Here is a 54,943-nt window from a genome sequence, read left to right as displayed (position 1 = left end):
TCCGGACGACCCTTGACCAGGCATACCAGCGACAGTGCGAAGCCGGGGGCGGCGACGGAGAGATTGGAGTATCCATGAACGGGTTCGATGCGCCACAGCACATCGCGGCCTTCGCCCTCGCCTTCGCGATGCGGCGTATAGCGGCCAACGACACCATGTTGCGGATAGCCGCGCGACAACTGACGCAGGATCAGTGTTTCGGCATTGCGGGCAGTATCCTCGAGCAACTTGTCGAGATTGTGTTCTTCATGAGCATTTTCGATGCGCTCGCGAATGCGCAGAAATTGCTCGCCGGCACTGCGCGAGGCACGCAGTGCGAATTGGACCATCGGATGCATGATCGGGCCTTGGGGAGTCTCGGTGATGTTAAAGAACGGGTCGGCGCGCATCCTAGCAGAAGCACGGGTCCTGCGCCATGCACTCGAAACCCAAAGCATACGAGAGGCGAGAGGCGAGATACGAACCCCGAAAACCGCCTCCAGAGCGGCAACTCCCTGCTCGTGGCTCGTGGCTCGTGGCTCGTGACTCGAAGCTCGAAGCTCGAAGCTCGAAGCCAGCATGCTAGACTGCGCCTTCCCCGACCTTCAACAGCCTTCAACCGGAAGTTCCCCATGCTCGAGCGCATACGCATCGTCTTGATCGGCACCAGCCACCCCGGCAACATCGGCGGCACCGCCCGTGCCATGCACAACATGGGACTCGAGGACCTGGCCCTGGTCGCGCCACGCTGCGAACCGCTCACCGCGGATACCGTCTCCAGAGCCTCCGGCGCCGACACCCTGGTCCATGGCGCTCGCACGGTCGATAACCTGGAAGACGCGGTCGGCGACTGCACTCTGGTGGTAGGCGCCAGTGCTCGCTCGCGCACCCTCCCCTGGCCGATGGTCACCCCGCGCGAACTGGGCGAGCGCCTGCCGACCGAGCTGGCAACGCCCCAAGGCCGGGTCGCCCTGGTCTTCGGGCGCGAGGACAGCGGCCTGACCAATACCGAGATGCAGCGTTGCCATGCCCATGTGCACATCCCTACCAACCCGGACTTCAGCTCTCTGAACCTGGCCGCCGCTGTCCAGGTGCTGGCCTACGAGTGCCGACTGGCCTGCCAGGCCGAGGCACCTGACACCACCGAGACCGACCCGGCACCGCTGGCGACACACGAAGAGCTCGAGCATTATTTCGCGCACCTGGAACGCACACTGGTCACCATCGGTTTTCACGATCCGGCCATGCCCCGCCAATTGATGGCACGGCTGCGCCGCTTCACCCTGCGAGCCCGCCCGGAGCGCATGGAGCTCAACATCCTGCGTGGCATCCTCTCCGCCACGGAGCGCCAGGCCGAACATCATAAAGACGAGTGAAGCTTCGCTTGAACCCCGCTCGAGCGACCCCCACTATGAAAGACAACGACTCGCCCTCACCCAAGGATCGCCGCATGTTTCAACGTCTGCGCGAGGACATCAACAGCGTTTTCGACCGTGACCCGGCGGCACGCAACTTCCTGGAAGTCCTGACCAACTACCCGGGCCTGCACGCGCTGTTGCTCCACCGCCTGAGTCACTGGCTCTGGCACCGCAATCTCAAATGGCTGGCCCGGACCCTCTCGACCCTGGGACGCTGGCTGACCGGCATCGAAATCCACCCCGGCGCGAGCATTGGCCGACGCTTCTTCATCGATCACGGCATGGGGGTGGTGATCGGTGAAACCGCCCAGGTCGGCGACGATGTCACGCTCTATCAAGGCGTGACGCTCGGCGGCACCAGCTGGAATCATGGCAAGCGCCACCCGACCCTGGGTGACGGCGTGATCGTGGGCGCCGGCGCCAAGATCCTCGGCCCCTTCACCGTAGGTGCCGGCGCCAAGGTCGGCTCCAACGCCGTGATCACCAAGGAGGTGCCGGCCGGCGCCACCGTGGTGGGCATTCCCGGCAAGGTGGTGCAACGCAGCGACCCCGACAAGGAAGAAGCGCTTCAGGTCGACCCCGAGCGCCGTGAGGCCATGTGCCGCAAGTTCGGCTTCGATGCCTACGGTGTCAGCCAGGACATGCCCGACCCGGTGGCACGTTCCATGCAGGCGATGCTCGACCACATGCATGTCGTGGACGAGCGCATCGAGCGAATGTGCTCCACTCTGCGGCAGATCGATGCCAGCTTCCGCGACGGCCAGCTGCCGGAACTGCGCGACGAGGATTTTGCCGACATCCTCGATGACGTCGACAGCTGCTGCCCTCCGCCCGAGGAAAAGCGCACGCCCGCCGAAGGCGAGACATCCGACAAGCCACGCCACAAGCGCGCAGAGGACACGGTGAGCGACCGCCACGGTAATGGTTGACCGCTGCACTGGGTCTTTATCATAATGCCCCATCAATACGGCGCCGCCATCGGCGCCGTGACGCTCAACGACCACCGACGACCGCACCGGTGCCGAGGTGAATGCCCCATGCGCCTGACCACCAAGGGACGCTACGCCGTCACCGCCATGCTCGATCTGGCGATGCATGCCGACAATGGGCCGATCTGCCTCGCCGATATTGCCAAGCGCCAGGAAATATCGCTTTCCTATCTTGAGCAGTTGTTTGCCCGACTGCGGCGTAACGGCCTGGTGGACAGCGTGCGAGGCCCCGGTGGCGGGTACCTGCTGACCCTTTCACCGGAAGCCATCTCGGTAGCGCAGGTGATCGACGCCGTGGACGAGTCGGTGGATGCCACCCGCTGCGGTGGCCTGTCGGATTGCCAGCAGGGCGAGACCTGTCTCACCCACCACTTGTGGAACGAGTTGTCCGAACAGATCCACGGCTTTCTCGACGGCGTTACCCTGGGCCAGCTGGCCCGTCGCGACGAATTCCGGACCATCGCCACGCGGCAGCGCCGTGTGGCCGACAATCAGATCCCGGCCTCATCGCCCTGAGCCGACGGCACGACCGTCTCCGATTCGCTTTCACCGACCCGAGCCCATGAGCGCACCCATTTATCTCGATTACGCCGCCACCACTCCGGTCGACCCCAGGGTCGCCGAGGTCATGAGCCGCCACCTGACGCTCGATGGCGTCTTCGCCAATCCGGCCTCGCGCAGCCACATGCCCGGCTGGCAGGCCGAGCAGGCCGTGGAAAGCGCACGCCGGCAGGTCGCCGACCTGATCGGTGCCGATCCTCGCGAGATCGTGTGGACCAGCGGCGCCACCGAGGCCGACAATCTGGCACTGACCGGCATCATGCGCGCCAACCGGGAAAAGGGACGCCACCTGGTGACCTCGACCATCGAGCACAAGGCGGTCATCGACACGGCCCGGGCCCTGGAAACGGAAGGCATCGAGGTCACCTGGCTGACGCCCGGAGAGGACGGCTGCATCGCCCCCTCTGCGCTGCGGGACGCCCTGCGCGACGATACCGTCCTGGTCTCGTTGATGGCGGTGAACAACGAACTGGGGTCGGTCAACGATCTGGCAGCACTGGCCCAGGTAGCGCATGCCGGCGGCGCCCTCTTCCACACCGACGCCGCCCAGGCGGTGGGGCGCCTGCCGCTGGATGTGGCACAGAGCGACATCGACCTGATGTCGCTCTCCGGCCACAAGGCCTATGGCCCCAAGGGCATCGGGGCGCTCTACGTGAAGCGCGCCCCGGATATCCGCGTGGAGGCACTGATTCACGGTGGCGGACATGAACGTGGCATGCGTTCGGGCACGCTGCCGACCCACCAGATCGCCGGCATGGGGGAAGCCTTCGCCATTGCCGGACGCGAAGGCGAGACCGACCAGGCCCGCATCCAGGCCCTGCGCTATCGCCTTCTCGCCGGAATCGACGACCTCGACGGCATCCGGCTCAACGGCGCCGGCGAGGCTGTCGTGCCCAACATTCTCAATCTGGCCTTCACCGGGGTCGATGGTGAGTCGCTGCTGATGGCACTGCGTGACATCGCCGTGTCCACCGGTTCGGCCTGCAACTCCGCCAGCGTCGAGCCGTCCTATGTATTGAAGGAAATCGGCGTTCCCCGGCAGTTGGCGCTGGCCTCGTTGCGTTTCAGCCTCGGCCGCTTCACCACCGAAGACGATATCGACCGTACCATCGCCACTCTGCGGCATGCCCTGACCGGGCTGCGCCGCTAATCTCATCGAGCAGGAGGCCACCATGGCGAACCTTTCCATCACTACCGCCGCCGCCGAACAGATCCACCGGGTGCTCGACGAGCGTGGACACGGCCTGGGCCTGCGGGTCACCGTCAAGCCCAGTGGCTGCTCGGGCTACAGCTATGTACTCGACTTCGCCGACGAGGCATCGAATGATGACGTGGCCTTCGAGGAACACGGCGTCAAGGTCTTCGTCGCCCCGGACGCCCTGGAAATGCTCGATGGCAGCGAAGTCGACTATGTCTCGGAAGGGCTCAATCGCTTCTTCCGATTCAACAACCCCAACGTCAAGGATGAGTGCGGCTGCGGCGAAAGCTTCAGCGTCTGAGCGCACCATGTGAGGCGAATTGTCCATCACCACCTCGGGGCGGTATACTCTGCGCCCATTCGGCTTCGGCGCGTGGCGCCGAAGCGCACGAATCTCAAGCCCAGCGCCGCCCTGGACCCCCGGGGCGGCGCTGGGCTGTCACTGCCTGATACCCAGACTGGAGAACACGCCACATGGCCACTGAACGCACCCTGTCCATCATCAAGCCCGACGCCGTCGCCAAGAATGTCATCGGCGAGATCGAAAGCCGCTTCGAGAAGGCCGGCCTGCAGATCGTCGCCGCCAAGATGCTGCAGCTCTCCCAGGCGCAGGCCGAGGGTTTCTATGCCGAGCACAAGGAGCGTCCCTTCTTCGGTGACCTGGTCGGCTTCATGACATCCGGTCCGGTCGTGGTTCAGGTGCTCGAAGGCGAGAACGCCATCGCCGCCAATCGCGACCTGATGGGGGCCACCAACCCCAAGGAAGCCGAGGCCGGCACCATTCGCGCCGACTATGCTCAGTCCATCGACGCCAACGCCGTCCATGGCTCCGACTCGCCGGAGTCCGCGGCACGCGAAATCGCCTACTTCTTTGAAGACGGCGAGATCTGCGCCCGCTGAGGGATGGTTGATTTATTGTTGCGCCCCGGCGGTGCCCCACCCGGCACCGCCTGCGACATGAATCAGCAGTTCCCTTGTGGAATGGCAGGTATTCTGCCGAGCGGGGGCGAAACGCCCCCGCACCTTGCCCCAACGACCCGCTGACTGCCCATGACCGCTGATACCGTCCCACAACGCCTCAACCTGCTCGGCATGACGCGCGAGGAAATGGAAGCCTTCTTCCTTTCCATCGGCGAGAAGAAGTTTCGCGCCGCCCAGGTGATGAAATGGATTCACCAGGAGGGCTGCAGCGACTTCGCGTCCATGACCAACCTGTCCAAGGCCCTGCGTACGCACCTTGCCGAGGTCGCCGAAATACGCGGACCGGGCGTGGTCTACGAGGGCACCTCCAACGATGGAACCCGCAAGTGGGTCCTGGAAGTGGAAGACGGCAGCTACGTCGAAACGGTACTGATTCCGGCCGACAATGGTAAGCGCCGCACACTCTGCGTCTCGTCCCAGGTCGGCTGTTCGCTGGATTGCAGTTTCTGCTCCACGGGCAAGCAGGGCTTCCAGCGCAACCTCACCGCCGCCGAGATCATCGGTCAGGTGTGGGTTGCCAGCAACAGCTTCGGGCCGCGCCACGATACGGCCAACCGACCTGTCACCAATGTGGTGATGATGGGTATGGGCGAGCCGCTGCTGAATTATGACAACGTCGTGCCGGCGATGAAGCTGATGCTCGACGACAACGGTTACAGCCTCTCCAAGCGCCGCGTCACCCTGTCCACCTCCGGGGTGGTCCCGATGCTCGACCGCCTGGGCGACGAGCTCGACGTGAGCCTGGCCATTTCGCTGCATGCCGCCAACGACGAGCTGCGCAGCGAACTGGTGCCGCTCAATCGCAAGTACAACATTCGTACCCTGCTCGACGCCTGCCAGCGTTACCTGGCCAAGTGCGATGACACCCGAATGGTCACCATCGAGTATACCCTGATCAAGGATGTCAACGATCAGCAGGAACATGCCCGCCAGCTCGCCGAGCTGCTGCAGGAACTGCCCAGCAAGATCAACCTGATCCCCTTCAATCCTTTCCCGCACTCAGGGTACGAGACACCGTCACGCAACCAGGTGAAGCGTTTCCAGCAATGGCTCGCCGACCTCGGTTACACCGCCCCGATCCGCTCCACCCGTGGTGACGACATCGACGCGGCTTGCGGCCAACTGGTGGGGCGCGTCAAGGACCGTACGCGTCGTCACGAGCGCTACATCCAGTCGATCCAGCTCGACGCCGATTGAGCCGGGTCATGTCTTGACTTCATTCGGGCACGACGCTTTGATGGTCAAGCTTTTTTCACCATCGGTCAGGCGTCGTGCCGCCCGCCGCCACGACGCCCCAACGAGGATGCCATGACGGGTCGCCCGAGCCTCGACGGCTACCGACAGTACCGCATCGCGGTCCTTTTGATCGGTGCTCTCTGGCTAAGTGGTTGTGCCATGCGCGCCGACCAGCCCCCGCGAGATGCTGACCCTGCCGAGGCCTATACGCGTCTCGGCGAGGCCTATCTGGCCCGTGACGACCTGCCTCGCGCTTCCCAGGCACTAGGTCGTGCGCTGGAACTGGCACCCGATGATGCCGAAGCGCGACAGGCGATGGCCATCGTGCATCAGCGCCGGGGCGACGATGACCTGGCCGAAGAGAATTTTCGTGCGGCGCTGCGTGACGCCCCCGATCTTGCCCGGGCACGCAACAACTACGCCGCCTTCCTGTATGATCGGGGACGTATTCGAGAGGCGTGCCATCAGCTACAACGTGCGAGCGAGGACACTCATTACGCCAACCGGGCTCAGTTGCTCGTCAATCTGGGACGTTGCCAACGCGCAATCGGCGACGAAGCGGCAGCGCGAGCCAGCTTCGAGCACGCCTTGCGCCTTGATCCCGGGCGGCCCGACAGCCATCTGCGCCTCGCCGAGCTCGATGTCGCACAAGGACGGTTTGCAAGCGCCGAGCGGCACCTGGAACGCTACCGGCGTCAAGCGGGCCCCGATGCGGCATCGGCTCGTCTGGCCGACGCTATCGCTCGCGCCCATGGCGGTCATGATCGGCCGACAACCTCGCGAGGCACGCCCTGAGCCCTGTTTTCCAATGAAGGATGCCACGCCATGAGCGACACACCCCTCCAGGACCCCGACGCCGTCACGCCCCAGGCCTCGCCTGGCGAGCTGTTGCGTCGGGAGCGGGATGCCCTGGAACTATCGCGCGAGGAGGTCGCCGCGGCCCTCAACCTGCGCCCGGCCGTGATCGATGGCCTGGAGAGTGACAGTTACGAGGAGATCCCGATCGCCACCTACCGGCGCGGCTACCTGCGTAGCTACGCCAACCTGCTCGGCCTCGACGAGGATCGGGTCCTGTCGGCCTACAAGGCCCACTTCGGGAAGGACGACCTGGAGCAGAAAGTCACTCCCGTGCACATCGTCAACAAGCCCCCCTCGCGAATCGGGGCCTGGCTGTTTCGCCTCGCCACCCTGGTGGTCATCGCCGGCCTGATCGGCCTGACGCTGATGTGGTGGCAGAGTCGCGGCGGCAGCCAGCCGCCATCGCCCAGCGACAGCGCGCCAGTCGCCGTCGACGGCCTCGACGGCAGCACCGCTGTCGCCGAGAGCGGTACCGGTGATACGCCGTCTCCGGCCCCCGAGAACGGTGCCGAGGCGCCGGCCGAAACCGTGGGCGATGCTTCACAGGCGGCGGTACCGACGGACGACCAGCCAAACCTGCTGGGCGCCACCGACGAGTCGCCGGTCGCCGAAGCACCGACCGAAACGTCGACGCCCGAGGCATCAACGACAGAGGCAACAGATGCGTCGTCGGCAGACGACAGCAGCTCAACCGACGAGGCCGCCACCGACGACGATGCCGCCACCGACGCCGAAGGCACAGACGTTGCCGCGTCCGATCAGGCGACGCAGGCCGATCCTCGGGTGCTGAACCTGACCTTCAACGAACAGTCCTGGACCGAGATCTTCGACGCCAACAACCAGCGTGTCTTCGTCGGTCTGCAGGAGCCGGGCACCACGGCTCGTGTCGAGGGTGATCCACCCTTTCGGCTGACCGTGGGCAATGCGACCGGCGTCGAGCTCAGCTGGGGAGACGAGACCGTCGACCTGAGCGAACGCGCCGGCGCCAACAATGTCGCTCGATTCACCCTGGGAGAGTGAGTCTCATGCACGCACCATCGCCCATCCAACGACGCCAATCTCGCCGCATCCATGTCGGTGACGTACCGGTCGGAGGCGGCGCCCCCATCTCCGTGCAGAGCATGACCAATACCGACACGCTCGACGTCGACGCCACCGTGGCGCAGATCCAGCAGCTGGAGAACGCCGGCGCCGACATCGTGCGCGTCTCGGTACCGACCATGGACGCCGCCGAAGCCTTCGGGCGCATCAAGCGTGCCGTGAACGTCCCTCTGGTCGCCGACATCCACTTCGACTACCGCATCGCCCTGCGCGTCGCCGAACTCGGTGTCGACTGCCTGCGCATCAACCCGGGCAACATCGGTCGCGAAGACCGTGTCGCCGCGGTGGTCAGTGCCGCCCGCGACAACGGCATCCCGATTCGCATCGGGGTCAATGCCGGTTCCCTCGAGAAGGACCTGCAGAAGAAATACGGCGAGCCGACCCCGGCGGCACTGGTCGAATCCGCCATGCGCCACATTGATCACCTCGATCGCCTCGACTTTCCCGATTTCAAGGTCAGCGTCAAGGCGTCCGATGTGTTCATGGCAGTGGCCGCCTACCGGGAGCTTGCCTCGCGCATCGAGCAGCCCCTGCACCTCGGCATCACCGAAGCCGGCGGCCTGCGTTCAGGCACCGTCAAGTCCTCCATCGGGCTGGGCATGTTGCTGATGGACGGCATCGGCGACACCATACGTGTCTCGCTTGCTGCCGACCCGGTCGAGGAGGTCAAGGTCGGCTTCGACATGCTCAAGAGTCTGAGCCTGCGGGCCAAGGGCATCAACTTCGTCGCCTGCCCGAGCTGCTCGCGACAGAACTTCGATGTCATCGGCACCATGAACGCCCTCGAAGAGCGCCTGGAAGACGTGCTCACGCCGCTTGATGTCTCGGTCATCGGCTGCGTGGTCAACGGCCCGGGCGAGGCCAAGGAGAGCGACATCGGTCTGACCGGCGGCAGCCCCGCCAACCTCGTCTACATCGACGGAAAGCCGGCCAGCAAATTGCGCAACGACCACCTGGTCGACGATCTCGAACGCTTGATTCGTGACAAGGTCCGCGAGAAGCAGCAGGCGGAACAGGACGTGATCGCCCGGGACGCCTGATCCCGGCACGTGAAGGAGCCATCATTGAGCAAGAACATCCAGGCCATTCGAGGCATGAACGACCTGCTGCCGGCGCAAGCGCCCCTGTGGCAGTACTTCGAACAACAGGTCCGCGCGCTGATGGGACGTTACGGGTATGACGAGATCCGTACGCCCGTCCTCGAGCAGACCTCACTCTTCAAGCGCTCCATCGGCGAAGTCACCGACATCGTCGAAAAGGAGATGTATACCTTCGAGGATCGCAACGGCGACAGCCTGACCCTGCGCCCCGAGGGCACGGCAAGCTGCGTGCGTGCCGCCATGGAGAACGGTCTGCTGCACAACCAGACCCAGCGTCTCTGGTATCAGGGGCCGATGTTCCGTCATGAGCGTCCCCAGAAGGGCCGCTATCGCCAGTTTCATCAGATCGGCGTGGAGACCTTCGGCCTCGAGGGGCCGGACATCGATGCCGAGGTAATCCTGCTGTCGGCCCGCCTGTGGAAACAGCTCGGCCTGTTCGAGCACGTCACCCTGGAGCTCAACTCCCTGGGGTCGCCGGAGGCCCGCGCCGCTTACCGCGACAAGCTGGTGAGCTACTTCGAGGCGCATCTCGATGTGCTTGACGAGGACTCTCGCCGCCGCCTGTCCACCAACCCGCTGCGCATCCTCGATTCCAAGAATCCGGCCATGGCGGACATGCTGGCCGAGGCCCCGCGCCTGATGGATCACCTGGACGACGAATCCCGGGAGCACTTCGAGCGCCTCACCGCCATTCTCGACGCCGCCGGTATCGAGTACGTCATCAATCCGCGCCTGGTGCGCGGGCTGGACTACTACTCGCGGACCGTCTTCGAGTGGACCACCGACGCGCTGGGCAGCCAGGGCACGGTATGTGCCGGCGGTCGCTACGACGGTCTCGTCGAGCAACTCGGCGGCAAGCCGGTACCGGCGGTCGGCTTTGCCATGGGCATCGAGCGGCTGATCCTGCTGCTCGAGACCCTGGAGCTCGTCCCCGATGCTGTCTTCGACACTCTGGATGTCTACCTCTTGCCGATGGGCGAGGCCGCCGAAGCCGCGGCCCTGGAGCTGGCCGAGCAGTTGCGCGACGCGCTGCCGGCGCTTCGTCTGCAACTCCACTGCGGTGGTGGCGGCTTCAAGAGCCGCATCCGCAAGGCCGACAAGAGTGGCGCACGCCTGGCCCTGCTGCTCGGCGAAGAGGAGCTCGCCGAGAACGTCGTGACGCTCAAGTTCCTGCGCGAGCAGCGCGAGCAGCGCCGCCTCGACCGTGATGAGCTCGCCTCGGCCCTCGCCGACCTCTTGTCGGAAGCCTGACGGACCGCATATCGAATAAGGAGGCCGCCCGTGGCGGAACTGAGAACCGAAGAAGAACAGCTGGAAGCCATCAAACGCTGGTGGAAGGAAAACGGCATTTCCCTGCTGGCCGGCGCGGCAATCGCCGCCGCCGGTGTCTTCGGCTGGAAGGCCTGGCAGGATTATCAGGCCGGCCAGGCCGAGGCCGCCTCCCAACGTTACCAGCAACTGCTGACCCTTAGCAGTCAGGATCAACTGGATGACGCGGCCCGCGGCCGAGCGGAGGAACTGGTCGCCACCCTCACCGAAGAGCACGGCGACAGCCTCTACGCCGACATGGCGCTGCTACTGTCGGCGCGCCTGTCAGTGGAAGGTGGCGATCAGGCGGCGGCACGCGAAGCCTTGGAAGGCCTGGTCGCCGACAGTGAACACGCCTACCTCACCGGCCTGGCACGGCTCCGGCTGGCGCGTCTTCAGGTTGCTGCCGACGAGGCCGACGCGGCCCTGGAGACCCTCGACGGCGCGATCCCCGCCACCTTGTCCGCCCAGCAGGCGGACATCCGCGGTGATGCCCATTTCGCCCTGGGCAGGACCGACCAGGCCCGCGATGCCTGGCGCGAAGCCCTGCGGCTCGCCGAAGACGGCGAGCGTCCGCTCTACGGCGTACAACTCAAGCTCGACAACCTGGGCGTTCAGGAGACCACGTCATGAAACCGACTCTGGCGATCGCCGCAACCGCGGCTCTGGGGCTGCTGGCAGGCTGCGCCGGCCAGGTGGATTCACAGCATCCACCCCGCGAACTGCAGGACATCTCTCACAGCACGTCCGTGAACACCCTATGGGACGAGCAGATCGGCGACGGCCCGGGCATGGGCGGCTACTCCCTCTCACCCGCTCGGGACGGCGATACGCTGTTCGCTGCCGATCAGCACGGCCTGGTGATGGCACTGGACGCCAACACCGGCGAGGTTCGCTGGGAACAGACACTCGACGATGGGGCGTCCAGTGCCCTGACCGCCGACGCCGGCACTGTCTATCTCGGCACTCGCAATGGCGAGGTCGTGGCCCTGGATCAGTCCAGTGGCGAAGAAATCTGGCGGTCGCGTGTCAGCAGTGAAGTGCTCTCCGCCCCCCAGATCAACAATCAACTGGTCGTCGTGCAGACCATCGACGGGAATGTCACCGCCCTGGAACGCGACAGCGGCGCGGAACGCTGGGTCTATACGACCTCACGCCCCTCCTTGACCCTGCGCGCCACCGGTACGCCGCGGATCATCGACGCTGTCACCTTCGCCGGCCTGGCCAATGGCCAACTGGTCACCATCGAGAACGGCAGTGGCCGTGCCCTCTGGGAACGTCGCATCGCCACGCCCGAAGGGCGCAGCGACATCGAGCGCCTGGTCGACCTGGCCGGCCAACCGGTGCTGACCCCCGATGGCCGTCTCTATGTCACCAGCTACAATGGCCGCCTGGTCGCCCTGCAGGCCACCAGTGGTCAGGTGCTGTGGTCCCGGGATGTGTCCAGCTATCAGACACCGGTACTGGTCGGCGAGACCCTCTACGTCGTCGATGCCGACAGCCACCTGGTCGCCCTGTCGGCCCGCAACGGCGACGAACAGTGGCGCCTCGACGATCTCGAGAGCCGCCAACTGACCGCCCCCGCCTTCGCCGATGGCCGCCTGGTGGTAGGCGATTTCGAGGGCTACCTGCACTTCATCGATGCCGAAAACGGTACCCTGGTCGGTCGCACCGAGATCGATGACTCCGGTGTCAGCGTACGCCCGCTCACCGATGGCAAGCGCGTCTATGCAATGGCCGACGACGGTAGCCTGGAGGCTCTGGAACTCAACCCATGAATCCCGTGATCGCCCTGGTCGGGCGCCCCAATGTGGGCAAATCGACCCTGTTCAACCGCCTGACACGCTCGCGCGATGCATTGGTCGCCGACTTCCCCGGGCTGACCCGGGATCGCAAGTACGGCAATGGCCTGCTCGGCGGCAAGTCGTATACGGTCATCGACACCGGCGGTATCAGCGGTGACGAGGAAGGCATCGATGCGGCCATGGCCGAACAGTCCCTGCAGGCCATCGACGAGGCCGATATCGTGCTGTTCATGGTCGATGGCCGCAGCGGCCTCAACGTGGCCGACGAAGCCATCGCCAATCATCTGCGCGTCAACCAGAAGAAGACCTGGCTGGTCGTCAACAAGACCGATGGCCTCGAGGAACACTCGGCCATGGCCGACTTCTGGCAGCTCGGCATCGGCGAGCCACGCCCCATCGCCGCGTCCCATGGCCGCAATGTCACTGCCCTGATCGAGGAGGTCCTCTCGCCCTTCCCCGAACGAGATGCCGACCTCCCTGCCGATACCGGCACCGCCGGCATTCGCATCGGGGTGATCGGTCGCCCCAATGTCGGCAAGTCGACGCTGGTCAACCGGCTGCTCGGTGAAGAGCGCGTGGTGGTCTTCGACGAGGCCGGCACGACCCGCGATGCCATCGAAATTCCCTTCGAGCGTCGCGGCAGTCCCTATGTGCTGGTCGACACGGCCGGCGTGCGACGCCGCAAGAATGTCCGCGAGGTGTCCGAGAAGTTCTCGATCATCAAGACCCTGGAGGCCATCAAGGAGTGCCATGTCGCCATCATGGTACTGGATGCCCGCAGCGGCCTGGTCGAACAGGACCTGCACCTGCTCGACTACGTGCTGACCAGCGGGCGAGCCCTGGTGCTGGCGGTCAACAAGTGGGATGGCCTGGAGAGCGAGGCCAAGGAACGCATGCGCGCCGAGATCAAGCGCCGCCTGGGCTTTGCCGACTATGCCGAACTGCACTTCATCTCGGCGCTGCACGGCACCGCAGTGGGCGATCTCTATCCCTCGGTCGAGCGAGCCTTCGAGTCGGCCAACAGCCACTGGTCGACCAATCGCCTGACCAACATCCTTCAGGATGCGGTGGAGCAGCACCAGCCGCCAATGATTCATGGCCGACGCATCAAGCTGCGCATGGCCCACCAGGGCGGTACCAACCCGCCGATCATCGTGGTTCACGGCAACCAGACGTCCTCGCTGCCCGAAGCCTACAAGCGCTACCTGACCAACACCTTCCGCAAGGTGCTCAAGGTGCGCGGCACGCCGATGCGCTTCGAGTTCCGTTCCGGCAAGAACCCCTACGACAACATGGCCGGCGCCAACGATCGCGAGAAGGCCAAGAAGCGCGAGCTCGACCGCACCCGGTCGGCGCGGCGCGGTCGGCGCTGACCCCCTCCGCCTCACGCCCGATATCTTCTCTTTTTCCTTTCTCACGCAGAAAAAACCTTGCCCCGCACGCCGACCATTGCCCCTGGTGAAGGGTCGGCGTCGTCATTCGTTTTGCATGGGCCCGGCATGACTTGACGATTTTTCTGCTGTAGACGCCTTTCGAGGCCCACCCTCCGACGCGCCCCGATAATTCGCCCTGAAGCGTGATTTCACCGAGCATTTCCCCCTGATAGCGCCACCCCATCACCACTTGTAGACTGCTTTCGTCACCGGTCGGCCATGGTGGGCCAACCTCCTCCAGACACTGCTTTACCAACAAGAATGCGGAGGCATCTACATGGAAAAACTCGCGAAACAGCTGGGATTGCGCACCGATCCCACCATCTTCTTCGTCTCGGCGGGCCTGATGCTGCTGTTCCTGCTGGCCCTGGTCATCGCACCGGACATCATTGGCGATATCTTCGCCGACGGCCGTGAGTGGGTCGTCACCAACCTCGGCTGGTTCTTCATCTTCGGCGTGAGCATCTGGCTGTTGTTCCTGCTGTGGGTAGCGCTGAGCCGTTACGGCAACATCCGCCTCGGTGGCGATGATGATCGCCCCGCCTATGGCAATATTTCATGGTTCACCATGCTGTTTGCCGGCGGCATCGGCACCGTGCTGATGTTCTGGGGGGTGGCCGAACCCATCTTCCATTTCTCCACGCCGCCCCATGGCGATATCGAGCCCCATTCGGTGGAAGCCGCCCGGGAAGCCATGGGCTTCTCCCTCTACCATCTGGGCCTGCATACCTGGACGATCTTCACCCTGCCGGGCCTTGCCTTCGCCTACTTCGTCTATCGCTATGATCTGCCCGTCAGGGTCAGTTCGGTCTTCTACCCGTTGATCAAGCAGCGCATCTACGGCCCCATCGGCAAGACCATCGATATCTTCGCGGTACTCGGTACCCTGTTCGGTGTCGCGGTTTCCATCGGTCTCGGCACTTCGCAGATCAACGCGGGGCTGTCGGAGCTGTTCGGTGTCTCGGACGGCGTGACCACCAAGGTCATCATCATCGTCGTGCTCACGGCAGTGGCCGTGGGGTCCATCGTCGGCGGCCTCGACAAGGGGGTGAAGATGCTGTCGAACCTCAACATCGGCATGGCGACGGGCCTGATGGTCTTCGTGCTGCTGACCGGTTCGACGGTCTTCCTGCTGCGCGGCATCATCGAGACACTGGGCATTTATATCTCCAATATCGTGCCGCTGGCCTTCTGGAACGATACCCTGGCGCAATACACCAGCGAGGACGGCCGCTGGGGCTGGCAAGGCAGCTGGACGGTCTTCTACTGGGCCTGGACCGTCACCTGGTCCCCCTTCATCGGCCTGTTCGTGGCGCGCATTTCCAGGGGACGCACCATCCGCGAATTCGTGCTGGGCGTTCTGTTTGCTCCCTCGCTGTTCACCCTGGTGTGGTTCGCCATCTTCGGCTGGTCGGCCATGCAGATCGACGGCATCGGCGAGATCGCCCGGGCCGAGCTCGGTGAACAGGCCGGGGCCATGACCGCCGCCGTCATGGAAAGTGTCCCCCTGGCGATGTTCGCCTTCTTCGAGCACTTCCCCGCGGCGACCCTGATCCAAGGCCTGGCGGTGGTGATCGTGGCAATCTTCTTCGCTACCTCGTCGGATTCCGCCTCGCTGGTGATCGACCTGCTGTGCACCGGCGATACCGATCCGGGCCCGGTCCATCAGCGCGTATTCTGGGGGATATCCGAGGGCGCGGTGGCCGCCATGCTGATCGTGCTGGCGGGCGATGCCGGGCTGGAGGCACTGCAGCAGGTCATCACCGTCATCGGTCTGCCGATCTTCGTGATGACCTTCGCCATGGTCTTCGCCCTGCTCCGGGGCTTCTTCAACGAGGACATGGCGGTCGTCCGCCCCAAGCGGGCACCCTCGCTGGACAACTTCTGACCACCTTCAGACCGTGCCAGCGCAGCAAATCGGCGCCGCCCGCCCGGGCGGCGCCTTGCGTTCCGGTCGTGCGTCACGCGTCGAGGCGCAGGCGACCGACCCACTGACAGGCGAACTGCCAGGCCACGCGGCCACTTCGCCCCCCTCGCAAGGTGGCATAACGAATCGCCTCGGCACGGGCCTCGTCATTCCAGTCCCCCTCATCACCCAACCAGGCGACCCAGTGCACACAGGCATCCAGGTAGGTCGCCTGATCGAAGGGCCTGAACCCCAGCCAGAGCCCGAAACGGTCCGAGAGCGAGATCTTCTCCTCCACGGCGTCACCATGGTGCAGCTCCTCGCCTACCAGACGAGAGTCATCATTGTCGCTCATCGACTCCGGCAGCAGGTGGCGACGATTGGACGTGGCATAGAGCAGGACATTCTCCGGCGGGCCTGTCAGGGCACCGTCGAGCACGCTCTTCAGCGCCTTGTAGGCATCGTCATGCCCCTCGAAGGAAAGGTCGTCGCAATAGACCACGAAACGGTGGGGCTCACCACGCAATCGTTCGACCAGTACCGGCAGGGCCGCCAGGTCATGGCGATCCACCTGCACCAGCCGAAGCCCCTCCTCGGCCAGATCGTTGAGCAGTGCCCGTACCAGCGACGACTTGCCGCCGCCTCGGGCCCCCCACAGCAGGGCGTGGTTGGCGGGATAACCACGCAGGAAGGCTCTCGTATTGTCGACCAGCGCCCGCTTCTGCCGCTCGATCCCCAGTAGATCATCCAGGCGAAGGGCATCCCTGGGCGGCACTGGCGTCAGGTTGCCGCCCAGGGGATGTCGCTGCCAGAGAGCCGCCACATCACGGTGCCAGTCGACCGCTGCCGGCGTCGGCGGCAACCAGGGCTCCACCCGTTCCAGTACGCCGAGCAGACGCCTGGCCAGTTCATCATCCATCACACAATTCTCCCATCCTGCTGTCGTCCAGCTTGCCATCACATCTTCCCGAGCGGGGCCGTCATCGCGACAGGCACCAAGGGAGCATGATGACATATTCTGTATGCATCCCTGCCGCATGCGATACGCTCACGCTTGGTTGACCCACCTGGCAGGCACGGTATCTTGTCACCAAGCACCGCCCCGCCCGGGGCCAATCCACGGAGGAAGCTACCATGCGCTGGATGCACTGCCTCGCTGTGGGAGCGCTCGGCGTTTCCCTGGCAGCCTGCACGACCTCGCCGACCGGACGTTCGCAACTGATGTTGATGTCCGACCAGGAACTCGACCAAATGGGCGCCAAGGCGTTTGCCCAATATCAACAGGAACGAACAACTGTCGGCGGCGCACCGCTGCAACATGTGCAGTGCATCACCGGTGCCGTGGTGCAGGTGCTACCGGCCGAAGCCCGTCAGGAGCAGTGGCAGGTCCGCGTCTTCGAAGACGACGCGGCCAACGCTTTCGCCCTGCCCGGCGGCTACGTCGGCGTGAATACCGGCCTGCTCGACATCGCCACCAACCAGGATCAGGTCGCCTCGGTCATCGGCCACGAAATCGGACACGTGCTGGCCCACCATGCCAACGAACGCGCCTCGACCCAGAGCGCCACCCAGATCGGCATGACGGTTGCTTCGGTAGCCGCCGCCGCGGCCGGCATTCAGGGCCCGACGCATGACGCGGCCATGTCGGCATTGGGCATGGGGGCTCAGTACGGTGTCCAGCTGCCCTTCTCGCGCAGCCACGAGAGCGAGGCCGACGAGATAGGCCTGCAGCTGATGGCCCAGGCCGGCTTCGACCCCCGCGCCAGCATCGAACTGTGGCGCAACATGAGCAAGGCCGGCGGCGGGCAGCCACCGGAGTGGATGTCCACCCACCCGAGCCACGGCAGCCGCATTGCCGACCTGCAGGCCAACATGGACACGGCGTTGGCCAGTTATCAGCAGGCCCGGCAGTCGGGTCGTACACCCGACTGTCAGTAGCCTCCACGACCCAGAGGTGTCACAGCGAGCGACGCAGGCTGTCCAGCACCGGCGCCACATCGGGACGCATGCCACGCCACAGCAGGAAGGACTCGGCGGCCTGGCCGACCAGCATGCCCAGGCCGTCGACCCCCCTGGCACCGCGTTCGCCGGCCCAGCGCAGGAAGACGGTAGGCTCGCTGCCATACATCATGTCATAGGCGACCCCGCCCTCGGCGAAGAGGTCGTCGGGCAAGGGCGGCAGGTCGCCGGCGAGGCTGGCACTAGTGCCATTGATGACCAGGTCGAAGGGACCGCGCACGGTGTCGAAGCCGCCACCGGCCACTTCGCCGAGATCCGCGAAATCGGCGGCCAGGGCCTCGGCCTTGGCCGCCGTACGATTGGCGACCAGCAGGCTGGATGGCCCCGCCTCGAGCAGTGGCTCAAGCACGCCGCGCACCGCGCCTCCGGCGCCCAGCACCAGGATGCGGGCGCCGGCCAGGACGACCTCCTGCCGACGCAGGTCACCGACCAGCCCCAGACCGTCGGTGGTGTCGCCCCTGGTGTGTCCTTGCGCATCCACGACCAGGGTATTCACCGCCCCGGCCCGGCGCGCTCGTTGGCTGAGCGTGTCGCAGAGTCGATGCGCTTCCTCCTTGAACGGTACCGTGACATTGGCCCCCCGGCCGCCATCGGCGGTGAAGGTCTGCCAGGCACCGGCAAAGTCGTCCAGTGGCGCCTCGATGGCGACGTATTCGAGCGCCTCCCCGGTCTGCTCGGCGAAGGCGGCATGGATCGCCGGTGATTTCGAATGACCGACGGGATGGCCGAAGACACAGTACCGATCACTCATTGGCCTTGCTCCTCTCGGGCCGCCTCACCGAGCCAGTCCCGGGGGCGAAGATAATCACTCAACTCGGCTTCGGGGCTGCCCGCCTCGGGCTGCCAGCCATACTCCCAACGCGCCAATGGCGGCATCGACATCAGGATCGACTCGGTACGCCCTCCGCTCTGCAATCCGAACAGGGTGCCGCGATCCCAGACCAGATTGAACTCCACATAGCGCCCGCGACGGTACAACTGAAAATCGCGCTCGCGCTGGCTCCAGGACGTATCGCGCCGTCGTCGCACGATGGGCAGGTAAGCCTCGAGGAAGCTGTCGCCCACCGCACGCTGAAAGTCGAAGCAACGCTCGAAGCCGCCCTCGTTCAGATCGTCGAAGAAGAGACCACCGACGCCCCGCGTCTCGTCGCGATGCTTGAGCGTGAAGTAATCGTCGCACCACGCCTTGTAACGCGGATAGACGTCATCGCCGAAGGGCGCGCAGGCATCCCGTGCGACACGATGCCAGTGGCGCACATCGTCGAGCACGGGATAGAAGGGCGTCAGGTCATAGCCGCCTCCGAACCACCAGACCGGCGCCTCGCCCGCCTTCTCGGCGATCAGGAAGCGCACGTTGCCATGGCTGGCGGGCACATGAGGGTTCTCCGGATGCAGCACCCAGGAGACGCCCACCGCATGGAAGCCCCGCCCCGCCAGTTCAGGCCGAGCGGCCGAGGCGGCAGCCGGCAACGCCGCGCCATGTACATGGGAAAAGTTGACGCCGCCCTTTTCGAACACCGCGCCATTTTCGATGACCCGGGAACGGCCACCTCCGCCTTCTTCGCGATGCCAGCTATCCTCGCGAAAGACGGCTCGTCCGTCCTCGGCGGCCAGGGCATCGCACAGGCGGTCCTGCAGATCGAGCAGGTAAGTCTTGACGTCATCGAGATGCGCGTGGGCCACGAAGCCTCCTCGGATTGCGACAGGGGGAAAGCATGGAAATGAAACAAGAGATGACGAGCATCAGGCCCGCAAGACCCGGCCGGTCGCCAGGTCGCGGATGGTACTGGGACGCGCATGGCCGCCCAGGGGACCGTCGAGCAAGGCATCCAGCTCGTTGCCGAAGATGCGACGTACCGCCTCGGCGCTCATCGCCGAGGACTCTCCGGCGCGGTTGGCCGAGGTCGATACCAAAGGACCCCCGAAGGCGCGGCACAACTCGACGACCAGCGGGTGGTCGCTGACGCGCAAGGCCACCTGGTCGTGTTCTCCCCGGACCAGCTCCACGGCGCGCCCGTTATCGGGCACCAGCCAGGTCGTGGGTTGCGGTTGCGGCTCGGCAAGCACCGCACGGCGATCCTCCGATAGGCCCTCGAGCCAGGGCGCGAACTGGTCGAGGTCGGCGGCTACCAGGATCACACCCTTGGCGGGGTCCCGACGCTTGAGATGCAGCAGGCGAGCCAGGGCCGACGTATCGTCGGGGCTGCACCCCAGCCCCCAGACGGCTTCGGTGGGATAGGCGATCACGCCGCCCTCGCGCAAGGCGGCCACGGCGGTGTCAAGGGAACTGGCCTCAGGCATGGCGATACATCCGAACGAACTGACGACGTCGGCCGATTCTAGCATGGCCCCGGCGACGTCGGCAGGCGTACCCAGCCGCCCGCCGCCTGACTCGCCCGTCCTTCCAGCGCCAGCGACAACAGATGACGCTGGCAGTCAACGACCGATAATCCGGTCAGATCGACCAGGGCATCCACCGGAGTGGGCGTATCGCTGAGCCAGGCCAGCAGAGGGTCGGTGCCGGTTGCCTCCTCCGTGGTGCGACGATTCACCACGGGTGAGACACCCCATTGAGCGAGCTCGGCGAGGATGTCATCCAGGTTCCTCACCAGGGCAGCCCCTTCCCGGATCAAGTGCAGACAGCCACGTACCTGAGGGTTGTGGATCGAGCCGGGAAGCGCGAAGACATCACGCCCCTGCTCGACCGCCAGCCGGGCGCTGACCAACGAGCCACTGCGCTCGGCGGCCTCCACTACCAGCACCCCCTGCGATAGGCCGGTAATCAGACGGTTGCGACGAGGAAAGAACCCCGCCCTCGCCCGGGTGCCCGGCGCATGTTCGGAAAGCAGCAGACCACCTGGCTCGTGCAGCCGTTCGTAGAGACGCCGATGACGGGCCGGATAGATCACATCCACCCCACAGCCAAGCACCGCGATACTTCGGCCGCCGGCCTCCAGGGCTGCCTGCTGGGCGATGCCGTCGATGCCCAGCGCCATGCCGCTGACCACGCACCAGCCTCGCTCGACCAGGCCACGGGCAAACACGGCAGCGTTGCCACTGCCCTCCCGGGTCGGGCGCCGAGTACCCACCATCGCCAGGCGTGGCGCTTCCAGGGCGTCGAGATCGCCGAGTGCCCACAGCACCGGCGGTGGATCGGCAATCTGACTCAAGACATCGGGCCAGGATGGGTGGCCGGGATACAACAGATGGCGATCGGGCGAGGCATCGAGCCAGTCGAGTTCGGCCTCGACCTGTGCCGCCAACGGACTCTGTGCGGGATGATCGAGATATAACCGCAGGGCCTGGGAGGCCGGCCTCGGCAGAGCGGCCAACCAGCCAGCCGGCCAGGACGGATCTCTCGCCGTCAGTTCAGCGAGTCGCGCCGCCCCCATGCCCGGTAGCAGGGACACGGCCAGCCAGTCCGTGGCGTTGTGCTGCATGGCGGCTCTCCTTGCCCGAGTCGACAGTGGTCCCCGGAACATCGCCGAGATGCTATAGTCGAACCCTATCGAGGCGATGCATGCCGGGTGGTTTTCCCCTTGCACCTCGCCTCCTAGAATAGACGTATATTTCGCATGACTGTACAACGGTGACCCTAACGCCATGGCCAAACTTCCCATCCTCGAATTCCCCGATGAACGGCTGCGCACCGAGGCCGCCGAGGTCGAAGCGGTCGACGACGAGGTGCGACAACTGGTCGACGACATGCTCGAGACCATGTATGACGCCCGTGGCATCGGCTTGGCCGCCACCCAGGTGGACGTGCATCGCCGGGTCATTGTCATGGATGTCAGCGATGATCAGCGCACGCCTCTGGTGCTGATCAATCCCGAATACACGCCGATCGGCGACGAGCGCGAACCGATGCAGGAGGGCTGTCTGTCGATTCCCGAGTATTACGCCGAAGTGCCCCGCGCCCTGAAGGTGAAACTCGAGGCACTGGATCGCAACGGCGACGCCTATGAGCTCGAAGCAGAAGGGTTGCTCGCCCACTGTATCCAGCATGAATGCGATCACCTACGCGGCGTGCTCTTCGTCGACTACCTGTCGCCGCTCAAGCGCGACCGTGTCATGAAGAAGATGCAAAAGCGCCACAAGCAGCAACAGCCGGCCTGACGCCCCCGGCGCTGTCGCCATCGGGTCTGACGAGGGACACCGGGGACAAGCCGAAGCGGTTGTCCCACCATGCATCCGGGCAGTGCCGTCGTTGATGGCACTGCCCTTCGTCGTTTACGGTCGGCTCCGTTATCATAAGGGGCATCCATTTCGGCAAGGCCCCTCGACATGTCCCGAACCCTGCGCGTCATCTTCGCCGGCACACCCGACTTCGCCGCCACGAGTCTGGAAGCCTTGCTGGCGAGCCATCACCACGTCGTCGGCGTCTATACTCAGCCCGACCGTGCCGCCGGCCGAGGTCGCAAGCTGACCGCGAGCCCCGTCAAGGTCCTGGCCCAGTCACACGACCTCCCGGTCCATCAGCCAGCATCCTTGCGCTCACCCGAGGCACGATCACAGCTGGCGGCCCTGAACGCTGACCTGATGGTGGTGGTGGCCTATGGCCTGATCCTGCCACGCGAGATTCTCGACACTCCCCCACTGGGTTGCATCAATGTGCATGCGTCGCTGCTGCCGCGTTGGCGCGGCGCGGCCCCGATTCAGCGGGCCATCGAGGCCGGCGACACCGAAAGCGGCGTGACGTTGATGCAAATGGACGAAGGGCTGGATACCGGCGACATGCTACTCACCCGGCGCACGCCCATCACGGCCACCACCACCGGGGGAGAGCTCCACGATACCCTGGCCGAACTGGGCGGCGAGGCACTCGTCGAGACGCTCGACGCCCTCGCCGGCCCCGGTCTCGCTCCCAGCCCTCAGCCCGGCGACGGCGTCACCTATGCCGCCAAGCTCTCCAAGGCCGAAGCCGAGCTGGATTTCCATGAACCCGCCGCGACCCTCGCCGCACGGATTCGCGCCTTCAATCCCTGGCCGGTGGCCTGGTGCACACTCGGTAACGAGCGCCTGCGACTGTGGCTGGCCGAACCCGATGACCCCGCGAGCCATGAGGCAGGCATCACGCCGGGCACCCTGCTCGGACCCGACGAGGATGCCCTGCGTATCGCCTGCGGTGATGGAATACTGCGCGTGACCCGGGCACAGCTGCCCGGCGGCAAACCCCTGGACATCGCCGAATTGCTGCGGGCCCGAGCGGACCGCTTCAGCGTCGGAACACGACTCGGAACACCTGATCGGGAGACACCCGCATGAACCAGCAGCGACGCGACGCCGGTCGCAGCAAGTCCCTCGACAATGGCCTGGCCGTACGTGCCGCCGCCGCTCGGACGATCGCACCGGTCATTACCGGCAAGAAGTCACTGAACGATCTCGACGAGCACCAGGTCGTGGCCCGGGACCGAGGGCTCTTCAAGGAGCTCTGCTTCGGTACCTGCCGAGCCCTGCCCCGCCTGGAGGCCCTGGCGGGACAACTGCTGGAAAAACCCTTCAAGACACGCGACGCCGACATCCAGGCCCTGTTGCTGGTCGGCATCTACCAGCTGCTGTACTTGCGTGTCCCTGCCCACGCTGCCGTGGGGGAGACCGCCGGCGCAGCGCGTCTGCTGAGCAAGGCCTGGGCCACCCGCGTGCTCAACGGCTGCCTGCGGCGCCTTCAGCGAGAAAGCGCGGCGCTGCAGGCCGAAGTCGATCGCGACCCGGCAGTGGCCCTGTTGCATCCGCGATGGTGGGTAAAGACATTCCGCCAGGCCTGGCCCGACGACTGGCGGTCGATCTGCGATGCCAACAATCAGCCGGGCCCCATGACACTGAGGGTCAATCGCCGCTACGGGGACCGAGAGATGTATCTGGAGCGCCTCGACTCGCCCGGTGCGCGACTCTGCCCCCATGCCCCCGATGGCCTGACTCTGGAGACGCCCTGTGATATCGCCGACCTGCCGGGCTTCCGCGAGGGTCATGTCAGTGTCCAGGACGAATCGGCCCAGCTCGCCGCCGTGCTGCTCGGGCCGGTGATCGCCCCCCGGCCCGGCGCCCGGGTGCTGGACGCCTGCTGCGCCCCCGGCGGCAAGGCCGCACACCTGCTGGAACTGTTCGATATCGACCTGCAGGCGATCGACAGCGACGATGCCCGCCTGGCCCGTGTCGAAGACACGCTGGCGCGGCTCGGCCTGGGGGCCTCCCTGGCCCATGGCGACGCCACCGAGCGAGACTGGTGGGATGGCACCGCCTTCGACGCCATCCTGCTCGATGCCCCCTGTTCCGGTAGCGGTGTGATCCGGCGCCACCCCGATATCAAGCGCCTGCGCCGTCCCTCCGACATCACCAAGCTCGCCGACCTGCAGGCACGCCTGCTGGACAACCTCTGGCCGCTGCTCGCGCCGGGTGGCACCTTGCTCTACGCCACCTGCTCGGTGCTGCCGGAGGAGAATGCCGACCAGGTTCAGGCATTTCTCGAGCGCACCCCGGATGCCGAAGTCACCACCCCGGGTGGCCTCGCCTGGGGACGCCCCGCCGGTGCGGGACGACAGCTTCTGCCCAGCCTCGACAGCCACGATGGCTTCTTCTATGCCAGACTGAGGAAAGGAGCCGCCTGACAGGCACCGTCATCGCCAACCCAAGGATTGCCATATGAACCACACCTACAAGCACATCGAGTTGACCGGCTCTTCCGACAAAGGCATCGAGGATGCTATCCAGAGGGCGCTGAGCAAGGCGTCGGAAAGCCTGCACGGCATGCGCTGGTTCGAGGTCATCGACACCCGTGGGCATATCGAACATGGTCGGGTGGCCCATTGGCAGGTGACGATCAAGGTCGGTTTCACGCTCGACTGAGCCACTCGCCTGTTCTTCCTTCTCTTCTTTCGGCGACTGGTTTAGGCTTTCCGCCACCGAACAAGGTGGCGCCCTTGGCGCGCCCGCCCCTCATCCCTGCTGCGGACAGTGATACGCGATGAAGATCATCATCCTCGGTGCTGGCCAGGTCGGCGGCACCCTGGCCGAGCACTTGGCCCGCGAAGAAAACGACATCACGGTGGTGGACACCGATGCCGAGCGCCTTCGCGAACTGCATACTCGCCTGGATATCCGCACCGTGACCGGCGCCGGCTCCTACCCCATGGTGCTTCGCCAGGCCGGCTGCGAGGACGCCGACATGCTGATCGCGGTGACCAACACCGACGAGGTCAACATGATCGCCTGTCAGGTGGCCCACACCCTGTTCCGCACGCCGACCAAGATCGCCCGGGTGCGCGCCACCGCCTACCTGACCCGCAAGGGGCTCTTCGCCCATGAAGCGGTGCCCATCGATGTGCTGATCAGCCCCGAGCAGGTAGTCACCGACCATATCCGTCGCCTGATCGAACATCCCGGCGCCCTGCAGGTTCTGGAGTTCACCGGCGGCCTGGTACAGCTGGTGGCGGTCAAGGCCTACTACGGCGGTCCCCTGGTCGGTCAGGAACTCGGTTTCCTGCGTCGCCACATGCCCAGCGTCGACACTCGGGTCGCCGCCATCTATCGCCGCAACCGTCCCATCATTCCGCGTGGCGACACCGTCATCGAGGCAGACGATGAGGTCTTCTTCATTGCTGCCCGGCGCGATATCCGTGCCGTGATGAGCGAGCTACGCCGCCTGGAGCGCGATTTTCGTCGCATCGTCATCGTCGGTGGCGGCAATATCGGCGAACGCCTGGCCGAGCATCTGGAGCACAGCCATCAGGTCAAGATCGTCGAGCGCAGCCTGGAGCGTTGCACCCAGCTCTCCGAACGCCTCGACCGCACCGTGGTACTGCACGGCAGTGCCACCAGCAAGCGCCTGCTGGAAGAGGAAAACATCGAGGACTGCGATATCTTCTGCGCGCTGACCAACGACGACGAGGTCAATATCATGTCGTCGATGCTGGCCAAGCGAATGGGGGCCAAGAAGGTCCTGACGCTGATCAACAATGCCGCCTACGTGGACCTGGTCCAGGGTGGCGAGATCGATATCGCCATTTCCCCACAGCAGGCCACCATCGGCAGCCTGTTGACCCATGTGCGACGCGGCGACATCGTCAATGTCCACTCGCTGCGGCGCGGCGCCGCCGAGGCCATCGAGGCCATCGCCCACGGCGATACCCAGTCGTCCAAGGTCGTGGGGCGCGCCGTCGGTGACATCGACCTGCCCAGCGGCACCACCATCGGCGCCGTGGTCCGGGGCAAGGAGGTGTTGATCGCCCACGATGACGTGGTCGTCGAATCCGGCGACCACATCATCCTGTTCGTCATCGACAAACGCCGCATCCGTGATGTCGAGCGACTCTTCCAGGTAGGGCTGACCTTCTTCTGATGGAGTTCACCATGTCGACAGGGACGACGAGGGGGATCATCGCATGAGCCTGCGCATGATTCTGCGCATCCTGGGCCTGCTGCTGATGATGTTCAGCCTGACCATGGTGCCGCCCATCTTGATTTCTCTGCTGTTCGCCGATGGCATGTGGCAGGCCTTCGTGGTGGCCCTGGGCATTACCGTGGCCACCGGAGCCTTGATGTATCTGCCCAACCGCCATGCACGCAAGGAGCTGCGAACCCGCGACGGCTTCCTGATCGCGGCCCTGTTCTGGAGCGTACTGGGGCTGTTCGGCTCCCTGCCGCTGATGCTCACCGGCGCCTCGGCGCTCTCGCCCACCGACGCGGTCTTCGAGTCGTTCTCCGGCCTGACCACCACCGGCGCCACCGTGATCACCGGCATCGACCTGCTGCCCAAGGCGATCCTCTACTATCGCCAGCAGCTCCAGTGGCTCGGCGGTATGGGGATCGTGGTGCTGGCGGTGGCGATCCTGCCGACACTCGGTGTCGGCGGCATGGCGCTGTACCGCACCGAGATTCCCGGTCCCCTCAAGGACTCCAAGCTGACGCCGCGCATCACCGAGACGGCCAAGGCGCTGTGGTACATCTATGCCACCCTGACGGTCACCTGCACCCTGGCCTACATGGCCGCCGGCATGAACTGGTTCGATGCCCTGGGGCACAGTTTCTCCACCGTGGCCATCGGCGGTTTCTCAACGCATGACGCCAGCATCGGCTACTTCGACAGCGCCGTGATCGAGCTGATCTGTGCCACCTTCCTGCTGATTTCGGCCTTCAGTTTCAGCCTGCACTTCGTGGCCTGGCGAGAACGCCGCCTGACCCATTATTTCCAGGATCCGGAAGCGCGCTTCCTGATGCTGTTCCTGGCCGGGCTAATCATCATCACCTCGGTTTCGCTCTGGCTCACCAGCGACTACGAGACCACCGAAGGCCTGCGCCACGCCGTCTTCGAGGTCGTGTCGGTCGCCACCACCGCCGGCTTCTCGGTGGCCGACTTCTCCACCTGGCCCGGTGCATTACCTTTCCTGCTGTTCGTGGCCGCCTTCGTCGGCGGCTGTTCCGGCTCGACCGGCGGCGGCATGAAGGTGATCCGCATCATCCTGATCCTCAAGCAGGGTATGCGCGAGGTGATGCGCCTGATTCATCCCAGTGCGGTGATCACGGTAAAGATCGGCAAGGTCAGCGTGCCGGATGGCATCGCCCAGGCAGTGTGGGGATTCTTCTCGGCCTATGTGATGCTGTTTTTCCTGATGCTGGTCGGCGTGATGGCCACCGGCGTCGATCAGGTCACCGCCTGGTCCACGGTGGGGGCGACCCTGAACAACCTGGGCCCGGCACTCGGCGAGGCCTCGGCCCACTACGGCGACCTGCCGAACTTGGCCAAGTGGATACTGGTCGTCGCCATGCTCCTCGGACGCCTGGAAATCTTCACCGTGGTGGTGCTTTTCACCCCGGCCTTCTGGCGCAAGTAGGGAAAACCCTGATTTATTGCTGCGCTCGAGATCCTGGCCTCCGGCGATGCTCGCCATCCTCATGTAGCAGGCTACACTCCGGTGGCTGCGCTCCGGCGAAGGCCAGCCTCTCCTCGCTCGCGATATAAATCAGCGCTTCCCGAAAGAGCCTATGTAGAATTGCACTGGCGCAAGTAGCAAAGTCAATGCAAGTGCCGCGTCGGGTTTGGCCCGCCGCCGGCCTTCGTGGATAATCGACCCTTCACATTTTCAAGGCCCGAGCGCCCATGACCGACACTCAGGACTGCGCCATCGCCGAACCGGCCGCCGAGACCCTCGGCCCGCGCCGCACCCTGCAGGTGGGCGAGACCCGCTATACCCTGCTGGGCACCGCCCACGTCTCCGCCCGGAGCGCCGCCGAAGTGCGCGAGCTGATCGACTCCGGCGAATTCGACGCCGTGGCCATCGAGCTGTGCGATTCGCGCCACCAGAACCTCGCCAACCCGAATGCCCTCGGCGAGCAGGATCTCTTTCAGATCTTTCGCCAGGGCAAGGCCGGCATGGTGGCCGCCAGCCTGGCGCTGGGCGCCTTTCAACAACGTGTGGCGGAGCAATCCGGTATCGAGCCCGGTGCCGAGATGCGCGCCGCTCTGGAGGGCGCGCGCGCCCATGCACTGCCGCTGGAGTTGATCGACCGCGATATCGGCATAACCCTCAAGCGCATCTACCATAACGTGCCCTGGTGGCAACGCTTCTCGCTATTCTCCGGCCTGCTCGGCGGCGTCTTGTCCCGCCAGGATGTTTCTTCGGAAGACATCGAGAGGCTCAAGGAGGGTGACGTCCTGGAATCCACCTTCCGCGAATTCGCTACCCAGTCCGAGTCGCTCTATACCCCGCTGATCAGCGAACGCGATCGCTACATGGCACTGCGACTGGCCGAACTCTGCCCACCCGGCCGCTATCGCCATGTGCTGGTGGTGATCGGCGCCGGCCACCTGCAGGGCATGGCCGAACACCTCGAGACGCCACTGCCCGAATCGCCGACCAGCGAGCGCGAACACCTGGAAGTCACTCCGCCTCGCTCCAGGGTCTGGAAGGCGATCCCCTGGCTGATCACGGCGCTGGTACTCACCGGCTTCGCCATCGGTTTTTCGCGCAACACGGAGCTGGGCTGGCAGCTGGTCGGCGAATGGTTCCTGATCAACGGCGTCCTCTCCGGCGCAGCCACCCTGGTGGCCCTGGCCCATCCCCTTACCGTACTGGCCACGGTGTTCGCCGCCCCCCTCACCTCGCTGAATCCCACCATCGGCGCCGGCTTCGTCGCCGCCGGGGTGGAACTGGCCCTGCGCAAGCCCAAGGTCCGCGACTTCGCCACCCTTCGCCATGACGTCACCGACTGGAAAGGCTGGTGGCGCAATCGGGTGGCTCGCACCCTGCTGGTGTTCCTCACCGCCACCCTGGGTTCCGCCGCCGGCACCTGGATTGCCGGACTGCGCATCGCCGGCACCCTGTTCGGCTAGGCGTCCTGCCGCGCCGCCAGCAGACGACGCATCGCCGGCGTCGGCGCCGCCGGCCTGGTATGGCGTCGACTGGCGGCGTAGTTGTCGTTGAAGACGTCGAAATAGTCGTCGAGCACCTCGGCGGCCCCCCCGTCACCGGCCTGGCGCAACAGTTCCGCCGCCACCTCGGCGGTGCACAGGTGGTCGCTGGAGGCCGGTTTGCGCAGTCGATAGCGGGTCTGTCGATCGGTAACCAGCGGCAGCACCGGCAGGGTCGCCAGATAAGGGCTGCGGCGGAAGATGCGACGTGCCTGCCGCCAGGTGCCGTCGAGAAGAATGAAGACCGGCACCCGACCGCTATCCCGGTCCTCGACCACACGGTCCATACCCACCACCCGCTCGGCATATCCCTCCTGATCGTCGGGGAAGACGACAAAGGGCGCATAGCGCGCGTCCGCCAACAGCTCGAGCAGCCGCTCGTCCGGCGCCGTGCGATACCAGGTGAAGACCTCGGTATCCGGTAGGACATCGCGGATCAGGCGGCCGGTATTGGTGGGCTTGTAGTGCTCTAACGGGTGCGTCAACAGCCACACTCGGGAGCGACTCTCGGCGCGCACCCGGTAAGGGCACAGACAGTTGAGGCGCGGCAGATTGCACGACTCGCAACGTACCACAAAGCTACCGCGCGCCTTGAATTCGCGCCGTGGCGGCGACTCAGGCCCGGGGGGCGAGCCGGTATCAGGGGGAAATGGCGTCGAGGAATCGTCCTGCATGCTTCACTGGCGTGTCGGTGATAAGAAAGGACGGCATTCTAGCATGCCTGCCAATCGCTCTATTGGCCGAACACCCCCTCGGGCAGCCACAGGCGGCCCTCGCGCCGCCAGTGGCGGGCCAGCAGGGGCACGCCTTCCCCGGCGGGCAGAGCCAGCCCGTGCACACCGGCTGCCGTCAGCTCATGAGCCTCGGGGTCGACCAGCACCCGAGGCGCCGCCATGGGGGCCTCATCGATCAATGAAGCAGCCGGCATCACCGCCAGTGATGTGCCCACCACCAGCAACAGATCGGCGTCGGCGACGACCTCGAGGGCCTCATCGAAACGAGGCACTGCCTCGCCAAACCACACCACATCGGGACGCAGTTGGCTCCCCTTGTCGCAGACATCGCCCAGGGCGATTCCGCCGCGAGGCAACGGGTAACGCATGCGACTATCCACCGAGGAGCGCGCCTTGAGAATCTCGCCATGCAGGTGCACGACCCGGCGTGAGCCGGCTCGTTCGTGCAGGTCGTCGATGTTCTGGGTCACGATGCTGACCCGAAAGCCCTCGGTCTCGAGCCGCGCCAGTGCCTTGTGAGCCGCATTGGGACGCGCGCGTCGCACTTGGTCGCGACGCGCATCGTAGAAACGCAGGACGCGCTCGGGGTCCCGGGTCCAGGCTTCCGGGGTCGCGACTGCCTCGATGGGGTGATCGGCCCAGAGACCGTCAGCGGCACGAAAGGTCTGGATACCACTCTCGGCGCTGATACCGGCGCCGGTCAGCACCACCAGGTGAGCGTTCGAACGAGACTCCATCACGTGTTGTCCTCCTGACAGGCGTCAGACATCAAGGCCAGGCTCTACCCTTCCTGCCACAACAACCGGCAGGATACGAACCGTCTGCCATGATGGCCACCATGGATGACATTCGCGCACGGCGCAGCGACAATGGCGGCTTCATTGTCAGCCGATGCCATCATGACCGACGCACTGCCCATCCTCCATCGCGATGACTACCTGATCGCCGTGCACAAACCGGCGGGCATGCTCGTGCACCGCAGCGCCCTGGCCCGGGGCGAGCGGCACTTCCTACTGCAGACCCTGCGCGACCAGATCGGCCAGCGTGTCTACCCGGTCCATCGCCTCGACCGCCCCACGTCAGGCTTGATGGTATTCGCCCTCGACTCAGGGATCGCCGGCCACCTGGCGAATGACTTCGCCGCGCATCGGGTTGCCAAGCGCTACCTGGCTGTCATTCGTGGCCTGGGCCCCGAAACCGAGCGCCTGGACTACGCTCTGCGTGACGAGGATGGGCGCCGCCCCAAGGCCGAGATGCCGGCACGAGACGCCCGCACCGATGTGCGTCGCCTGGATAGCGTGGAACTGCCGGTTCGCGTCGATCGCTACCCGAGTGCTCGCTACTCGCTGATGGAAGCCCGCCCGCTCACCGGCCGACGCCATCAGATCCGTCGCCACCTGTCGCGCCGCGGTTATCCCATCATCGGCGACGCCAAGCACGGCAAGGGGGTGCACAACCGCTTCTTCGCCGAGCAGCTGGCCTGCCCCCGCCTGCTGCTTGCCGCAGTGAGCCTGGCGTTCGAGCACCCTGTCGACGGTCATCGCCTCACCATCGGCTGTGCCCTCGACGCACCGATGACCGAGCTTTTCCAGCGCTTCGGCTGGTCGGGCCACCTGCCCGCCAATGACCGCGACACCTCAACTTCACCTCATACGATGACGATGCCATGAACGACCCCTTCATGCCTTCCACGCCCTCGCAGAGCGACGACCACGAACTGCGCTTCGGCGGCATCCGGCGTCTCTACGGCACGCGAGCCGCGGCACGCTTCCGGCAAGCCCATGTCGTGGTCGCCGGAGTCGGAGGCGTGGGCAGCTGGGCCGTCGAGGCCCTGGCACGTTCCGGCATCGGTCGGTTGACCCTGATCGACCTGGACGACGTCTGCGTCTCCAACGTCAATCGCCAATTGCACGCCCTGGATGGCACCATCGGGCGTCCCAAGGTGGAGGTGCTCGCCGAGCGTTGCCGCGCGATACACCCCGGGATCGACGTCATCGCCGACACCGCCTTCGTCACGCCCGGCAACCTGGCCGAACGCCTGCCTGCTGACGCCGATCATGTGGTCGACGCCATCGACAGCGTGGTCGCCAAGGCAGCGCTGATCGCCTGGTGCAAGCGACGCAAGCTGCCGATCACCGTCACGGGTGCCGCCGGTGGCCAGACCGACCCCACACGGATTCGCACCGCTGACCTCACCCGCACCGAGCACGACCCGCTGCTGGCCAAGGTTCGCGCTCGCCTGCGCCGCGACCATGGCTTCTCGCGCAATCCTCGGCGACGCTTCTCGGTGGAGTGTGTCTATTCCGACGAACAGCTGATCTACCCCGACGCCGACGGCGAGGTGTGTCACACCAAGCCCGGCGCCGGCGAATCGACACGCCTCGATTGCGCCTCGGGCTTCGGCGCCGCCACCTTCATCACCGGCAGCTTCGGCTTTACGGCCGCCAGCCGTGTCCTGGCACGACTCGCCCGCGACACCACCCTCGCCTATTGACCACGGAGATCCACGATGGAAGCGCAGCACCCCGTCCCCGGTATCTATCGCCACTACAAGGGGCCGCTCTACGAGGTCATCGGCGTGGCCCATCATAGCGAGACCGAGGAACCCCTGGTGGCCTACCGCGCCCTGTACGGCGACTACGGCCTCTGGGTGCGCCCCTTGTCGATGTTCATGGAAATCGTCGAGATGCAGGGCGAGCCACTGCCACGCTTCGCGCTGGAGAAGGCGTTCTAGGAGGGGGAAAGCCGTAAGCCGAGACCGTCGAGATGCGAGATACGAAACCCGAAAACCCAGCTCGTAGCTCGTAGCTCGTAGCTCGTAGCTCGTAGCTCGAAAGCAGCATACCCCCAGTCCTCTCGGATCTAGGGGGGCTTACCGCTTAGAGCTTACGGCTTACGGCTTACAGCTTGGGTTATTCAGCTTCCTGCATCTGCTGCTGCAGGTAATTCTGGATCCCCACCTTGTCGATCAGGCCAAGCTCGGTTTCCAGGTGATCGATATGCTCTTCCTCGTCATCGAGGATGCACTTGAACAGGTCTCGGCTGACGTAGTCCTTGACCTGCTCACAGTGGGAAATGGCATCGATCAGATCGGCACGGGCTTTCTGCTCGAGCTTGAGGTCGCACTCGAGCATTTCCTGAGTGTTTTCGCCGATCAGCAGCTTGCCGTAATCCTGCAGGTTGGGGATGCCCTCGAGAAACAGGATGCGCTCGATCAGGGTGTCGGCGTGCTGCATTTCTTCGATGGATTCCTTGTACTCCCACTTGCCGAGGGCAGCGAGCCCCCAATCCTGATACATCTTGGCATGCAGGTAGTACTGGTTGATGGCCACCAGTTCGTTGCCGAGCACCGTGTTGAGGTACTGGATGACCTTGCTGTCGCCTTTCATGACGCTACCTCGATTGCTGTCAGGGTCCCTTTCACATTGGCATGGGCTGCTTCGCCCTGCCAGGCATACCCGACAGTCTAGATCACGTCACAAAAAAATCAATGAAATCAAATAGTTGTTAATGACAACACAAACAATATCGATTGCCATCACACGGCATAAGCAAGCTCCTCCGTGGAGAAGGCCAACGACTCGCGAACGGCATCACGCGTAATGCCCTTGCCCATGCAGGCACACTTGCCGCACTGAGTGCCGCAGCCCGTCTCGCGCTGGACCTCGCGCCAGCTGCGCGCACCGTCCTCCACGCTCTGGCGGATCGCCTTGTCGCTGACACCCTTGCATAGACACACGTACATGACATTACCTCGCGCTGACCTCGAGGCAAATGTAAATGATTCGCATAGGCTATCGCAACCATAGGCTGCCACTTTTTTCTCCCTGAAGCCCCCGACTTTCGTATCAGCCACCCTTCCGGGGCTTCCCGGGCAGCACCACGACCCGCGTGCCGGAAGCGATATCCGCCCAGCTGCGACGCTCGGCATCGAACAGCACCCACAGATGGCCAAGACCGAAGATGCCCCAGGACAATGCTCCCACCAGGTACCGCACCAGGCTCTGACGCAGACCGATCGCCTTGCCCTCCGTCGTCTGCACGCGCAGCCGCCAGGCCTGCATGCCCAGCGTCATGCCGCCACGCATCCAGAAAAAGGCGAAGAACGCGAAGGCACCGAACAGCAACAGGCCGCGCAGCGACATCACCTGGATGACGCCGACCCCCAACCGTTCCGCCGGCAGGCCCAGCAACAGGCGACTGGCCAGCACATGGATGGCGGCCAGCCCAATCCAGATGGCCAGGATCAATAGCCCGTCATAGCACATGGCGCCCAGGCGGCGTCCCAGCCCGGCAGGCCATACCTCGTCGAGACGGTCGAATCGCCGTGTCATGGCACCTCCCGATCAGCCGCTTCGACGCAGCAGGTACAGCCCCAGGGCGGCACAGATCAGCGTCGGCGCCAGCACCGCCCAGGCCGGAGAAAAGCCGAACACCGTGGACGCCGGCCCCAGCAGGTCCTGCAGGTACTTGAAGGCAAGCCCGACGATCACGCCATAGAACACTCGGGTGCCGGCCGCCACGCTGCGCAGCGGTCCGAACACGAAAGAAGCCGCCACCAGCATCAGTGACGCCATGGTCAAGGGCATCAGCATCTTCTGCCAGAAGTAGAGAAGAGGTTGGGTCGCCTCTTGTCCCTGGGACCTCAGGTAACGGGCATGTGCCCAGAGCTCGCTGGGCGCCTGAGTCTCCACCTCGCGCAGCAGGCGGTCCAGTTCGGCGGGCGTCAGCTCGGTTTCCCAGGGACGCGTGTCCTGATGAGTTGCCTCGGTACGCCCCCCTTCGAAACGAGTGATGTTCACGTCCTCCAGCATCCAGCCGCCATCGCGCCAGACCGCCCGGTCGGCGTTCATCGCCTCACGCAGTTCGCGGCCCTCGAAGCGATAGCGGGTCAGGTCGAGCACGACATTGTCGGCACGGATCGCGCCGAAGCGATAGAAGTTGTCCCCCTCTCGCTGCCAGCCGCCACGCTCGGTGAGCACGGCCCCCTCCCCCTGGAGTTGCTCGAGACGCCAGGCACTGGCGAACTGCTCGGTGCGAGGACTGACGAATTCGGCGACGAACAACACCACGACGATCACCAGGATGACCGGCTTCATCACGCCCCAGAGAATGCGTGCCAACGACCGCCCCGCGGCGCGCATCACTGTCAGCTCGTTGCTCGAGGCCATGCCTCCCAGACCGATCAGCGCGCCGATCAACACGCCCACCGGCGCATACTGGTAGAAGCGCCAGGGCAGACGCATCACCAGGTAGAAGAGCACCTGAAGGGCACCGTAGTCCCCCTCCACATCCCCCAGGTCGTTGATGTAAGCGATCACCAGGTCCAGGCCCAGTAGCACGATCTGTACCACCAGGATGGCCCCGAGCACGTTGCGGGCGATGTAACGATCCAGGCGGTCGGCGATCATCCGCTCATCCCCTTGCGCTGGGCATGCAGCGTCATCAGAAGGCCGATGGCCAGGAAGGCGGCGTGAATCGGCCACATCCCCACCGTGGCCGGCCAGGCGCCTCTGGCGATGGCATCCAGTGCCGCCAGCAACAGGCTGAGGTAGGCCACATAGAGAAAGATCGCCGGCAGCAACTTGGCAAAGCGCCCCTGGCGCGGATTCACTCGGGACAACGGCATGGCCATCAGCGTCAGGATGAACACCATCGGCGGCAGGCCGAGCCGCCATTGCAACTGTGCCATGGCAGGGGGCGTCCCGTCGTCGATCAAGGCGGGGGTCGTCGCGTATTCGGGGTCCGACAGGTCCTGGCGCTCGGCAGAGCCCGAAAGACGCACCGCATAGGTACCGAAGGACAGGCGCTCGGCCACGGCCCGCCCAGGCTCAATGCTGTAACGCTCGCCGTCGGAGAGCACCAGGAATCGACTGCCGGTTTCCTCGTCGACGGTCTGGTACCCCTCGGCGGCACGCGTCACCACCGTCTGAGGTGTGCCATCGCCACGCCGTTGACGCTCACTGATGAAGACTTCCTCCAGGCGACGCTCTTGCTCGCTCAACGCCTGGGTGTAGGCCACGCGGCCATCGCCGAAGTCCTGGAAGCGCCCGGGCGCCAGAACACCGAAATCGAGCTGGCTGCGCTGTTCCTCGATGATCACCTCGTTCTGCAGGGCGCCGGCCGGCGTCAGCCAGAGGCTGCACAGCCCCACCAGGGTGGCCACCACGGTGGCCGGCAAGAGGCTTACCCAGAGCAGTCGATTGGGGCTGGTGCCGCAGGCCACCAGCACAGTGATCTCGCTGTTGAGGTAGAGCTGTCCGAGAGCGAGCAGGATGCCGAGGAAGAAGGCCAGCGGCAGGATCAACTCAAGAAAGCCCGGGAGATGAAACAGCATCAGGGTCCCGAGGATATCGACCGGGATCTCGCCCTGTGCCGCGTTGGAAAAATAGCGGATGAAGCGACTGCCCATGATCACCAACAGCAGCACGCCGGCGACGGCGGCCATCGTTTGCAGGATCTCGCGGGTCAGGTAGCGAAATATGATCAATGCTGTCTCCCGATCCGGGTTGCCGGCACCCGGCCAACTTCCATGCAATGACGCCCGGCCTTGGGTACACTGGGACGACTCGGCAATGTGCCGGCATTATCCAGAATCCCCTACCGCTTGTCTTGTGGAGACACCATGGAATTCCCAGTTCAGACGGCCAATCCTGCCAAGATCGAGACGGCCTGCCTCGTGGTACCGGTGTTCAAGGACGGCGATCTGCTGCCCGCCGCCACCAAGCTGGACGATGCCAGCGAGCGGCTGATCGGTCAGCTGATCGAGCGCGGCGACTTCGACGCCCGCCTGGGCAATGTTCAGATGATTCCCTTCGCCCCGGGCCTCAATGCCGACCGCCTGATGCTGGTCGGCCTGGGGCCTCGCGAGAAGTGCCAGGAAGGCGCCTTCCGCAAGGCCGTCGATGCCGCCTTCGGCGCCCTGGCGTCGTTGCCCGCGGATGACGCCACCGTCGCCTTCAATGACGTGCCGGTCCCCGACCGTGCCTGCGACTGGAAGGCCCGCATGGTGGCCGAAGCCGCCCATCGCGCGATCTATCGCTTCAACGACTTCAAGTCGGAGCCCGCCCCGGTACCGCCGCTCGAACGCGTGACCCTGCTGGTCAGCGAGGGCGGCGATTCCAGTGCCGCTCGCGAGGGCAGTCGCATCGGCGACGGCATCGGCCAGGGCATCAACGCCACTCGCACGCTCGGCAACCTGCCCGGTAACGTCTGCACACCGAGCTACCTGGCCGAACGGGCCGAACAGATGGCCGCCGATTCCGATGGCACGCTGACCACCGAGATTCTCGACGAGGCGGCCCTGGAAGAACTCGGCGCCCACAGTCTGCTCAGTGTAGGACACGGCAGTGCCGAACCCTCGCGCCTGATCGTGATGAAATACCAGGGCGCGGACGATCCCGACGAAGCACCTCATGTGCTGGTCGGCAAGGGCATCACCTTCGACTCCGGCGGCATCTCGCTCAAGCCGGGCGACGGCATGGACGAGATGAAATTCGACATGTGCGGTGCCGCCAGCGTGTTCGGTGCCGTGACCTCGGTGCTTGCCATCCGCCCCGGGATCAACCTGGTGGCCATCGTCGCCAGCGCCGAGAACATGCCCGATGGCCACGCCACCAAGCCCGGCGACATCATCAAGACGCTCAAGGGACTGTCGGTGGAAGTCCTCAACACCGATGCCGAAGGTCGGCTGGTCCTGTGCGATGCCCTGACGTATGCCGAACGCTTCGAGCCTGCCAGCGTGGTCGACATCGCCACCCTGACCGGCGCCGCCATCATCGCGCTCGGCCATCACGCCAGCGGCCTGATGGCCAACGACGATGACCTGGCGCTCGACCTGCTCGATGCCGGCGAGACCGCCTGGGATCGAGCCTGGCACATGCCGTTGTGGGACGAGTACCAGGAGCAGTTGGACTCCAACTTCGCCGACCTCGCCAACATCGGCGGCCGCCCGGCGGGCACCATCACGGCGGGCTGCTTCCTGTCACGCTTCGCCGACAAGTACCCCTGGGCCCACCTGGATATCGCCGGTACCGCCTGGCACTCCGGCAAGCAGAAAGGCGCCACGGGGCGGCCGGTGAGCCTGCTTACCCAGTACCTGCTGGACCGCGCTTCCGACAGCCAGGTCCAGGCCGGCGAGGAATGATCCGTCGCCGCGGGCCTTGCCTTTTTTGCGCGGCGACTTTTTCATGACAGCAAGCCACCATCATGCACCGGGCCGGCAACGCCCGCCCGGTGTTTCAGCATCGCCCCGAGGCGCAGGCCGCGCCCCGGGCACAGCGGAGATTCATTGCCGTGCCCACAGAACGCTTTTCCGTGCTGCCGTCTACTGAGGCCAAGGCGGCTCATATCCGTGACGACATCCTCGCCAACCCTGGCTTCGGTCGCTACTTCACCGACCACATGGCTCATGTGCGGTGGACCGCCGACGCTGGCTGGCATGGTCACGAGGTCCGTCCCTATGGCCCGCTGACCCTCGACCCCGCGGCCGCCGTGCTGCATTACGCCCAGGAGATCTTCGAGGGTATCAAGGCCTATCGACACGACGACGGCTCGGTCTGGGCCTTCCGCCCGGAGAAGAATGCCGAGCGGTTCCGTCGCTCGGCGCGCCGCCTGGCGCTGCCGGAGCTGTCCGACGAGGATTTCGTCGACTCACTGCGCGCCTTGCTGGCCCAGGACCACGCCTGGGTACCAACGCCTGCCACCGCCGCCGAGGAGTCCAGCCTCTATCTGCGGCCCTTCATGATCGCCAGCGAGACCTTCCTCGGCGTGCGCCCCGCCCATGAGGTCGACTACTACGTGATCGCCTCGCCCGCGGCGGCCTATTTCAAGGGGGGGGTGGCACCGGTATCGATCTGGCTTTCCTCGCAGTACAAGCGCGCCGCCGCCGGAGGCACCGGCTTCGCCAAGTGTGGCGGCAACTATGCCGCTTCCCTGGCTGCCCAGAAGGAAGCCGAGGCACACGACTGCAGCCAGGTGGCCTTTCTCGATGCCGCCGAAAACAAGTGGATCGAGGAACTGGGCGGCATGAACCTGTTCTTCGTTTACCGTGATGGTCGCCTGGTCACCCCACGCCTCACCGACACCATCCTCGAAGGCGTGACCCGCGACTCGGTGCTGACCCTGGCCCGAGACGAAGGCCTAACGCCTGAAGAGCGCCCGATCAGCCTCGACGAGTGGCGCGAAGGGGCAGCCAATGGCGATATTACCGAAGTCTTCGCCTGCGGCACCGCGGCGGTCATCACCCCGGTGGGTGAACTGGTCACCGAGGACGGTCCGATCCGCCTCAGTGCGGGCGGCGACAACGAGGTCGCCAAGCGCCTGCGCGGCCACCTCCTCGACCTGCAGTATGGACGTCGTGACGATAGCCGCGGCTGGTTGACGCGCCTGGCATGAGGACAGACGCCATGCGCGACGACGCCTCGCCACGCGTCATGCTCATCACCGGTGCCGGCCGTGGCATCGGTGCGGCCACGGCTCGCATGGCCGCAAAGCGCGGCTATGCAGTGGCCGTCAACTACCGGAGTGACAGGGCCTCGGCCGATGGCGTCGTCGGTGACATCGAGGCAGCAGGGGGTCGTGCCATCGCCATCCAGGCCGATGTGGCCGACGAGGCCGGCATCCTGTCGCTGTTCGAGACGCTCGACCATGAGCTGGGGCGCCTCGATGTGCTGGTCAACAACGCTGGCGTGGTAGACATCAACCGCCGGGTCGAGGACATGGACGTTTCTCGCGTCGAGCGCATGATGCGCATCAACGTCGCCGGACCGCTGATCTGCGCCCGCGAAGCCATCAAGCGCATGTCGACCCGCCATGGCGGCGACGGCGGCGTGATCATCAATGTCTCGTCCGTCGCCGCCCGCCTGGGCGGTGCCGATGAGTACGTCGACTATGCCGCCTCCAAGGGCGCCATCGACAGCCTGACCAAGGGGCTGGCGCGTGAGCTGGCCGCCGACGGCATTCGCGTCAACGCCGTACGGCCAGGGGTGATACGCACCGACATCCACGCCAGTGCCGACAACGCCGGCAAGGTCGATACCGCCGGCACGCGCATTCCGCTGGGGCGCATCGGCGAACCGGAGGAGATCGCCGACGGCATTCTATGGCTCGCCGACGCCGGCTTCTGCACCGGCAGCCTGATCGACATCGATGGCGGGGTTTAAGTACCGGGCTACGCCCGGAGCTGTAAGCTGTAAGCTGTAAGCTGTAAGCTGTAAGATAAGGTCATGTCATCAGCCTCGATGACAAGAGGTTGCAGTAACGCCTCTCAGTTGGAGCGACGACTCCAAACCAAGCCCAAACGCTTTTCTTACAGCTTCCAGGCGCGAAGCGCCGCTCTTAGAGCTTACAGCTTGCCCGAAGGGCCCCATGACCCAAGTCGATTTCTACATCCTCCCCGACACCACCCTCGATGCGCGACTCGATTTCGCCTGCCGGCTGGCCGAGACCATTATCAACAAGGGCTATCGGCTGCATCTGCATGTGGAAGACGAGGCCATGGCCCGGACCCTCGACGACCGCCTGTGGAGCTTCCGGCCCGATGCCTACCTGCCCCATGCCCTGCTGGGCAGCGAGCAGGCCGACAGCGTCCCGGCAACCATCGGCTGGCAGGCCCCGGCCCCCGACGAGACAGGGACTCAGGCACTGCTCAACCTGCATCCGGACATCCCGGAATGGTTCTCTCGCTTCGAGCGCGTCGCCGAAATCATCAACCAGCACCAGGCGGTGCTGACCGCCAAGCGTGATTGCTGGCAGACCTACAAGAAGCGTGGTTACCCGGTGAAGGCCCATCAACTGGGCAGCCAGGCAAACCGCCACTAGCTGACGCCTGCCCCCTCATCAAGCTATAATCGAGCCCATTTTTCGACGATGCCCCGCCATGCGGTTTCAAGACCGGTGGCGACCATTTCTGGACCCGGAACGCCCATGGACAAGACTTACCAACCCGAGCAGATCGAGAACCGCTGGTATCAACGTTGGGAAGAGGGCGGCCATTTCGCGCCCTCCGGAAAGGGTGCGCCCTTCGCCATCATGATCCCACCGCCCAATGTCACCGGCAGTCTGCACATGGGCCACGCCTTCCAGGACACCATCATGGATACCCTGACGCGCTGGCAGCGCATGCGGGGCCGTAATACCCTCTGGCAGGTAGGCACCGACCACGCCGGCATCGCGACCCAGATGCTGGTGGAGCGCAAGGTCGCCGCGGAAGAGGGCAAGAGCCGTCACGACCTGGGACGCGAGGCCTTCACCGACAAGGTCTGGGAGTGGAAGCACGAGTCCGGCGGCCACATCACCCGCCAGTTGCGCCGCATGGGCGCCAGCGTCGACTGGTCCCGCGAACGTTTCACCATGGACGATGGCTTCTACAAAGCCGTCCAGGAAGTCTTCGTGCAACTGTTCGACAAGGGCCTGATCTATCGCGGCAAGCGGCTGGTCAACTGGGACCCGAAGTTCGAGACTGCCATTTCCGACCTCGAAGTGGAGAACATCGAGGTCGATGGCCACATGTGGCACTTCAAGTATCCACTGGCAGGTGGCGAAACCTACGAGTACATCGAGAAGGATGCCGAGGGTAACGTCACCCGGCGCGAAACGCGGGACTACATCTCCATCGCCACCACTCGTCCGGAAACCATGCTAGGCGACGGCGCCGTCGCCGTGCACCCTTCCGACGAGCGCTATGCGCCACTGATCGGCAAACTGTGCGAGATTCCGGTCGGGCCGAAGGAGCATCGGCGCCTGATTCCCATCATCACCGACGAGTATCCCGATCCCGACTTCGGCTCGGGCGCCGTCAAGATCACCGGTGCCCACGACTTCAACGACTATGGCGTCGCACAGCGCAACGGCATCCCGCTCTACAACCTGATGGACCGCAAGGCGCACATGCGCCGCGATGGCCTCTCCTACGAGGAAAGCGCCACCCTCGCTTCCCGTGCTGCCCGGGGCGAGGACATCGGTGACGTGGACGAGGTCAATCTGGTTCCCACCGAACTGCGCGGGCTGGATCGCTTCGAAGCACGCCGCCGCGTGGTCGAGGCCATCACCGCCGAGGGCCTGGCGATGACCACGACCGATGCGGAAGGGAACGAGCAGCCCCTCGTCGAGAGCAAGAAGCTGATGCAGCCCTTCGGCGACCGCTCAGGCGATGTCATCGAGCCCTACCTCACCGACCAGTGGTTCGTGGCCGTGGAAAACCTCGCCAAGCCGGCCATCGCCGCGGTCGAGAGCGGCGACATCGAGTTCGTGCCGAAAAACTACGAGAACATGTATTTCGCCTGGATGCGCGACCTCCAGGACTGGTGCATCTCGCGCCAGCTGTGGTGGGGCCACCGCATCCCGGCCTGGTACGACGCCGACGGCAACGTCTATGTAGCGCGCAGCGAGGCCGAGGCCCGCAACAAGCACGGGCTCGCCGACGACGTCAGGCTGACCCAGGACGAAGACGTTCTGGATACCTGGTTCAGTTCCGGCCTGTGGACTTTCGGCACCCTGGGCTGGCCCGAGAAGACCGAGGCACTGGAAACCTTCCACCCCACCAACGTGTTGGTCACCGGCTTCGACATCATCTTCTTCTGGGTCGCCCGGATGATCATGCTGACCCTGGAGTTCACCGGTGAGGTGCCCTTCAAGCAGGTCTATGTCCATGGCCTGGTGCGCGATGGCCAGGGCAACAAGATGTCCAAGTCCAAGGGCAACGTGCTCGACCCCATCGACCTGATCGACGGCATCGACCTGGAGACCCTGGTCGAGAAGCGTACCGGCAACATGATGCAGCCGCAGAAGGCCAAGGCCATCGCCAAGGCCACGCGCCAGGAATTCCCGGAGGGTATCGAGCCCCACGGCACCGACGCCCTGCGCTTTACCTTTCTTTCCCAGGCCACCACCGGTCGCGACATCAAGTTCGACATGGGCCGCCTGGATGGCTACCGCAACTTCTGCAACAAGCTGTGGAATGCCTCGCGCTATGTGTTGATGAATGCCGAGGGCCAGGATTGCGGCACCGATGGCAGCGAGGTCGAGCTGTCCCTGGCTGATCGCTGGATCGTCTCGCGCCTGCAGCAGACCGAGGCCCAGGTAACCCGCGCCATGGAGGAGTACCGTTTCGACCATGCCTCCCAGGCACTGTACGAATTCATCTGGAACGAGTACTGCGACTGGTACCTGGAGCTCTCCAAGCCGGTGCTCTGGGACGACGACGCCACGCCCGAATCCCAGCGCGGCACCCGCCGCACCCTGGTGCGGGTACTGGAGGCCATCCTGCGGCTGGCGCATCCGATGATGCCCTATATCACCGAAGAGATCTGGCAGCGCGTCACCCCCCTTGCCGGCACTTATCGCGGCGAAGGTGACTCCCTGATGGTCCACCCCTGGCCGGAGGCCGATGAGGCCAGCGTCGACGAGGCCGCCACCCGCAACATCGAGTGGCTCAAGGGCGTGATCGTGGCGATCCGCAATATTCGCGCCGAACTGAATATCGCGCCGGGCAAACCGCTGGAGGCTCTGTTGACCAAGGGCGACGCCTCCGACCGCGAACGGCTGGAGGCCAATCGGCCGTTTCTCGCCAAGCTGGCCAAGCTCGAGCGCCTCGACTGGCTTGATGCCCCGGACGAGGCGCCACTGGCCGCCACCCAGTTGGTCGGCGACATGGAGGTGCTGGTCCCCATGGCCGGCCTGATCGACAAGGACGCCGAACTCACTCGCCTGGCCAAGGAAATCGACAAGCAGGACAAGTTGATCGGCGGCATCGAGAAGAAGCTCGGCAACGAAAGCTTCGTGGCCAAGGCCCCCGACGCGGTGGTACAGAAGGAGCGCGACAAGCTCGACGACCTCAGCGCCAACCGCCGCCTATTGGTCGAACAGCGCGACAAGATCGCCGCGCTGTAACGTCACTGGCTCATCATCAGGCGCCGAGCACGTCATCCAAGCGTGCCAGCGCCGCTTCCAGCTGCTCAGCGGTGGTGCCGAAGTTTAACCTGACAAAGCCCGGCCAGCCGAAATCGGCGCCATCCGAGAGGGCCACGCCGACGCGCTCCAGCAGGGCCCTCTGGGGCGACTCGTCATCCTGCAGCGCCGGGGCATCACGCAGATCCAGCCAGGCCAAGTAGGTCGACTGCGGAGCCGCCATCCTGACGCCCGGCCAAGTCGCGACACGCGCCACCAGGCGCCGACGGTGCCCGCGCAAGGTCTCGAGCAACGCCTGGCGCCAGGGGTCTCCATGACGATAGGCAGCCTCGGCGGCCACCAGGCCCAGCACATTGCCATCGGGCTGAAGCCCCTTGGCCTGAGCGGCAAAGCGTCGGCGCAGGCCGGCATCGGGAATCACTGCACAGGCCGTGGTCAGCCCCGCCAGGTTGAAGGTCTTGGAGGGGGCCCAGAGGGTCAGGGTCCGCTCGGCAAGCGCCGGAAACATCGCCGCCAGCGGGCGATGACGAGCACCATCGTCGAGCAACAGGTCGCAATGCAGCTCATCGGAGACGACCAGTAGGTCGTGACGTTCGACCAGGGTCGCCAGCCCTTCCAGTTCGGCCGTGTTCCAGACCCGCCCGGTGGGGTTGTGGGGCTGGCACCACAGCAGCAGCCGGGTCCGTGGCGTGATGGCCGCTTCCAGGGCTTCGAGATCCAGCTCCCAGTCACCGTCGGGCGTCTCGGGGGGCCGCATGGCGGCCTGCTGGGGCTCACGGCCGGTACGGCTCGCCACCTGCAGGAAAGGCGGATAGATCGGTGTTACCGTCAGCACGCCATCCCCGGGCTCGGTAAGCGCCAGGCTGGCCATGTGCAGGGCCGGCACCACGCCCGGCAGCCACACCTGCCAGTCGGGCTCGATGGACCAGCCGTAGTGCTCGGCACTCCAGTCGCACAGCGACTCGCGGAGACTATCCGGCACCAGGCCATAGCCATAGACGCCATGATCGACCCGCGCGCGCAGCGCCTCGATCACCGCCGGAGGCGAATGAAAGTCCATGTCGGCCACCCAGAGCGGCAACACGTCACCGCCGAAACGGTGCCACTTCTGTGACGGCCAATCACCGTCGCTGGGGTGTCGCCGCTCGACGGGCGTGGCAAAATCGAATGTCGAGGTCATGCAGCGGCCATCCTTGTTCCGAAACAGGCGTTGAATCACGCTCTTGAGAATGAATGAAACCATGCCCCAAAGCAGCTTCTATGCCAAGGTTCGCCGTGGCCTGCCGGCGGTCATCGCCCAATGGCTGGCACTCGGCCAAGGCGATACCGACCGCCTGGCCCTGATTCTTGCCGAGACGGCCAGAGTCGCCAAGCTCGGCGAGCCAGAGGACACTCCCAGCGGCGCCATGCTCGAAGCCTGGAGCGACACCGGGCGACATGACGAGATCCCCCTCTGGGCGGGACGCACGGCGGTCTTCCTGCTGGTACAGATGCCGGCACGCCCGCAGCCGGTCGATGACGACGAGGCCTGCGCCTGGGCCTATTGCTGGCTGCGCAATCGCCAGGCCGACGATTACGAGGCGGCCGTAGCCAGCCTGCCGGAACACTTGCGCACGCCCCTGGACGCCGCCCTGAAGGCCGCCTGGATCGACCAACAGGGGTTGCGGCTCGTCTAACGACTCAGCGTCGACGGCGCGTCGGCCGCTTGGGCTGGAACCCTGCCGGCTTGGTGGCCAACCACTCGACAAAGGCCCGGATCTCCGGATGGCCCAGCAACGCCTCCCGGCTGCGGTAATGTTCGGCCAGCTCCCGCTCGGAAAGTACCGCATGCAGATGCCGGTGGCAGGGGTGACAGACCCAGAGGATCGACGCCAGCCGCTCAGCTCTATCGAAGCGACGCCGGTAACGCGCCTTGCCATGCAGCGCTCTGGGAATAAGGTGATGCCGCGTCAAGGGCGCGGCGCGTCCGCACAGCTGGCAATGTTCTGGGCGCGGCGGAGGCGACAGTTCGTGGCCGGTCATGCACGCCTCCCGGCGAATCGCCGTGCCGCCACATTTTGATTCAACAGGAAAAAGGATAACGTCATGGATGTTCCGTTCGGTTGGCAACTGGCCAAGCTGCTGGTCTCGGTCGGTGTCGTGCTGGGGCTCTCCGTCGTCGCCGAGCGTCTCAGCACCCGGGCTGCCGGCCTGCTCTCGGGCTACCCCCTGGGAACGGCCATCGCGCTGTTCTTCATCGGCCTGGAGATCTCGCCGAGCTTCGCCGCCGAAAGCGCCGTGCACACCCTGGCCGGTTTCTCGGCGACCCTGGCCCTGGGTGGCGGCTATCTGCTCTGCGGCCAGCGCGACGGTCTCCCTGGGGTTCTCGCCGGCACCGCCGGCGGCCTGGTCGCCTGGACGGTGGCCAGCCTGCTGCTGACCCGGTTCGACATCAGCCGTCTCGGCGGCACGCTGATCACTCTGGCGGCAATCCTGGCCTTCATGCGACTGTACCGCCATGTTCCGGACACCGTCGCTTCGCCGCGCGGCGGCTTTTCCTGGCCGGCGCTCGCGCTGCGCGCCGGCCTCGCCGCTGGCATCATCTTTCTGATCACCGGCCTCGCTCATGTGGTGCCCTCGGCCTGGGCCGGGGTGATGGCCGCCTTCCCGGTGACCATGTATCCCTTCCTGGTGATTCTACACCTGACCCATGGCGCCGGACCGGTCGCCACCGTCATCAAGCACTACCCTGCCGGCCTCGGTTCGCTGCTGTGCTATGCCCTATGCATCTCGCTGGTCTATGTCCCACTGGGGCTCGTCTGGGGCACCCTGGCCGGTTTCGTCGCGGCCACGCTCTGGCTGCTGGCCTGGACCCGCGGACAGGCCTGGTGGCACCGTCGGCGCGAAGCCGCGACTTGACCGAGCGCTTGCTCGGCACAATGCTGTAGTCTTCGATCACGCCTCCACCCGGCACTGCCCCGAGCCACCCGACAAGGAGCTTCCATGTTCGTACGCACCATTGAGCCGGCCTTCTACGACACCGATGCCCTGGGCCACGTCAACAATACCCGCTTGCCCGCCTGGTTCGAGCTGGCCCGCAATGATCTCTTCAAGCTGTTCACCCCGGACCTCGACCCGCGGCGCTGGCGACTGATCATGGCACGCATGGAGATCGACTACCGCGCCGAACTGCACTATGGCACCGACATCGAGATCCGCACCTACCTCTCGCGTCTCGGCAACAGCTCCTTTACCGTGACCCAGGAGGCCCATCAATCGGGTACACTGACCAACCTGGGACACACCGTGCTGGTGCATTTCGATCATGAAACCAAGCGCGCCGTGCCCCTCGAGGGTGCTCTGCGCGAGGCCCTGGCGGAACACCTGCAGCAAACGGAGCCCGAAAGCGCATGACCCCGGCGGTAAAGGCCCTGGAGCAGGCCGGCGTGGACTTCTCGCTGGCGACCTATGCGCATGACCCGCGCAGCCCCGCCTATGGCGAGGAGGCCGCACGCGCCCTGGGACTGCCGGCCGAGGAAGTCTTCAAGACACTGCTGGCGCGTCTCGATGACGGCCGGCTGGCCATGGCCATCGTCCCGGTGCCCAGCCAGCTCGATCTCAAGGCCCTGGCCCGAGCCGCCGGGGCTCGCAAGGCGAAAATGGCCGAAGCCGACGAGGCCGAGCGCGCCACCGGATATGTCGTGGGAGGCATCAGCCCGCTGGGGCAGAAGAAGCGGCTGCCCGCCTTCATCGATGCCAGCGCCGAGGCGCTGGACGTCATCCATGTCAGCGGCGGACGCCGTGGCCTGGAAATCTGTCTCGCGCCGACCGCCCTCATCACGTTGCTGAATGGGTGCTTCATCTCGTTGGCACGGGCCCCGTGACCCGAACCCGCAAGCCGAATCGGTCATAGCGTTGTCTCAGTCTCGCAACCACTCCGAGCCGATTCCCCCAAGGAGCCGCCGATGGCCATCCGCTACGACCTCTGGCTCGATCCGGAAAACGTTGCCCGCCACCACGCCGTGGAGGCCGATCTGGAACGCTACTTCATGGAGCGCTTCGCCGACTACCCGCACATTCGCTTGTTCGGGGAAGACCCTTACGATTATGATGCGCCGTTCAATCGCCTCTACGATGTGCTGATGGCTCGGGCCGTCGATTACTGTGACCGCTACTGGCGCTATGTGCCGACGCCGGAACAGCTCAACCGAACCTTCTTTCGCGCCGTGGGCCGCTCGAACAAGTTCATACGAGATGACAACGATGGTGATCCGTCCCGACACGATGCCTGACGACCGGCAACTGGCCATCATCACCGAGCAGCTGGGCCGTCCTCCCCGTGGCATCGAAGCACTGGCCGCCACCGATGGCGAGGGCACTCCGCTGGTCCTGCGCATGGCCCCCATCGTCGATGGCGCCCCCTTCCCGACCCTCTACTGGCTGTGCTCGGAACGCCTCAAGGCCGAGCTGTCACGCATCGAGGCGGCCGGCGTCATCAAACACCTGGAGGCTCGCCTGCGCGAGGAACCGGCTTTCCTGCACGCCTACCACCGCAGCCACGCCGATTACGTCGAGACCCGCTGGCGCTGCATGAGCACGGCGCAACGCGATGAAGTCCAGCGCCTCGGCTATGAGACAGTACTGCGCGAGCGCGGCATCGGCGGCATCGCCAACTGGGATCAGGTACGCTGCCTGCATACGCAATATGCCCACCACCTGTGCGGCGACAATGTCATCGGTCGCTGGCTGGACGACGAGTATGGCGTGGCCGACGTCCTGCCCTGAGCATTTCACAGGCCTCTCGGGTTCGTTCAAGGAGAAAGGAAAGGATGCCGACGTTCTGCGTCTATCTCGGCTCTCGGACTGGCCACGATACGGCCTTCCTCGATGCCGCCCGGCAATTGGGCGATGAACTGGCCACCCGTGGCCACGCACTCGTTTATGGCGGCGCCCGAGTCGGCATGATGGGGGCCCTGGCCGACCGGGTGATGGCCGCCGGCGGTGAAGTCACCGGCGTGATGCCCGATCACCTGGTCGAGCGCGAACAGGCCCACCGCGGCCTGACGCGATTGATCCGGGTCCGCAACATGCATGAACGCAAGGCCAGCATGGCGGCCCACAGCGATGCCTTCATCGCTCTGCCGGGCGGCATCGGCACACTCGAAGAGCTCTTCGAAGCCTGGACCTGGCAGTACCTGGGGCTTCACGACAAGCCCATCGGCCTGCTCGACACCCGCGCCTTCTACGCACCTCTGCTGACCTTTCTCGATGGCACCGTGACCCAAGGGTTTCTCGACCCCGCTACCCGCGCCAACCTCATCGACGCCACCACAGCGCCCGATCTTCTCGACGCTCTGGAACAGCGCCTCGACGGATATTGATGCCAAGCATGCAGGCGCGGGCCCCATGCGGCGTCCCTCGGCGAGTGACGGAATCGTTCGTCAGGGGCAGCCGCCGAGAGTTCGCTGGTAGGTCTGCTGAAGCAACTGGGCGTCCTCCCCCGCACGATGCCGGAGGATGCCCTGCTCATGAATGATCGTCTCCTTGGTGTCGCTCCAGCGCTCGAGCTGGGACTCGCTGAGCAGACGGCGCAACGCTTCGAGACGGAAGGCCGGCAGCATGCCGGCATGATGGAACAGAAGCGACAACCAGGTATTGTCGTACCCCCAGCTATCGCTGTAGGCGATCCCGATATCGCTGAGCTCGTCATTTAGCCAGCGTGCTACCTGGCGAACCGGATAACCTTCACGTTGTAACCGTGCTCGCGAGATGCCATGCAGCAGTTCTGCCTTGGGATCCCAGTGGGTCCACTCTTCCAGGGGCTGGATGAGAAAGGCGCAGACGCTACCGTCGGTCCGGGCCAGACCGATCTCGATGGGGTAACTGCCGCGTCCGAAACCGGACGCTTCGATATCCAGCAGTGTCGGTAGCGTCACGGGGTGGAGAGTCCTTGATGAGGGCCGCCGCGCTGGCGTGTCGGCCAGTGGTCACAGTCTCGTCTATGAGACGCATAGCCCTAGTGTCGCGCCCCGGCTTCTCGCATGTCCAGTGACTCGAGCGAACCGGTAAATTGATCGGCCAGGCGTTGCCAGTATGCCGTACGTTCGGCGTCGATCGGCAAGCCCAGCTCGCCGACACGGTAGGCGCGGGCCAGGCGCGCGGCAGCCTGAGGATGCCCCTCTTCGCCGGCGCGGGCATACCAGGTCACGGCATGGTCTTCGCGGCGCGGGTACTGGGCGCAACCATGCTCATGGATCTGCCCGGCGCGAAACTGGGCGCGGGTATCACCACCGTGTGCCGCCTCGATCACATAGCGCGCACCGCGAGCTTTGTCCTGGGGGGAAACGCCGCGATGAAACAACATGTGACCATACTGCGCGAGGGCAGCAGGATGGCCGGCATCGGCACATCGCTGGAAGAGATGCATGGTCAACTTCTGGGTCCGCGGCGAGCGTGGCAACCAGCGAGTATGCACGAGCTGTTGTGCCAGACGGTACTCGAGCCGAGTAAACAGTGACGATGCCTGCGGCATGGCAAACAATCCTGCTTCCTGAGGTTCGATTCGAAAGTGACGTCGAGCACCACCCTGTGTCCGGCGTCGTTCCCAAGATCTCGCTGGCCGCTCGGACTCCGCCGTGCCAACGGGAAGGCAAGCATACGCCTGGCTCCGCAGCGACTCAACCCCTCGGCGTTTACGCTCTCGTCTCCCCCCGCTACCATGCCTGTCGAACCGATTTTTCACCTTTTTGCGAGGACGACGGATGCAGACGCGCCCCCTGGGCAACACCGGCATCGAGGTCAGTCGGTTATGCCTCGGCACCATGACCTTCGGCGAGCAGAACAGCGAAGCCGAAGCCCATGAACAGCTCGACCGAGCGGTATCCTTCGGCATCGACTTCATCGATACCGCCGAAATGTACCCCGTGCCTGCCGACGCCGCGACACAGGGTCGCACCGAGCGTTACATCGGCAACTGGCTGGCTTCTCGCGGTTCCCGTGACGATATCATTCTCGCCACCAAGGCAGCCGGCCCGGGGGTCGGCCACTTGCGAGGCGGCTCCCGTCTGACTCGGGAACAGATCCATCAAGCCATCGATGCCAGTCTAGCGCGACTGCGCACGGACTATATCGATCTCTACCAATTGCACTGGCCCGATCGCCGCAGCAATTTCTTCGGCCGCCTCGGCTATGAACCCGACGAGCAAGAGGACGCCGTCGCCCTGGAAGAGAGCCTCGCGGCACTCCAGGAGCTGGTGAAGGCGGGCAAGGTACGGGCCGTGGGGTTGTCCAACGAGACGCCCTGGGGGGTGATGCGAGCCCTGCATCTGGCCGACCGCATGGGACTCCCCCGTATCGCCTCGGTGCAGAATCCCTACAGCCTGCTCAATCGCACCTTCGAAGTCGGCCTGGCCGAAATCGCCCACCGCGAAGACGTCGGCCTGCTGGCTTATTCCCCCCTGGGCTTCGGGGTGTTGTCCGGCAAGTACCTGGACAATGCACGACCCGAAGGCGCTCGCCTGACACTCTATGAGCGCTTCCAGCGCTACACGACGCCACAAGCCGAGCAGGCCACCCGCGCCTATGTCGACATCGCCCGCGCGCACGGCCTCGATCCCGCCCAGATGGCCTTGGCCTTCGTGAACTCGCGCCCCTTCCTGACCAGCAACATCATCGGCGCCACCACCATGGCGCAGCTAGAAAGCAACCTGGCCAGCGAATCGCTGCGTCTGGACGACGAGGTCCTGGAAGCCATCGAGGACGTGCACCGACGCTTGCCCAACCCCTGTCCCTGACCGATACGCCCGGGGCTATCGGCATGATAGCCCCGTCCTCGGCATGGCCTTGATATAATCGACCCACTTCACCAGGTACAGGAGCGCCCCATGCTGAGCGTGATTTCCCCGGCCAAGAAACTGGACTTCGAGACGCCGGCCACCACGTCCCGGCACACCCAGCCGGACTACCTCGACCACAGCCAGACACTGATCGATATCCTGCGGGACCTGTCACCTCAGCAGATCAGCGAGTTGATGGGCGTCAGCGACAAGATTGCCGGACTCAACGCGGCACGCTTCGCGGAATGGCATACTCCCTTCACGCCGGATAACGCCAAGCCGGCCGCCCAGGCCTTCCAGGGCGACGTTTATGTCGGACTCGAGGCAGACCGCTTCGATGATACCGATAACGCCTTCGCCCAGGATCACTTGCGTATCCTATCCGGCCTGTATGGCCTGCTGCGGCCTCTGGACCTCATCCAGCCCTATCGCCTGGAAATGGGCACCAAGCTGACGAATCCTGCCGGCAAGGACCTGTACGCCTTCTGGCGCGATGAGCTGACCACGGCCCTCGACAGGGCCGTGGCCGACAGCGGCAGTGCAGTACTGGTCAACCTCGCCTCCAACGAATACTTCAAGTCCATCGACGCCAAGCGCCTGAGTGCCCGGGTCATCACGCCGGTCTTCAAGGACGAGAAGAATGGCCAGTACAAGATGATCAGCTTCTATGCCAAGAAAGCACGTGGCTTGATGGCTGCCTGGATGATCCGGCAACGCCTGGAGGATCCAGAGGCTCTCAAGGCATTCGACGTCGCCGGCTATCGCTTCGACGCCGCCATGTCGGATGGCGATACCCTGGTCTTCTGCCGTGACGAGAAGGACCGCGTCTAGGAGACTGTACTAGGTAAAAACCAGCGGACGCGATGCGCGCTCCTTGAGAAAACGCCGATGAATGTCCTTGAAGCGGGTATCGTCGCAACGCTCCAGCCATTCGTAGGCCACCATGTCGGCGCTCACTACCTGGGCGCCGGCCTGCTCCATGCGGCGACGGGCCAGCGACGCCTCATCCCGACGTCGGCTGCTCGTGGCCTCCGCCAGCCAGGCAACGCCATATCCCGCCTCACACAGTGCCAGCCCCGTCTGCAATACGCAGATATGCGCCTCCGCGCCGCACAGGACGATCTGCCGACACCCGGTAGCGGCCAATGCCTGTGCGAACCCGGGTTCGGCATGGGCATTGAAATGCGTCTTGCGCCACATTCGGGGAGCCTCGAGCGACGCCAACAGGGACGGCGCGCTCTCCCCCAGCCCTTCCGGATACTGTTCGGTCAGCCACACCGGAACGTCCAGTGCCTCGGCGACACCTCCCAGCCATGACGCTTCCTCGACCGCCTGTTCACCGAACTCGAGAACCGGCAGCAGGCCAACCTGCAGATCGATGACCAACAACAGACTCGTATCCCGATGCATGCGCATGGTGGCCTCCAGACAAGGGAGATAAACGGTGCCCGGCTCCAGCTTAGTCGCTAGAATGTCAGCTTCGAAAGACCACCGGCCCACGGCCACTACGGAGACCCCTCGATGCGTCACTTCCTCGTCATGCTCATTATCGGCATGTTCGGCTTCGGCCTCGCCGTCGATCATGCCGATGCGCGCCGCCTGGGAGGCGGCAAGAGCGTCGGCAGCTACTCCCGGACCATCAGCCCGCAGAGCACCAGCACATCACGAGCCAGCTCCACCGCCCAGCGCAAGCCCTCCAGTGGATTATCACGATTCGCCGGCCCCTTCGCCGGCATGCTGGCAGGAGGCCTGCTGGCCTCACTCTTCTTTGGCGGTGCCTTCGATGACCTGCGCCTGATGGACATCCTGTTGATCGCCGGTGCCGGTTTCCTGCTCTTTCGCCTGTTGGTGCGTCGTCGTACCGCCACGGCGGGTGTCCCTCACCACGCTACCCCGGAAGCCGACGCCCAGGCATTCCAGTCCTCCACTGCCATGGGGCACCCGACCCAACTCGGCGTAGAGCCTTCCTGGTTCGACAAGGAGCGTTTCCTGGGGGGCGCCAAGGAGCATTTCATGACGCTGCAGCGCGCCTGGGACAACAATGACTTCACCCTGATCCAGGACTATGTCACACCAGAGCTCTATAACCTGCTGCGCCAGGAGCGAGCAGAGCACCCGGCCAACAACCATACCGAGATCGTACGGCTCGTCGCGGAGCTCGGCAGTGTCCACGAAACCGACCAGCAGACCGAAGCGAGCGTGCTGTTCCACGGCATTCTTGAAGAGAACGGGGCACGCAACGAGTTCAACGAGACCTGGCACTTGATACGTGAACGCCGTGACGAAGCCCCCTGGTACGTGCAGGGTATCGAGCAGAATCCCGCTACCTGATGCCGCCAGGACCTCCAGCTACGAGAAAGGCCGGGCACTTGCCCGGCCTTTCGTCTCTTCTGCGTTCCAGAGCGACAGTCTATTACTGTTGCGCCTCGTCGGCAGCTTCCTGAGTTTCTTCACCCGCTGCTTCCATGGCCTCACCAGTGCTGTCCATGGCGTCATCGGCTGCATCGCTGACACTGTCACCGGCATCTTCCACAGCCTGATCCACGTTCTCAGCGGCCGAGTCCATTGCGTCACCGGCGTCATCCACGGCATCTTCGGTGCTTTCTGCCGCAGAGTCCATGGCGGATTCTGCCTCATCCGCTGCGCTTTCCGCGGCGTCGTCGGCTTCGTCCATGGCATCACCGGCACCATCCGCCGCTTCATCGGCCGCCTGCTCGGTCTCCTCGGCGGCTTCATCCATCGCCGACTCCGCATCGCCAGCCGCATCCTCGGTGCTCTGTGCAGCTTCATCCGCTGCCTGTTCGGTGCTCTCGCCCGCTGACTCCGAGCCTTCATCCTCGCCGTTGCAGGCCGCCAGTCCAACCGTTGCCGTGCCGACCAGCAGCATCAGGGCCAGCTTGCGCAGAATGTGCTGTTTCATCGTGCTCCTCCTGAGATCACCGTGATATCCATCGGGGTATTGCCTGTTCACCCTAGTCGTCCTGGCCGCAACTTGCCAACCGATTCAGGACCTTGGCCGGTCCACTCCATGATCCTTCAACATTCTGAATGCGGCGTCGCCAGACAGCGTCACCATGGGTCCCCCAACAACATGGCAGGGGCGCCGTTCCTTCATTCGGACATAAAAAAATCCCCCGGGAAGGCCCGGGGGATTTTTTTGATGTAAGTGCCTGACGATGACCTACTCTCGC

General features: G+C 64.9%; 60 protein-coding genes (1 of these 60 cut by a window edge). 41 read left to right on the top strand and 19 right to left on the bottom strand.

Translation table 11 applies throughout. From position 1 onward, the window contains the following. Positions 1-338 carry the 5' end (the start) of an inositol monophosphatase family protein gene (locus tag RSO41_RS12245; RefSeq protein ID WP_315619406.1) on the bottom strand. The gene continues 457 nt to the left of window position 1, outside the view, so only the first 338 of its 795 coding nucleotides appear in the window; the start codon lies at positions 336-338; the stop codon falls past the left edge of the window. Positions 339-611: 273 nt separating this feature from the next. On the opposite strand from RSO41_RS12245, the gene RSO41_RS12240 reads away from it, so the two are divergent. The 15 genes from RSO41_RS12240 to RSO41_RS12170 all read left to right on the top strand — a co-directional run bounded on the left by RSO41_RS12240 (position 612) and on the right by RSO41_RS12170 (position 15,855). Then, complete coding sequence (locus tag RSO41_RS12240) at positions 612-1,355, top strand: RNA methyltransferase (protein WP_315619405.1); 744 nt, start codon at positions 612-614, stop codon at positions 1,353-1,355. A 74-nt stretch (positions 1,356-1,429) separates the two neighbouring features. Then, positions 1,430-2,326: a serine O-acetyltransferase gene (gene cysE, locus RSO41_RS12235; protein WP_315619404.1), complete on the top strand. Its 897-nt coding sequence runs from the start codon at positions 1,430-1,432 to the stop codon at positions 2,324-2,326. A 108-nt stretch (positions 2,327-2,434) separates the two neighbouring features. Further along, positions 2,435-2,902, top strand: a complete 468-nt coding sequence (iscR, locus tag RSO41_RS12230; protein WP_315619403.1) for a Fe-S cluster assembly transcriptional regulator IscR — start codon at positions 2,435-2,437, stop codon at positions 2,900-2,902. 46 nt (positions 2,903-2,948) lie between these two features. Further along, positions 2,949-4,097 carry an IscS subfamily cysteine desulfurase gene (locus tag RSO41_RS12225; protein ID WP_315619401.1) on the top strand — a complete coding sequence of 383 codons (1,149 nt, stop codon included), beginning with the start codon at positions 2,949-2,951 and terminating at the stop codon, positions 4,095-4,097. Between the two features lie 22 nt (positions 4,098-4,119). Beyond that, entirely contained in the window at positions 4,120-4,446 is a 327-nt protein-coding gene (locus tag RSO41_RS12220) for a HesB/IscA family protein (RefSeq protein WP_275285981.1), read from the top strand. A 173-nt stretch (positions 4,447-4,619) separates the two neighbouring features. Beyond that, positions 4,620-5,045 (top strand): nucleoside-diphosphate kinase, encoded by a 426-nt coding sequence (ndk, locus tag RSO41_RS12215; protein ID WP_315619400.1) that lies wholly within the window; start codon positions 4,620-4,622, stop codon positions 5,043-5,045. Positions 5,046-5,195: 150 nt separating this feature from the next. Then, complete coding sequence (gene rlmN / locus RSO41_RS12210) at positions 5,196-6,323, top strand: 23S rRNA (adenine(2503)-C(2))-methyltransferase RlmN (RefSeq protein WP_315619399.1); 1,128 nt, start codon at positions 5,196-5,198, stop codon at positions 6,321-6,323. A gap of 111 nt (positions 6,324-6,434) precedes the next feature. Then, positions 6,435-7,157, top strand: a complete 723-nt coding sequence (gene pilW, locus RSO41_RS12205; RefSeq protein WP_315619398.1) for a type IV pilus biogenesis/stability protein PilW — start codon at positions 6,435-6,437, stop codon at positions 7,155-7,157. A 30-nt stretch (positions 7,158-7,187) separates the two neighbouring features. Further along, a complete protein-coding gene (locus tag RSO41_RS12200; protein WP_315619397.1) occupies positions 7,188-8,240 on the top strand; it encodes a RodZ domain-containing protein in 1,053 nt (350 codons plus the stop codon). A gap of 5 nt (positions 8,241-8,245) precedes the next feature. After that, the gene (gene ispG, locus RSO41_RS12195; RefSeq protein WP_315619396.1) at positions 8,246-9,361 is read left to right on the top strand and encodes a flavodoxin-dependent (E)-4-hydroxy-3-methylbut-2-enyl-diphosphate synthase; all 1,116 of its coding nucleotides are present in this window, start codon (positions 8,246-8,248) and stop codon (positions 9,359-9,361) included. A 24-nt stretch (positions 9,362-9,385) separates the two neighbouring features. Continuing rightward, complete coding sequence (gene hisS / locus RSO41_RS12190) at positions 9,386-10,672, top strand: histidine--tRNA ligase (protein WP_315619395.1); 1,287 nt, start codon at positions 9,386-9,388, stop codon at positions 10,670-10,672. Between the two features lie 30 nt (positions 10,673-10,702). After that, entirely contained in the window at positions 10,703-11,362 is a 660-nt protein-coding gene (locus RSO41_RS12185; RefSeq protein WP_315619394.1) for a YfgM family protein, read from the top strand. Continuing rightward, complete coding sequence (gene bamB / locus RSO41_RS12180; protein ID WP_315619393.1) at positions 11,359-12,507, top strand: outer membrane protein assembly factor BamB; 1,149 nt, start codon at positions 11,359-11,361, stop codon at positions 12,505-12,507. The genes RSO41_RS12185 and bamB overlap by 4 nt, the downstream gene beginning before the upstream one ends. Beyond that, positions 12,504-13,907: a ribosome biogenesis GTPase Der gene (gene der, locus RSO41_RS12175; RefSeq protein WP_315619392.1), complete on the top strand. Its 1,404-nt coding sequence runs from the start codon at positions 12,504-12,506 to the stop codon at positions 13,905-13,907. Before bamB ends, der begins: the two co-directional genes overlap by 4 nt. Before the next feature lie 337 nt (positions 13,908-14,244). Continuing rightward, positions 14,245-15,855, top strand: coding sequence for a BCCT family transporter (locus tag RSO41_RS12170; protein ID WP_315619391.1), 1,611 nt, complete (start codon positions 14,245-14,247; stop codon positions 15,853-15,855). Between the two features lie 73 nt (positions 15,856-15,928). Here RSO41_RS12170 and RSO41_RS12165 read toward each other — a convergent pair whose 3' ends face one another. After that, positions 15,929-16,792, bottom strand: coding sequence for an ATP-binding protein (locus RSO41_RS12165; RefSeq protein WP_315619389.1), 864 nt, complete (start codon positions 16,790-16,792; stop codon positions 15,929-15,931). 215 nt (positions 16,793-17,007) lie between these two features. On the opposite strand from RSO41_RS12165, the gene RSO41_RS12160 reads away from it, so the two are divergent. After that, complete coding sequence (locus tag RSO41_RS12160) at positions 17,008-17,811, top strand: M48 family metallopeptidase (RefSeq protein WP_315619387.1); 804 nt, start codon at positions 17,008-17,010, stop codon at positions 17,809-17,811. Positions 17,812-17,830: 19 nt separating this feature from the next. Here RSO41_RS12160 and aroE read toward each other — a convergent pair whose 3' ends face one another. The 4 genes from aroE to dprA are packed head-to-tail and all read right to left on the bottom strand — an operon-like array spanning position 17,831 to position 21,332. Continuing rightward, positions 17,831-18,643 (bottom strand): shikimate dehydrogenase, encoded by an 813-nt coding sequence (gene aroE / locus RSO41_RS12155; RefSeq protein WP_315619385.1) that lies wholly within the window; start codon positions 18,641-18,643, stop codon positions 17,831-17,833. Next, positions 18,640-19,575 (bottom strand): oxygen-dependent coproporphyrinogen oxidase, encoded by a 936-nt coding sequence (gene hemF, locus RSO41_RS12150; RefSeq protein WP_315619384.1) that lies wholly within the window; start codon positions 19,573-19,575, stop codon positions 18,640-18,642. The genes aroE and hemF overlap by 4 nt, the downstream gene beginning before the upstream one ends. Before the next feature lie 60 nt (positions 19,576-19,635). Further along, complete coding sequence (locus RSO41_RS12145) at positions 19,636-20,193, bottom strand: L-threonylcarbamoyladenylate synthase (protein WP_315619383.1); 558 nt, start codon at positions 20,191-20,193, stop codon at positions 19,636-19,638. A 38-nt stretch (positions 20,194-20,231) separates the two neighbouring features. Further along, positions 20,232-21,332 (bottom strand): DNA-processing protein DprA, encoded by a 1,101-nt coding sequence (dprA, locus tag RSO41_RS12140; RefSeq protein ID WP_315619381.1) that lies wholly within the window; start codon positions 21,330-21,332, stop codon positions 20,232-20,234. Positions 21,333-21,495: 163 nt separating this feature from the next. Here dprA and def point away from each other — a divergent pair, with 163 nt between their 5' ends. From def to RSO41_RS12105, 7 genes are all read left to right on the top strand, one after another. Continuing rightward, on the top strand, positions 21,496-22,008 hold the full coding sequence (def, locus tag RSO41_RS12135; protein ID WP_315619380.1) for a peptide deformylase: 513 nt from the start codon (positions 21,496-21,498) through the stop codon (positions 22,006-22,008). A gap of 168 nt (positions 22,009-22,176) precedes the next feature. After that, positions 22,177-23,157, top strand: coding sequence for a methionyl-tRNA formyltransferase (gene fmt, locus RSO41_RS12130; protein ID WP_315619378.1), 981 nt, complete (start codon positions 22,177-22,179; stop codon positions 23,155-23,157). After that, a complete protein-coding gene (rsmB, locus tag RSO41_RS12125) occupies positions 23,154-24,497 on the top strand; it encodes a 16S rRNA (cytosine(967)-C(5))-methyltransferase RsmB (RefSeq protein ID WP_315619376.1) in 1,344 nt (447 codons plus the stop codon). Before fmt ends, rsmB begins: the two co-directional genes overlap by 4 nt. Before the next feature lie 34 nt (positions 24,498-24,531). Then, positions 24,532-24,735: a dodecin gene (locus RSO41_RS12120; protein WP_315619374.1), complete on the top strand. Its 204-nt coding sequence runs from the start codon at positions 24,532-24,534 to the stop codon at positions 24,733-24,735. 118 nt (positions 24,736-24,853) lie between these two features. After that, complete coding sequence (gene trkA / locus RSO41_RS12115; protein ID WP_315619372.1) at positions 24,854-26,227, top strand: Trk system potassium transporter TrkA; 1,374 nt, start codon at positions 24,854-24,856, stop codon at positions 26,225-26,227. 43 nt (positions 26,228-26,270) lie between these two features. Further along, complete coding sequence (locus tag RSO41_RS12110; protein WP_315619371.1) at positions 26,271-27,719, top strand: TrkH family potassium uptake protein; 1,449 nt, start codon at positions 26,271-26,273, stop codon at positions 27,717-27,719. A gap of 266 nt (positions 27,720-27,985) precedes the next feature. Further along, positions 27,986-29,218, top strand: a complete 1,233-nt coding sequence (locus RSO41_RS12105; RefSeq protein ID WP_315619370.1) for a TraB/GumN family protein — start codon at positions 27,986-27,988, stop codon at positions 29,216-29,218. Here the strand turns inward: RSO41_RS12105 and RSO41_RS12100 are convergent. Then, the gene (locus RSO41_RS12100) at positions 29,215-29,970 is read right to left on the bottom strand and encodes a tRNA-uridine aminocarboxypropyltransferase (RefSeq protein ID WP_315619369.1); all 756 of its coding nucleotides are present in this window, start codon (positions 29,968-29,970) and stop codon (positions 29,215-29,217) included. The two genes, RSO41_RS12105 and RSO41_RS12100, sit on opposite strands and share 4 nt — an antisense overlap. Positions 29,971-30,029: 59 nt before the next feature. Continuing rightward, a complete protein-coding gene (locus RSO41_RS12095; protein WP_315619488.1) occupies positions 30,030-30,767 on the bottom strand; it encodes an NAD-dependent deacylase in 738 nt (245 codons plus the stop codon). Between the two features lie 162 nt (positions 30,768-30,929). Here RSO41_RS12095 and RSO41_RS12090 point away from each other — a divergent pair, with 162 nt between their 5' ends. Genes RSO41_RS12090 through RSO41_RS12080 form a run of 3 tightly spaced genes read left to right on the top strand, consistent with a single transcriptional unit; the run spans position 30,930 to position 32,764 of the window. Further along, the gene (locus RSO41_RS12090; RefSeq protein ID WP_315619367.1) at positions 30,930-31,700 is read left to right on the top strand and encodes a pseudouridine synthase; all 771 of its coding nucleotides are present in this window, start codon (positions 30,930-30,932) and stop codon (positions 31,698-31,700) included. Continuing rightward, entirely contained in the window at positions 31,697-32,524 is an 828-nt protein-coding gene (gene tcdA, locus RSO41_RS12085; RefSeq protein ID WP_315619366.1) for a tRNA cyclic N6-threonylcarbamoyladenosine(37) synthase TcdA, read from the top strand. Before RSO41_RS12090 ends, tcdA begins: the two co-directional genes overlap by 4 nt. A 15-nt stretch (positions 32,525-32,539) precedes the next feature. Continuing rightward, positions 32,540-32,764, top strand: a complete 225-nt coding sequence (locus RSO41_RS12080) for a DUF1653 domain-containing protein (RefSeq protein WP_315619364.1) — start codon at positions 32,540-32,542, stop codon at positions 32,762-32,764. Positions 32,765-32,942: 178 nt separating this feature from the next. On the opposite strand, the gene bfr is transcribed toward RSO41_RS12080, so the two are convergent. From bfr to lptF, 5 genes are all read right to left on the bottom strand, one after another. Next, the gene (gene bfr, locus RSO41_RS12075) at positions 32,943-33,419 is read right to left on the bottom strand and encodes a bacterioferritin (RefSeq protein WP_315619363.1); all 477 of its coding nucleotides are present in this window, start codon (positions 33,417-33,419) and stop codon (positions 32,943-32,945) included. Between the two features lie 149 nt (positions 33,420-33,568). Continuing rightward, complete coding sequence (locus RSO41_RS12070; protein WP_315619362.1) at positions 33,569-33,775, bottom strand: (2Fe-2S)-binding protein; 207 nt, start codon at positions 33,773-33,775, stop codon at positions 33,569-33,571. A gap of 103 nt (positions 33,776-33,878) precedes the next feature. Further along, positions 33,879-34,364, bottom strand: coding sequence for an RDD family protein (locus RSO41_RS12065; protein ID WP_315619361.1), 486 nt, complete (start codon positions 34,362-34,364; stop codon positions 33,879-33,881). A gap of 12 nt (positions 34,365-34,376) precedes the next feature. Continuing rightward, the gene (gene lptG / locus RSO41_RS12060; RefSeq protein ID WP_315619360.1) at positions 34,377-35,441 is read right to left on the bottom strand and encodes an LPS export ABC transporter permease LptG; all 1,065 of its coding nucleotides are present in this window, start codon (positions 35,439-35,441) and stop codon (positions 34,377-34,379) included. Beyond that, complete coding sequence (lptF, locus tag RSO41_RS12055; protein WP_315619359.1) at positions 35,438-36,520, bottom strand: LPS export ABC transporter permease LptF; 1,083 nt, start codon at positions 36,518-36,520, stop codon at positions 35,438-35,440. Before lptF ends, lptG begins: the two co-directional genes overlap by 4 nt. A gap of 135 nt (positions 36,521-36,655) precedes the next feature. Between lptF and RSO41_RS12050 the strand changes: the two genes are divergently transcribed. From RSO41_RS12050 to RSO41_RS12030, 5 genes are all read left to right on the top strand, one after another. Continuing rightward, complete coding sequence (locus tag RSO41_RS12050) at positions 36,656-38,176, top strand: leucyl aminopeptidase (protein ID WP_315619358.1); 1,521 nt, start codon at positions 36,656-36,658, stop codon at positions 38,174-38,176. Between the two features lie 149 nt (positions 38,177-38,325). Next, the gene (locus RSO41_RS12045) at positions 38,326-39,426 is read left to right on the top strand and encodes a branched-chain amino acid aminotransferase (RefSeq protein ID WP_315619357.1); all 1,101 of its coding nucleotides are present in this window, start codon (positions 38,326-38,328) and stop codon (positions 39,424-39,426) included. A gap of 11 nt (positions 39,427-39,437) precedes the next feature. Then, the gene (locus RSO41_RS12040; RefSeq protein WP_315619356.1) at positions 39,438-40,193 is read left to right on the top strand and encodes an SDR family oxidoreductase; all 756 of its coding nucleotides are present in this window, start codon (positions 39,438-39,440) and stop codon (positions 40,191-40,193) included. Positions 40,194-40,398: 205 nt separating this feature from the next. Then, positions 40,399-40,851 carry a DNA polymerase III subunit chi gene (locus RSO41_RS12035; RefSeq protein WP_315619355.1) on the top strand — a complete coding sequence of 151 codons (453 nt, stop codon included), beginning with the start codon at positions 40,399-40,401 and terminating at the stop codon, positions 40,849-40,851. 105 nt (positions 40,852-40,956) lie between these two features. After that, on the top strand, positions 40,957-43,920 hold the full coding sequence (locus RSO41_RS12030) for a valine--tRNA ligase (protein WP_315619354.1): 2,964 nt from the start codon (positions 40,957-40,959) through the stop codon (positions 43,918-43,920). A gap of 16 nt (positions 43,921-43,936) precedes the next feature. Here the strand turns inward: RSO41_RS12030 and RSO41_RS12025 are convergent, their stop codons facing one another. Beyond that, positions 43,937-45,118 (bottom strand): PatB family C-S lyase, encoded by a 1,182-nt coding sequence (locus RSO41_RS12025; RefSeq protein ID WP_315619353.1) that lies wholly within the window; start codon positions 45,116-45,118, stop codon positions 43,937-43,939. A 61-nt stretch (positions 45,119-45,179) separates the two neighbouring features. Between RSO41_RS12025 and RSO41_RS12020 the strand changes: the two genes are divergently transcribed. Then, positions 45,180-45,614, top strand: coding sequence for a hypothetical protein (locus tag RSO41_RS12020; RefSeq protein WP_315619352.1), 435 nt, complete (start codon positions 45,180-45,182; stop codon positions 45,612-45,614). Between the two features lie 4 nt (positions 45,615-45,618). Here RSO41_RS12020 and RSO41_RS12015 read toward each other — a convergent pair whose 3' ends face one another. Further along, the gene (locus RSO41_RS12015) at positions 45,619-45,960 is read right to left on the bottom strand and encodes a hypothetical protein (RefSeq protein ID WP_315619351.1); all 342 of its coding nucleotides are present in this window, start codon (positions 45,958-45,960) and stop codon (positions 45,619-45,621) included. 63 nt (positions 45,961-46,023) lie between these two features. Here RSO41_RS12015 and RSO41_RS12010 point away from each other — a divergent pair, with 63 nt between their 5' ends. From RSO41_RS12010 to RSO41_RS11985, 6 genes are all read left to right on the top strand, one after another. After that, a complete protein-coding gene (locus tag RSO41_RS12010) occupies positions 46,024-46,836 on the top strand; it encodes a hypothetical protein (RefSeq protein WP_315619350.1) in 813 nt (270 codons plus the stop codon). 84 nt (positions 46,837-46,920) lie between these two features. Continuing rightward, entirely contained in the window at positions 46,921-47,331 is a 411-nt protein-coding gene (locus RSO41_RS12005) for a thioesterase family protein (RefSeq protein ID WP_315619349.1), read from the top strand. After that, positions 47,328-47,801 carry a Cys-tRNA(Pro) deacylase gene (ybaK, locus tag RSO41_RS12000; RefSeq protein WP_315619348.1) on the top strand — a complete coding sequence of 158 codons (474 nt, stop codon included), beginning with the start codon at positions 47,328-47,330 and terminating at the stop codon, positions 47,799-47,801. Before RSO41_RS12005 ends, ybaK begins: the two co-directional genes overlap by 4 nt. A gap of 81 nt (positions 47,802-47,882) precedes the next feature. Continuing rightward, positions 47,883-48,209, top strand: a complete 327-nt coding sequence (locus RSO41_RS11995; RefSeq protein ID WP_315619347.1) for a hypothetical protein — start codon at positions 47,883-47,885, stop codon at positions 48,207-48,209. Further along, positions 48,181-48,702, top strand: coding sequence for a DUF501 domain-containing protein (locus tag RSO41_RS11990; protein WP_315619345.1), 522 nt, complete (start codon positions 48,181-48,183; stop codon positions 48,700-48,702). The genes RSO41_RS11995 and RSO41_RS11990 overlap by 29 nt, the downstream gene beginning before the upstream one ends. 44 nt (positions 48,703-48,746) lie before the next feature. Beyond that, a complete protein-coding gene (locus RSO41_RS11985) occupies positions 48,747-49,298 on the top strand; it encodes a TIGR00730 family Rossman fold protein (RefSeq protein ID WP_315619344.1) in 552 nt (183 codons plus the stop codon). 60 nt (positions 49,299-49,358) lie between these two features. Here RSO41_RS11985 and RSO41_RS11980 read toward each other — a convergent pair whose 3' ends face one another. Continuing rightward, positions 49,359-49,853: a hypothetical protein gene (locus RSO41_RS11980; protein WP_315619343.1), complete on the bottom strand. Its 495-nt coding sequence runs from the start codon at positions 49,851-49,853 to the stop codon at positions 49,359-49,361. A gap of 80 nt (positions 49,854-49,933) precedes the next feature. Next, positions 49,934-50,449 (bottom strand): sel1 repeat family protein, encoded by a 516-nt coding sequence (locus tag RSO41_RS11975; RefSeq protein ID WP_315619342.1) that lies wholly within the window; start codon positions 50,447-50,449, stop codon positions 49,934-49,936. A 229-nt stretch (positions 50,450-50,678) separates the two neighbouring features. On the opposite strand from RSO41_RS11975, the gene RSO41_RS11970 reads away from it, so the two are divergent. Both RSO41_RS11970 and yaaA read left to right on the top strand, forming a co-directional pair. Then, positions 50,679-51,710, top strand: a complete 1,032-nt coding sequence (locus RSO41_RS11970) for an NADP(H)-dependent aldo-keto reductase (protein WP_315619341.1) — start codon at positions 50,679-50,681, stop codon at positions 51,708-51,710. Between the two features lie 90 nt (positions 51,711-51,800). Further along, positions 51,801-52,583: a peroxide stress protein YaaA gene (yaaA, locus tag RSO41_RS11965; RefSeq protein WP_315619340.1), complete on the top strand. Its 783-nt coding sequence runs from the start codon at positions 51,801-51,803 to the stop codon at positions 52,581-52,583. A gap of 9 nt (positions 52,584-52,592) precedes the next feature. On the opposite strand, the gene RSO41_RS11960 is transcribed toward yaaA, so the two are convergent. Further along, positions 52,593-53,168 carry an isochorismatase family protein gene (locus tag RSO41_RS11960; protein WP_315619339.1) on the bottom strand — a complete coding sequence of 192 codons (576 nt, stop codon included), beginning with the start codon at positions 53,166-53,168 and terminating at the stop codon, positions 52,593-52,595. Between the two features lie 105 nt (positions 53,169-53,273). Here RSO41_RS11960 and RSO41_RS11955 point away from each other — a divergent pair, with 105 nt between their 5' ends. Then, positions 53,274-54,083: a Tim44 domain-containing protein gene (locus RSO41_RS11955; protein WP_315619338.1), complete on the top strand. Its 810-nt coding sequence runs from the start codon at positions 53,274-53,276 to the stop codon at positions 54,081-54,083. An 82-nt stretch (positions 54,084-54,165) separates the two neighbouring features. Here RSO41_RS11955 and RSO41_RS11950 read toward each other — a convergent pair whose 3' ends face one another. Continuing rightward, entirely contained in the window at positions 54,166-54,672 is a 507-nt protein-coding gene (locus RSO41_RS11950; RefSeq protein WP_315619337.1) for a hypothetical protein, read from the bottom strand. Positions 54,673-54,943: the final 271 nt, after the last annotated feature.

Origin of the sequence: Halomonas sp. I1 (assembly GCF_032334135.1) — a bacterium.
Taxonomy (GTDB): domain Bacteria; phylum Pseudomonadota; class Gammaproteobacteria; order Pseudomonadales; family Halomonadaceae; genus Halomonas.
This window is presented reverse-complemented; position numbering and strand designations above follow the sequence as displayed.

What these genes read in the sequence shown, in the direction of transcription:
- RSO41_RS12095 (WP_315619488.1), bottom strand. Translation starts at nt 30,767, where the DNA reads ATGGAGTCTCGTTCGAACGCTCACCTGGTGGTGCTGACCGGCGCCGGT.
- RSO41_RS12090 (WP_315619367.1), top strand. Translation starts at nt 30,930, where the DNA reads ATGACCGACGCACTGCCCATCCTCCATCGCGATGACTACCTGATCGCC.
- ndk (WP_315619400.1), top strand. Translation starts at nt 4,620, where the DNA reads ATGGCCACTGAACGCACCCTGTCCATCATCAAGCCCGACGCCGTCGCC.
- RSO41_RS12120 (WP_315619374.1), top strand. Translation starts at nt 24,532, where the DNA reads ATGAACCACACCTACAAGCACATCGAGTTGACCGGCTCTTCCGACAAA.
- RSO41_RS12050 (WP_315619358.1), top strand. Translation starts at nt 36,656, where the DNA reads ATGGAATTCCCAGTTCAGACGGCCAATCCTGCCAAGATCGAGACGGCC.
- trkA (WP_315619372.1), top strand. Translation starts at nt 24,854, where the DNA reads ATGAAGATCATCATCCTCGGTGCTGGCCAGGTCGGCGGCACCCTGGCC.
- RSO41_RS12240 (WP_315619405.1), top strand. Translation starts at nt 612, where the DNA reads ATGCTCGAGCGCATACGCATCGTCTTGATCGGCACCAGCCACCCCGGC.
- RSO41_RS11970 (WP_315619341.1), top strand. Translation starts at nt 50,679, where the DNA reads ATGCAGACGCGCCCCCTGGGCAACACCGGCATCGAGGTCAGTCGGTTA.
- RSO41_RS12170 (WP_315619391.1), top strand. Translation starts at nt 14,245, where the DNA reads ATGGAAAAACTCGCGAAACAGCTGGGATTGCGCACCGATCCCACCATC.
- dprA (WP_315619381.1), bottom strand. Translation starts at nt 21,332, where the DNA reads ATGCAGCACAACGCCACGGACTGGCTGGCCGTGTCCCTGCTACCGGGC.
- der (WP_315619392.1), top strand. Translation starts at nt 12,504, where the DNA reads ATGAATCCCGTGATCGCCCTGGTCGGGCGCCCCAATGTGGGCAAATCG.
- rsmB (WP_315619376.1), top strand. Translation starts at nt 23,154, where the DNA reads ATGAACCAGCAGCGACGCGACGCCGGTCGCAGCAAGTCCCTCGACAAT.
- RSO41_RS12145 (WP_315619383.1), bottom strand. Translation starts at nt 20,193, where the DNA reads ATGCCTGAGGCCAGTTCCCTTGACACCGCCGTGGCCGCCTTGCGCGAG.
- RSO41_RS12100 (WP_315619369.1), bottom strand. Translation starts at nt 29,970, where the DNA reads ATGCAGGACGATTCCTCGACGCCATTTCCCCCTGATACCGGCTCGCCC.
- ispG (WP_315619396.1), top strand. Translation starts at nt 8,246, where the DNA reads ATGCACGCACCATCGCCCATCCAACGACGCCAATCTCGCCGCATCCAT.
- pilW (WP_315619398.1), top strand. Translation starts at nt 6,435, where the DNA reads ATGACGGGTCGCCCGAGCCTCGACGGCTACCGACAGTACCGCATCGCG.
- RSO41_RS12065 (WP_315619361.1), bottom strand. Translation starts at nt 34,364, where the DNA reads ATGACACGGCGATTCGACCGTCTCGACGAGGTATGGCCTGCCGGGCTG.
- fmt (WP_315619378.1), top strand. Translation starts at nt 22,177, where the DNA reads ATGTCCCGAACCCTGCGCGTCATCTTCGCCGGCACACCCGACTTCGCC.
- RSO41_RS12080 (WP_315619364.1), top strand. Translation starts at nt 32,540, where the DNA reads ATGGAAGCGCAGCACCCCGTCCCCGGTATCTATCGCCACTACAAGGGG.
- RSO41_RS12110 (WP_315619371.1), top strand. Translation starts at nt 26,271, where the DNA reads ATGAGCCTGCGCATGATTCTGCGCATCCTGGGCCTGCTGCTGATGATG.
- tcdA (WP_315619366.1), top strand. Translation starts at nt 31,697, where the DNA reads ATGAACGACCCCTTCATGCCTTCCACGCCCTCGCAGAGCGACGACCAC.
- RSO41_RS12160 (WP_315619387.1), top strand. Translation starts at nt 17,008, where the DNA reads ATGCGCTGGATGCACTGCCTCGCTGTGGGAGCGCTCGGCGTTTCCCTG.
- RSO41_RS12030 (WP_315619354.1), top strand. Translation starts at nt 40,957, where the DNA reads ATGGACAAGACTTACCAACCCGAGCAGATCGAGAACCGCTGGTATCAA.
- yaaA (WP_315619340.1), top strand. Translation starts at nt 51,801, where the DNA reads ATGCTGAGCGTGATTTCCCCGGCCAAGAAACTGGACTTCGAGACGCCG.
- RSO41_RS11950 (WP_315619337.1), bottom strand. Translation starts at nt 54,672, where the DNA reads ATGAAACAGCACATTCTGCGCAAGCTGGCCCTGATGCTGCTGGTCGGC.
- RSO41_RS11975 (WP_315619342.1), bottom strand. Translation starts at nt 50,449, where the DNA reads ATGCCGCAGGCATCGTCACTGTTTACTCGGCTCGAGTACCGTCTGGCA.
- RSO41_RS12220 (WP_275285981.1), top strand. Translation starts at nt 4,120, where the DNA reads ATGGCGAACCTTTCCATCACTACCGCCGCCGCCGAACAGATCCACCGG.
- RSO41_RS11955 (WP_315619338.1), top strand. Translation starts at nt 53,274, where the DNA reads ATGCGTCACTTCCTCGTCATGCTCATTATCGGCATGTTCGGCTTCGGC.
- RSO41_RS11985 (WP_315619344.1), top strand. Translation starts at nt 48,747, where the DNA reads ATGCCGACGTTCTGCGTCTATCTCGGCTCTCGGACTGGCCACGATACG.
- RSO41_RS12105 (WP_315619370.1), top strand. Translation starts at nt 27,986, where the DNA reads ATGACCGACACTCAGGACTGCGCCATCGCCGAACCGGCCGCCGAGACC.
- RSO41_RS12010 (WP_315619350.1), top strand. Translation starts at nt 46,024, where the DNA reads ATGGATGTTCCGTTCGGTTGGCAACTGGCCAAGCTGCTGGTCTCGGTC.
- iscR (WP_315619403.1), top strand. Translation starts at nt 2,435, where the DNA reads ATGCGCCTGACCACCAAGGGACGCTACGCCGTCACCGCCATGCTCGAT.
- RSO41_RS12225 (WP_315619401.1), top strand. Translation starts at nt 2,949, where the DNA reads ATGAGCGCACCCATTTATCTCGATTACGCCGCCACCACTCCGGTCGAC.
- RSO41_RS12040 (WP_315619356.1), top strand. Translation starts at nt 39,438, where the DNA reads ATGCGCGACGACGCCTCGCCACGCGTCATGCTCATCACCGGTGCCGGC.
- RSO41_RS12035 (WP_315619355.1), top strand. Translation starts at nt 40,399, where the DNA reads ATGACCCAAGTCGATTTCTACATCCTCCCCGACACCACCCTCGATGCG.
- RSO41_RS12165 (WP_315619389.1), bottom strand. Translation starts at nt 16,792, where the DNA reads ATGGATGATGAACTGGCCAGGCGTCTGCTCGGCGTACTGGAACGGGTG.
- RSO41_RS11960 (WP_315619339.1), bottom strand. Translation starts at nt 53,168, where the DNA reads ATGCGCATGCATCGGGATACGAGTCTGTTGTTGGTCATCGATCTGCAG.
- bamB (WP_315619393.1), top strand. Translation starts at nt 11,359, where the DNA reads ATGAAACCGACTCTGGCGATCGCCGCAACCGCGGCTCTGGGGCTGCTG.
- def (WP_315619380.1), top strand. Translation starts at nt 21,496, where the DNA reads ATGGCCAAACTTCCCATCCTCGAATTCCCCGATGAACGGCTGCGCACC.
- RSO41_RS12200 (WP_315619397.1), top strand. Translation starts at nt 7,188, where the DNA reads ATGAGCGACACACCCCTCCAGGACCCCGACGCCGTCACGCCCCAGGCC.
- RSO41_RS12070 (WP_315619362.1), bottom strand. Translation starts at nt 33,775, where the DNA reads ATGTACGTGTGTCTATGCAAGGGTGTCAGCGACAAGGCGATCCGCCAG.
- RSO41_RS12025 (WP_315619353.1), bottom strand. Translation starts at nt 45,118, where the DNA reads ATGACCTCGACATTCGATTTTGCCACGCCCGTCGAGCGGCGACACCCC.
- RSO41_RS12005 (WP_315619349.1), top strand. Translation starts at nt 46,921, where the DNA reads ATGTTCGTACGCACCATTGAGCCGGCCTTCTACGACACCGATGCCCTG.
- cysE (WP_315619404.1), top strand. Translation starts at nt 1,430, where the DNA reads ATGTTTCAACGTCTGCGCGAGGACATCAACAGCGTTTTCGACCGTGAC.
- bfr (WP_315619363.1), bottom strand. Translation starts at nt 33,419, where the DNA reads ATGAAAGGCGACAGCAAGGTCATCCAGTACCTCAACACGGTGCTCGGC.
- aroE (WP_315619385.1), bottom strand. Translation starts at nt 18,643, where the DNA reads ATGAGTGATCGGTACTGTGTCTTCGGCCATCCCGTCGGTCATTCGAAA.
- ybaK (WP_315619348.1), top strand. Translation starts at nt 47,328, where the DNA reads ATGACCCCGGCGGTAAAGGCCCTGGAGCAGGCCGGCGTGGACTTCTCG.
- RSO41_RS11995 (WP_315619347.1), top strand. Translation starts at nt 47,883, where the DNA reads ATGGCCATCCGCTACGACCTCTGGCTCGATCCGGAAAACGTTGCCCGC.
- RSO41_RS12020 (WP_315619352.1), top strand. Translation starts at nt 45,180, where the DNA reads ATGCCCCAAAGCAGCTTCTATGCCAAGGTTCGCCGTGGCCTGCCGGCG.
- RSO41_RS12015 (WP_315619351.1), bottom strand. Translation starts at nt 45,960, where the DNA reads ATGACCGGCCACGAACTGTCGCCTCCGCCGCGCCCAGAACATTGCCAG.
- rlmN (WP_315619399.1), top strand. Translation starts at nt 5,196, where the DNA reads ATGACCGCTGATACCGTCCCACAACGCCTCAACCTGCTCGGCATGACG.
- RSO41_RS11990 (WP_315619345.1), top strand. Translation starts at nt 48,181, where the DNA reads ATGGTGATCCGTCCCGACACGATGCCTGACGACCGGCAACTGGCCATC.
- lptG (WP_315619360.1), bottom strand. Translation starts at nt 35,441, where the DNA reads ATGATCGCCGACCGCCTGGATCGTTACATCGCCCGCAACGTGCTCGGG.